Raw genomic sequence first — 57,671 nt, 5'->3', positions numbered from 1 at the left:
TCCGGTGATTATCGAGTTTTCCCCCGAGTCACTGACCATGCTCAAGGACAACCGCGCCATCCGCGCCGGGGGCCAGGCCGAGGTCATGGCCTTTCCCAGCGGCGGTAACCTCTTGAACCCGCTGGGCCGGGTGTTTCTGTGGCTGATGAGCTGGCTGTCGTATGTCTATTAAGCAGCGCTCGCCCAGGGCTCAGCGTGCTCTGCGCCTGGCCACGGGGACAGCCCTGTGTCTGGCGGCCAGTTATGGCCTGGCATTGCCGATCCCGTTTCTGGCGCCGGTGCTGGGTGCGCTGCTGCTGGTCGCATCCAACCGCCCACTGCCCTTCAAGGCCGCTGTAATACTCGCGCTGGTCGCAATGTTGACCACCGGTATCGGCTTGCTGCTGATCCCGGCCCTGCGTTATTTCGCTGTCAGTGGTGTGCTGTTGATCGGGCTCTGTCTGTTCGCAGTCTTTCGTTTTGGCCTGCGCGGTGGCAACAACCTGATCGTTACCTTCCTGATAATTGGCCTGACCATGATTTCCTCCGCTGGCGTCCTCGAATTCGACCTGGCGCTGATGGTCATCAAGGCATTGGTCGCGGGACTCTTGCTGGCGGTCATGGTGGGGATGTTGAGTCACTGGCTGTTCCCCGAGCCTGACAATCCCCCTGCACCACCCGCCGCCCCGACATTGGCGCCGGACGACGTCGGCCGGGTGGCGTTGCGTGCCACGTTGATCGTGATGCCGGCCTTCCTGTTGGCATTGGTCGATCCGGCCAGTTACCTGCCCATCGTCCTCAAGGCGGTCAACCTGGGGCAACAGAGCTCGACGACCTCGGCGCGCAACGCCGGACGCGAACTGGTCGGTTCTACCCTGCTCGGCGGCTTGCTGGCCATTCTGTTCTGGTGTGCGCTTAGCCTGTTCGTGCACCTGTGGATGTTCTTTTTGTGGATGTTGCTGTTCACCCTGCTGCTGGCGCGCAAACTCTATGGATTGAGTCCAGGCCGGTTCAGCCCCGGGTTCTGGCTCAACAGCCTGATCACGCTGATCATTCTGTTGGGCCAATCGGTGCAGGACAGCGCGGCAGGCAAGGACGTCTACACCGCGTTTGCGGTACGCATGGGGTTGTTTATCGCGGTGACGCTGTATGCCTGTTTGATGGTGCATCTGCTGGATCAACGGCAAAAAACCAATATCAGAGCCTGATCCCGCAAACCTTGTGGGATTAGCCCTGACAGGTACAGACTCAGGGGTTTACCTGATAACCCTTGCCCTGCAAGCAACTGGTATACGCCGTGGAAGTGTTCGCTGCGTTGGTTTTCTCCTGCGCCCGTCGCTCCTGACGCTGGCGCGACCCGCCTACCACGGCACCTGCCGCGGCCGTTTCCTTGGCGCGGTTCTGCCGATAATCCTGCTTGGTATCGTCGTCGACTCGATCATAGAACTCGTCATGCTGACGCCCGCGCACTTGCGCCCCTGCAGCTCCAGCCGCCGCGCCAACGGCCGCGCCCTTGAGCCGTCCTCCGGAGGGTGTCGTGGTGGTCGATGCCTGACTGGCGGCGATGTTGTTGCATTCGGTGATATCGGCCTGTGTCTGTTGTGAACTCTGCCCCTTGAGCGGCACCACCGATTGAGCCCATCCCTGGACGCTGAAAACTGAAACAACGAGGCATAGGCCGACGAACGGCAACCTTTTCATGATGTTCTCCGAAATGAGCGTGAGGCACCTCGAAAGAGTGTAGTTCAGCCCTCCTCCCGCAGATCCATCAGCAGGCTGTTTTCCTCCCGACGGCTTGCTACCGCCTCAAGCGAGGCACCCTTTGATCAAACTTCAAAATAAAAGACATCAAGACAGTTGCTCCCACAGGGGGATGGTGCGGTTGATCAGACATCCGCCTCAGCTGGTTGTCGCAGTGGGTAGAGCAGGTCATCGAACTGCGACAGCTTGGGGAATGCCAGTGGTTGTTCGTCGCTCAGGTGTTGCAGGCGCTGGGTGTAATCCACCAGAAACTGCTGCCGCGCTTCGTCGCTGATGTACGGCACATGCCAGGCCACGAACGGTTCCAGCACGTCGAAACCGACATACGCCAGGGTGCCGCGCAGGATGGGTCGCAGCATGTCCTGCAACGGGCCATGGATCGCGTCTTCACCGAACATATGCTCGCGACCTCCCAGGGTCACGCTCACCAGCGCCTTCTTGCCGCTCAAGCCCCCCTGATCGTAGAAACGCTTGCCGCCGTAGCAGATGCCCGACACCAGCACCCGGTCGATCCAACCCTTGAGCATGGCCGGGGTGGAGAACCAGAAGATCGGGAAGTTGAGGATCAGCAGGTCAGCCCACAGCAGCTTGTCCAGTTCGCCCTGGATATCCTCCGCCAGCGACTGGCTTTTCACCCCCAGGCGTTGCTCCAGCGCATACACCAGGTACTCGGGATTTTCCCGCTTTGAGAAGTCATCGGCGCTGGCCACCGGATTCCAGTTCATCTGGTACAGGTCGCTGACCTGCACCTCGTGGCCCTGGGCTTCGAGGGTGGCGACAGCCTGGTCACGCAGGGCCGCGGTGAAGGATTTCGGCTCGGGATGAGCGTGAACGATCAGTACTTTCATGAGGGTTCCTTAGACTTTTTCCAGCATAGGGTTTGAATTCGGTGCAGCGCGACTGGCCAGCAAGCGGTCGAGCCAGTCCGGGTCCATCTGCGGTTCGGAAGAAAACAGCAGCCCGGTGTAATCCTGATGCGGCGGGGTGAATATCTGGCTGCGCGAGCCGTGGTCCACCACCCTGCCCCGTTGCATCACCAGCACCTCATCGGCAATCGCCCGCACGGTGGCGACGTCGTGGGTGATGAACAGATAGGCCACACCAAGCTGTTGCTGGATGCGGTTGAGCAATTTGAGTACGCCTTCGGCCACCAGTTGATCGAGGGCCGAGGTGACTTCGTCGCAAATGATCAGTTGCGGGTCGGCCGCCAGTGCCCGGGCGATGCAGATCCGCTGTTTCTGCCCACCGGACAGTTCACGGGGCTGACGCTCCATGAAGGTCGCCGGGTCCAGTTCGATCATTTCAAGCAATTCGGCCACCCGGGCACGCAGGGCCTTGCCCTTGAGCCCGAGATAGAAGGTCAGCGGCCGGCCGATGATATCGACGATGCGCTGGCGTGGATTGAGCGCCGTATCGGGGATCTGGTAGATCATCTGGATGCGCCGCAGTTGCTCCTTGCTGCGCTGACGGAAGTCGGCGGGCAGCGGCTGACCGTCATACAGCACTTCGCCACAGGTCGGCGGCAGCAGGCCGGTGATCAGCCGCGCCGTGGAACTCTTGCCGCTGCCGGACTCGCCAATCACCGCCAGGGTCTGGCCTTTGTACAGCTTTAACGACACGTCGTGCAGCACCGGTTGATGACCGTAGCTGGCGCAGCTGTTGCGCAATTCCAGCAGCGGTTTTTCCTCCTGGGGGCAGGTCTTGGGTTCAGTGCGGAAACTGCGCACTGCCCACAACGACTTGGTGTATTCCTCCTGCGGGTCGCCGAGCATCTGGCGGGTTTCGGCTTCTTCGACCAGTTTGCCGTGGCGCAGCACCATAATGCGGTCGGCCATCTGTGCCACCACCGCCAGGTCGTGGCTGATGTAGATTGCCGCACTGCCGTAGGTCTTCACCGCATCGCGAATCGCCGCCAGCACTTCGATCTGGGTGGTGACGTCCAGCGCGGTGGTCGGTTCGTCGAAGATGATCAGGTCCGGGTGACAGGCCATGGCCATCGCAGTCATGACCCGCTGCAACTGGCCGCCGGAAACCTGATGCGGATAACGCTGGCCGATCTGCTCGGGGTTGGGCAGGCGCAGCACCCGGTACAGCTCCACCGCTTCGCGCATGGCCTGGTCGCGACTCATGCCACCGTTCTTCACCGCGGTTTCCACGTGCTGGTCGATCAGCCGATGGGCCGGGTTGAACGAAGCCGCCGCGCTTTGTGCAACATAGGCAATGCGCAAACCGCGCAACTGGCGCAGGGCTTCGGGCTTGGCCTTGAGCAGGTCGATGCCGTCGAAGTGCACCGAGCCGCCGGTAATCCGGCAGCCGTCGCGGGTATAGCCCATGGCCGACAGACCGAGGGTCGACTTGCCCGCCCCCGACTCGCCGATCAGCCCCAGCACCTCGCCCCGCTGCAGGGTCAGGTCGATGCCCTTGATCAGCGGGTGCCAGGCGTCTTCGTAATGACCTTCGATGTGCAGATCGCGGATTTCCAGCAAAGGTTTGGAGGTCGTCATGTTCAGCATTCCTTGAGACCGCTGGATTTGTGCAGCATCCAGTCGACGACGAAATTGACGCTTACGGTGATCAGCGCTACGGCCAACGCGGGCAGCAACGGGCTGATGTCGCCAAAGGTGATCAGCACAGCGTTATCGCGCACCATGCTGCCCCAGTCGGCGGTCGGCGGTTGAATGCCCAGGCCGAGGAACGACAGCGCACTGATGAACAGGAACACGAAGCAGAAACGCAGGCCGAATTCGGCAATCAACGGCGCCGCCGCGTTCGGCAGCACTTCACGGGTCACCAGCCACCACAGGCCTTCACCGCGCAGACGCGCCGCTTCGACAAAGTCCTGCACCACCACGTTCATGGCCACCGCCCTTGAAAGGCGAAACACCCGGGTCGCGTCCAGCAGCGCGATCACCAGCACCAGCGACGTCGCCGTGGTGCCAACCACGCTGAGAATCAGCAAGGCGAAGATCAGTTGCGGTATTGCCATCAGGATATCGACGACCCTCGACAGCCCCTGATCGACCCAACCGCCCTTGATCGCCGCGATCAAACCGCTCAGGCCGCCGAGCAGGAATGCCAATACCGTGGTCAGGAAGGCAATGCCCAGGGTGTTGCGCGCGCCGTAGACCAGGCGGCTGAACATGTCGCGCCCCAGGTTATCGGTGCCCAGCAGAAATTGTCCGCCCCAAGGCGCGAAGCCCTCGCCCACCACCTGGGTTTCGCCGAACGGTGCCAATACCGGCGCGAACACGGCCACCAGGATGTACAGCACGATCACCAGCAGCCCGAATTTGGCGCTCAGCGGCGCCCGCAATAGTTGTCTTAACAGGCTCATGGCTTACCCCTTCGGATGCATCAGGCGTGGATTGCTGGCAATCGACAGCACATCGGCGCTGGTATTGAGCAGGATGTAGGTCGCGGCGAAGATCAGGCTGCACGCCTGCACCACCGGAATGTCACGCTTGGCCACCGAGTCCACCAGCAACTGGCCCAGACCCGGATAGACAAACACCACTTCGACCACCACCACACCCACCACCAGATAGGCCAGGTTCAGCGCCACCACGTTGACGATCGGCGCCAGCGCGTTGGGCAAGGCGTGGCGCAAGATGATCCGCGACTGGCTGATGCCCTTGAGCCGGGCCATTTCGATGTACGGGCTGGCCAGCAGGTTGATCAAGGAGGCGCGGGTCATGCGCATCATCTGCGCGATCACCACCAGGCTCAGGGTTGCGACCGGCAGCACAGAGCGCTCCAGTACCTCACCCAGCGAGGCGTTCGGCGACAGGTTGGAAATGCTCGGGAACCAGTTGAGTTTCACCGCAAACACCAGGATCAGGATGTAGGCCACGAAAAACTCGGGGAACGACACCGCGCTCAACGCCGAGGTATTGAGCAAACGGTCGAACCAGCTGTTGCGATACAACGCCGCGAGCATCCCCAGCAGCAATGCCAACGGCACCGACACCAGCGCCGCCAGCAGCGCCAGGCTGAAGGTGTTGCCCAGGCGCGCACCGACCAGATCGGCGATAGGCCGCTGGTTGGCCAGCGACATGCCCAGGTCACCGTGCAGCAGTTGCCAGATCCAGTGCCCGAAACGGGTCAGCGGCGGCATGTCCAGACCCAGTTGCGCCCGATACGCCGCCACGGTTTCCGGGGTGGCGGACTGGCCGAGCATGGCCTGGGCGATATCGCCCGGAAGCATCCCGACCGCGAGAAAAATAATCACTGACACCGCAAACAGCGATAACAGCCCCAATGCCAAACGCTGAAGTAGCAACTTTAAAATACTATTCACCGCGTAATTCCTTGAAATGGAGATGCCAACTTCCACTGTGGGAGCGAGCCTGCTCGCGAAAACGCTGTGTCAGTCACCCTAAATGTCACTGACCGGGCCTATTCGCGAGCAGGCTCGCTCCCACAGTTGATCTTCAGTGGATTGACTGGCGCTTACGCCTGCCACCACCGCTCGATCACCCGCAGTCCATCCAGCTCGCCATAGGGCGCCGTCTGCCCACCATGCATAACGCGGTTGGAACGCGCCGCCACGGAGCTGGCGAACAGCGGCACGATCGCCCCGCCGTCATCGCGGCATAGCGCCTGCATTTCGTTGTACATCTCGCGGCGCAGCGGCTCGTTCATTTCACCGCGGGCAGCGTTGAGCAGTTGATTGAAGCGCGGGTTGTCCCAGTGGGTTTCGTTCCACGCCGCGCCTTTGGCATAACCGATGCTGAACATGCGGTCGGCGGTCAGGCTGCTGTACCAGAACGAGGTAGTGAATGGCTGTTTCATCCAGACATTGGAGAAGAAGCCGTCGGCGGGCTCGCGCACCACATCGATGTCGATCCCGGCCGCACGGGCCTGTTCCTTGAACAGCACCGAGGCGTCGACGGCGCCGGTGTAGGCCGCATCGGAGGCTTGCAGACGGACCTTGAGCGAATCCAGGCCGGCCTTTTTCAGGTGGAAGCGCGACTTGTCCGGATCGTAGGTACGCTGTTCCAGTGCTGTGTTGATGAATCGGCTGCCGGGCTGGATCGGGTGATCGTTACCGACCAGGCCATAACCGTACAGCACCGACGCCAGCAGGGTTTCGCGGTTGATCGCGTGCTTCATCGCCAGGCGCACGTCGTTGTTCTGGAACACCTGGCTGTCGGTGAGCATCGGGAAGGTGTAGTGCTGGGCGCCCTTGGTTTCTTCGATGATCAGCTTCGGGTTGCGCTTGAGCAGGGCCACGGTTTTCAGGTCGACCTTGTTGATCACGTCCACCTGCCCGGTGACCAGTGCGTTGACCCGCGCCGCGCCATCAGAGATGGCAATCAGCTCGGCGCTGGCAAAGTGCGCGCGCCCGGCTTTCCAGTAATCCGGGCTGCGTTCCAGGGTCATGCGCACGCCCGGCTCGAAGTCCTTGAGGCGATAGCCGCCGGTGCCGACGCCGGCCTGCCAGTCCGGCGTTCCGTCCTTGCTCGGCATGATCACCAGATGGTAATCGGCGACCACGTAAGAGAAATCGGCATTGCCCGAATGCAGCTCGAACACCACGCTGTCGCTGCCATTGGCACTGACTTTGGCTACATCGCCCAACACGGTCTTGGCCGCCGAAGTGGATTTTTCCCCGAGGTGATGCTGGATCGAGGCGACCACATCGTCAGCGGTCAAGGTCTTGCCGTTGTGGAAGGTCACGCCCTGGCGCAGTTTGAAGGTCCAGACACGCGCATCCGGGGTCGAGGTCCAGCTTTCGGCCAGTTCCGGAATCGCGGTGCCATCGACCGCGATTTCGGTGAGGGTGTTATAGACCGCCGAGAAGCCGACGAAGGTGAAGGTGTCGCTCCAGGAGCCGGGGTCTTTGGAGTCGGTAGTGCTGCCGCCGGCCAGGCCCAGGCGCAGTACACCACCGGGTTTTGGCGTGGCTTCCTGAGCCATCGCTCCAAACGGCAACCCCATGGAGAACGCCCCGGCCATTGCCGCCGCCGCTGCGCTGTACTTGAGAAAGTCCCGGCGCGCAAAGCTGAATTCATGGTTCGCTTGAGTAATCTTGTTTTTGTTATCGCTCATTGCATTGCCCCTGATAAACGCTAATGAAATACCTGTTCAAAACCACGAAAGGCACCGGGCAAAGGCCCGGTGCGTAAAACATTCAAATTGCCATCGGTCACACCTGGATCGCCTTCACTTCGACGAATTCACTGAGCCCCTCTTCCCCCCATTCACGTCCATTGCCCGATTGTTTGTAGCCCCCGAACGGCGCCTGGTAGTTGAACGCCGCGCCATTGAGAAAACACTGGCCCGCGCGCAATTGCCGACCCAGTTGCAGCGCCCGCTCGGCGCTGCCGGCCCAGACACCGCTGGACAGGCCGAACGGCGAATCGTTGGCGATCCGGATGGCTTGCGCCTCATCGGCATAGGGAATCAGGCACAGCACCGGGCCGAAGATTTCTTCCTGGGCGATGCGCATTTGGTTGTCGACGTCGGCGAACAGCGTCGGGCTGACGTAGTAGCCGCGTTCGAAGGCCGGTGCCGAGTCGCCACCGCACAGCAGGCGTGCGCCTTCCTGTTGGCCGGCCTTGATGTAATCAAGCACCGTGCGACGTTGCCCGGCGGAACACATCGGCCCCAGAAAACTCTGTGGATCGAGCGGATCGCCCATCTTCAGGCTCAGGGTTTCCTCCCGCGCAATTTCCAGTGCCTCGGCATAGCGGCTGGCCGGCAGCAGCATGCGAGTCAATGCGGTGCAGGTCTGGCCGGAGTTGATCATCACGTCCTGCACGCCATAACGCACCGCGGCGGCCAGATCGGCATCTTCGGCGATCAGCAACGGCGACTTGCCGCCCAGCTCCAGGCACACCCGTTTCACCGAAGGCGCCGCCGCTTGCGCAACCCGCACCCCGGCGCCGGTGGAACCGGTGAACGAAACCATGTCCACGTCCGGGTGTTTGGCCAGCGCTTCGCCGACTTTCGAACCCGGTCCGCTGACCAGGTTGAACACCCCGGCCGGCAGGCCGATGTCTTCGATCATCTGCGTCAGCAAAAACGCGTGCAAAGGGGTTTCCTGGCTCGGCTTGACCACCACGGTGCAACCGGCAGCGAGGGCCGGCGCGAGTTTGCCGATCAACTGGTGCAGCGGGTAATTCCACGGGTTGATGAAGGCACAGACGCCCACTGCCTCGCGGATCACCAGCGAGTTGCCGACTTCACGCACTTCGTCCATCAAACCGGCGAGTTCGATGTACTGCTCCAGGCCGATGATCGGTCCGTCGACCTGCACCGAACGACACCATTGCACCGGCATGCCCAGCTCGGTGGTGATCACCGCCGCCATCTCATCGGCACGGGTTTTCAGTTGTTCGGCCAGTGCGCGGATGTACCCGGCGCGGACGCTGGACGGCGTGCGCGACCATGAGGCAAAGGCCTGGCGCGCCGCCGCCACGGCGTTGTCGACATCGCGCTCATCGCCCAAGGGCACACTACCGGCCACTTCTTCGGTGGCCGGGTTGATCACCTTGGCGACGCCCTGGCCCGAAGGCGTTTGCCAGCGCCCATCAATAAACAGTGCCTTGTGGTTAAGCATGTACCTGCGACTCCATCAGTTCTTGAGCACAGCGGGCAATGCGCTGGCAGGCATCGCGCAAGGGCGCGGTCCCCACCACCAGCCCGAGGCGAATATGACCCGCCGCGCTGGGACCAAAAGCTTCGCCGGCCAGCACCGACACACCATGGCGATCCAACAAGCGATCAGCGAACGCCTGGGCGCTGAGCCCGGTTGCGCGGATGTCGACCATCACGAACATGCCGCCATCGGGTTTCAAGGCGCGTACGCCGGGACAATCGGCCAGGCTTTCGCAGACCAGATCACGACGCTGGCGATAGGCTTCGCGCATGGCGTCCAGTTCCGGCAGCTGGCTTTCCAGTGCCACCACGGCGGCGTCCTGAATGAAATCCGGCGAACCGTAGAGCATGCACAGTGCGAGGTTTTCCAAGTGCGCGGCCAACGATGGCGGCGCCACCACCCAGCCCACGCGCCAGCCGGTCATGGCGTGGGATTTCGACAGGCTGTTGAGGGTCGCGGTGCGCTCAGCCATGCCCGGCAGACTCGCCGGGCTGACGTGTTCGCCGTCGAACAGCAGCTCGCTGTAGACCTCATCGGAAATCAGCCACAGGTCATGGGCGATGCACAGTTCGGCCAGGGCTTGCCAGGTGCTGCGCGGCAGGCTCGCACCCGACGGGTTGTGCGGGCTGTTCAGCGCCAGGGCGCGGGTACGCGGGGTGATACGCGCGGCAACGTCTTCGGGCAGAACGCGGAAACCGTTTTCCGAACGCACGGGCACCGGCACAACGACCGCGCCGCAGGCACCGAACACCGCTTCGTAGGTGACGTACATCGGTTCGGCTACGATCACCTCATCGCCGGGATTGAGCACGCACTGGGCGACGCTGAACAGCGCGCATTGCGCACCGGCCAACACAGTGACTTCGTTCGCTGTTACCCACTGACCGCTGCGTTGCCGGTGGCGTTTGGCGATGGCTTCACGCAAGGCGCGCTTGCCGCGCACCTCGGCGTAGTGGGTGTTGCCGGACAACAGGCTGTCGATGGCGCCCTGCACGATGGGTTGCGGCGTGTCGAAATCCGGGTCACCCACCGACAACAGCAGAATGTCCTTGCCCTGCTCCAGCATGGCCAGTGCGCGGTAATGAATATCCCAGGCGGCAGCGCCGTCTCCGGCGATACGTTGAGTCAGATCGGAAAAGCGCATAAAGCCGTCCCCCATTACAAAGGTGAAAATCAGTGTGCACAGGCATGCTTGAGTTCGATCAGGGTCACACCGTTGCGCTTGAAGCCGTGGCGCAGGTCGATTTGCAACTCGGCCAGGCTTTGCGGCTGGCTCACGGTGCAACCGAAGGCGCGACCAAGGGCGGCGAAGTCGGGATTGCGCGGCAGCACGCCGATGGGCTCGATGTCCAGGCCGAGCATGTCGTCGCGGATCTGCCCCAGCGCGTCGTTATTCCACAGCAACACCACCAGCGGGCTGTCCAGTTCCTCGACCGCCGTCGCCAGTTCCTGCGCGGTGTAGAGGAAGCCGCCGTCACCCACCAGTACCAGGCCCGGACGTTGCGGCGCGCCGAACTTGGCGCCGATACCAGCGGGCAAGCCGTAGCCCAACGTGCCGTAGCCGGTCGGGTGCAACCAGCTGCGGGTTGCCTGGCTGGCAAAGGCGTAGTTGCCGGTGTAGGCCAGTTGGGTCATGTCGGTGCTGATGAAGGCGTCGGCTGGCAGTTCAGCGGCAATGCGCTGCAGAATCGCCTGATGGATCGACTGCAACGGACCATGGCCCGCCTGAATCGCCTCACGCAGTGCCGCCACTTTGGCAATGGCTGCGTCGGCATCACGGACGTCAGGCGACAGGCGTTCCAGCAAAGCCGCCAGCGTCTGTTGCGCATCGCCATGTAACGCCACGGCACACGGGTAAAAGTCGTTGAACTTGCGCGGATCGATGTCCACCCGCAGCAGTTCGGCATTGAGCGGCAGGCGTTCGCGCCAGAAGTCGGTGTCGGCCATTTCCGTGCCGACCGCCAGCACCACATCGGCCTCGGCGATCAGGTTCCAGCCCGGTTCCACACACAGCGACGAACCGGCATTCAGTGGTGCGTCCGGTGGCAGCAGGCCTTTGCCGGCAACACTGGTGAACAGCGGCGCGGCCAATCGAGTACTCAGTTCCTGCAATTGCGGTGCAGCATTCAAGGCGCCGCCACCGGCGATGATCATCGGCCGTTTAGCACCCTGCAGCTTGGCTGCGGCCTCGTCCAGAACCGTGGCGGCCGGCGTACCGCGACCGGGGCGGCGCACGACTTCGTTACTCCAGTCGCGGGCGACCGGTGCCGACAGCACGTCCAGCGGCACCGAAATGTGCACCGGGCGCGGACGTTCGCTGTCGAACACCGCGTAAGCACGGGCGATCAGTTCCGGCAGATCTTCGGCGGTCAAGGCCAGCGCCGAGAACGCGGTGATTGGCGCGGTCATCGCACGCTGGTCCTGGCACTCGTGGAGGATGCCCCAACCCTTTCCGAGGCTGGCGGTATGGTTGACGCTGGAAATCACCAGCATCGGAATCGAATCGGCGTAGGCCTGACCGATGCCGGTGGCGGCGTTGGTCACGCCGGGGCCGGTGATAACGAAGCACACGCCGGGTTTGCCGCTGACCCGCGCATAGCCGTCGGCCATGAAACTGGCGCCCTGCTCATGCCGAGTCAGCACGTGGCGAATGCCGCTGCCGGGCAAGCCGCGATACAACTCCAGCGTGTGCACGCCGGGAATGCCAAACACGGTGTCGACGCCGTAGTTGGCCAGCAGACGCACCAGCGCCTGGCCACCGGTCAAGGTTTTGCTTTGCATGTTCAGGTCCTCACGCATGGCCGAGGCGAATCAACGCATCGACCGCGGTCGTGCCATCGGCACCGACCAACAATGGGTTCACATCGAGTTCCAGCAACTGCGCGGCGTTCTCGCAGGCGTAATCGGCCACGGCGCGGATCGCTGATACCAGCGCCTCCAGATCTGCTGCCTGGCGTCCGCGAAAGCCTTGCAGCAACGGAGCGCTGCGCAGGCTAAGCAAGGCCTGGCGAATCGCCCCATCGGTGGTCGGCAGCAACAGGCTGCGACTGTCCTTGAGCAACTCCACCAGAATCCCGCCGGCACCAATCACCAGGGCCAGGCCGAAATCGTTTTCGCGCTTGATGCCGACGATCAGCTCGGCCAGTGGTGGCTTGGCCATCGGCTCCAGCAGCAGCTGATCGAAGGCCACGTCCGGTGCGTACGCCTTGATGCTGGCGCGCATCGTGTCCAGCGCGGCGCTCAGGGCCGCGTTTCCCTTGAGGTTCAGCGCCACGGCACCGGCTTCGGTCTTGTGCGGCAGGTGAGCGCTGACAGCCTTGAGTACCAGCGGATAACCCAGTGCTTCGGCGTCCTTCAGCGCGTTGTCCGGCGTACTCAACACACCGTTGGGCGTTGGCAGGCCAAAGGCACGCAAGGCCTGCTTCGAATCCCATTCGTTGAGCAATTGCCCTTCGCCTTCCAGCGCTTGCGGGCACAGCGGCACCAGTGCCGATTCGCCGAGCGCCAGCAATGCCTGACGCTTGCGCTGGTAACCGGCGATGCGCCCCCACGCGGCCAAGCCGTCTTCAACACCCTGCAACGCCGCCACGCCCTGGGCATGCAAACGCTCACGGGCGTGAGGCGGCAACAGCTCAGGAAAGGCCGAGGTGACGAAACCGGTCTTGCCATGACGTACCAGTGCCTTGCAGTACAGATCCAGCAGCAGGTCGCATTCCTTGCGCTCGCCGGTGAACTCCGCCGGGTAGTCGAGCACCAGCATCGCCGCGTTCGCTTCAGTGCGCAGGGCGCTGTCGAGCATGGAGTTCAGTGCCTCGCCGTCGCCCCAGATCGCCGTGGTGAAATCCAGCGGGTTGACCAGGTTGGCGTAGCTCGGCAACACCTGCGCCAATTCGCCGACTTGCCCTTCATCGAGCTTCGGCAGACTCAGGTCATTGCGTTCGGCGTAGTCGGCAATCAGACCGGCATCACCACCGGAACAGGCCAGCGCGATCAGGCTGTCGCCCGCCGGCAGGTTGCCGCACGCCGCTGCTTTCAGCGTTTCGACGAAACTCACCGGACCACTGACACGAATCACCCCGAGCCGCGCAAACAACGCGTCGTATAGCGCATCGGAACCGGACAGCGAACTGGTGTGACTCAAGGCGAGTTCGGCGCCGATCTGCGACACGCCGGTTTTCAAGGCGATGATCGGAATACCCTTTTCCAGCGCCTTGTGCGCGGCGCGGGCGAACCCCGGTACGTTTTTCAGGCCTTCCAAGTGCAGGCCGATAGCAGTAACCCGTGGCTCATCGAGCAATACGTCCATCAATTCCGCCACGCCCAGTTGCGCCTGATTGCCCACCGACGCCATGTAGGCCACCGGCAGCGAACGATCGCTCATGGACAGGTTGTAGGCGAAGTTGCCGCTCTGGGTCAGCACCGCCACGCCCTTCTCCACCGCTTTGCCGCCATGGGCCACCGGCCACAACGCGGAGCTGTGCAGGTAGTCGAGCAGGCCGTAGCAGTTGGGGCCGAGCAACGCCATGTCGCCAGCGGCTTCAAGCAGTTGTTGTTGCAGGGCCTGGCCTTCGGCGCCGGTCTCGGCAAAACCCGAGGCGTAACAGATCGCGCCGCCGGTGCCGATGGCGGCCAGTTCGGCGACGCAGGTCAGGGTCAGGTCGCGGTTGGTGGCGATGAACACCGCGTCCGGCCCGCACGGCAAGTCGGCAATGCTGCGCACGCAAGGCACGCCTTCAAGGCTGTCGTGCTGCGGGTTGACCAACCACATCTGCCCCGGGTAGCCGCCGTCAGCACAGCGCTTGAGGGCGCGGGCCATGCTGCGGCCACCGACGAAGGCCACGTGTTGCGGCGCGAGCATGCGTTTGAGGTTGTCACGAATGGTTTGCGACATGGGAATTCTCCGGACCGATCAGCGCAACAGCGGCCGCAGCAGCTCGCGGGAAATGATGTGGCGCTGGATTTCCGAAGTGCCTTCCCAGATTCGCTCGATCCGCGCGTTACGCCAGATGCGCTCCACCGGACCTTCATCCATCAGGCCCATGCCGCCAAAAATCTGCACCGCCTCATCGGCCGCACGCCCCAGCACTTCGCTGGCGAACAGCTTGGCCATGCCGGCCTCGCCATCGGTCATGGTGCCCTGGTCCATCTTCCACGCGGTGTGCAAGGTCAGCAGTTCCGCTGCGCGGATTTGCGTGGCCATGTCCGCCAATTTGAACGACACACCTTGGTAGGTGCCGATCGGCTGGCCGAATTGCTTGCGATCCGCCGCCCATTGCAGCGACACGTCCAGCGCCCGTTGGGCCTGACCGACGCAGTTGGCCGCGACCATCACCCGCCCGGCGGTCAGCCAGGCATTGGCAACGTCCCAACCCTTGCCGACTTCACCCAGCACCTTGGTGGCCGGCACACGGCAATCGTCGAAGAACATTTCGAAGGTGTGATAGCCACGGTTGCTCACGCACTTGGGGCCACGGCGAATGGTCATGCCGGGGGTGTTGCGGTCGACCAGGAACGAGGTCACGGCGTTGCGCTTCTTGCCGTTTTGCTCGTAAGTGTCGGTGACGGCGAAGACGATGGCGAAATCGGCGTGGCCGGCGTGGCTGATGAAGTGCTTGCTGCCGTTGAGAATGAAGTCGTCACCGTCACGCACGGCGCGGGTCTTGATCGCATTGGCATCGGAGCCGGCGCCCGGTTCGGTGAGAGCGAAGCAGTCGATTTTCTCTCCCTGGATGCACGGCAACAGGTAGTCGTTGATCTGCTCGCCCTTGCAGGCCATGAGGATCTTCGATGGCCGCGCCACGAAGACGTGCAGCGCCCAGGAGACCTTGGACAGCTCGCGCTCGATCAGCGCCTGGGACAGGTAATCCAGACCGCCACCGCCCACCTCTTCGGGCATGTTGAAGGCATAGAAACCGGCGGCAATCGCCTTGCCGCGAATCTGCGCCGCCAGCTCCGGGGAGACTTCGTCGGCACGGTCGACTTCGTCTTCATAGGGCAGCAGTTCCTTGGTAACGAAACTGCGGACCGCGTCCACCAACATTTCTTGTTCTTGGGTCAGTTGGAAATTCATGGTGCTACCTGTTGATCGTGTGCTGATAGAGGTGTGCCGGGACTATGTGACGGAACTTAGCGACCGATGAAGCGCGGCGGACGTTTTTCCATGGCCGCGCGCAGGGCTTCGTTGCCGTCTTCACTGCGCCCGCACAGCAGGCCGGCGGCCAGTTCCGCCTGCAGTTGCTCGGGCAAGCTGCGGTCGGCGCCTTCGCGCATGAGTTTCTTGGTCTGGGCAAAGGCAAAGGTGGGTCCGGCGGCCAGGCGTGCCGCGAGTTCACTGGCGACGGTCAGCAACTGATCATCGGCGCAGACATCGCTGACCAGGCCGGCGTCGAGCGCGCGGTCAGCCCCCCACAATTCGTCAAGGAACAGCAGGCGCTTGGCCTGCTCGGCACCGATCAGCCGAGGCAAATGCCAGCTGGCACCGGCGTCCGGCGAGTAAGCCATGCTGGTGTAGCCGGCCTTGAAGCGCGCCGATTGCCCGGCGATGCGCAGGTCGCAGCACAGGGTCAGGTCCATGCCCGCGCCGACGGCGGTGCCATTGATGGCCGCGATGGTCGGTTTCTCAAGGCTGTACAGACGGGTCATCAAGGCATGGGCGGTTTCGGTCCAGCCATAGGTTTCCAGCGCCCCCCGGGCTTCGGCTTCGGCCCATTCGTCAAGATCGGCCCCGGCACAGAAACTGCGCCCACTGCCGGTCAGCACCACCACGCGAACCGCCGGATCGGCGTTGTACGTGTCGAGCAAGGCATGCAGGTTTTTCAGGGTCGGGATGTCCAGCGCGTTGCGCTGGGCGGTGCGATTGAGGGTGATCCAGGCAACGCCTGCTTCGACCTGACTGAGCAGCGAATCGTGGGTAGTCATGCGAGTCCTCGAATTATTGTGTTTGGTCTGAGGTGATGCGACTTGAGGCCATACTAAACGAGTGTTCAGTAAGGCGGCAATTGGTGGCGAAGTAGTCTGTAACAGACTAAAAAACTATCTATCAGATTGTTTTATAAGGTGTTTTTATCGATATGGATTTTTAGGCTGATGACTCTGTTACAACTTCGAACAACTGCCGACAGGGCACCGCAAAACAACTGTGGGAGCGGGCTTGCTCGCGAAAGCGGAGTGTCAGTTGCCAACAGGGTTGACTGACAGGTCCTCTTCGCGAGCAAGCCCGCTCCCACAGGGGATGAGTTGAATCAGGGAACTACGCGTTCGGCAGGCTCGGCGCCAACACCTGTTCACGCTTGCGATGAATCAGGAAGTACGCGCCATAGCACAGCGCAATGAATCCAAAGCCCCAATACAACGAAGGACGCTGGGTTTCATCCAGTGCCAGGAACACGAACAACGAGCAGCACAACGCGATGCACATCAGCGGCAACACCGGGAACCACGGGGCGCGGTACTTCAGGTCGCTGAGTTTGCCGCCATCGCGCAGGTAGACCTTGCGGAATTTGTATTGCGCCAGGGCAATGACAATCCAGGTCACCGTGCCAGACATGCCGCTTACTGCCATCAGCACCATGAACAGCGTGTCGGCGGCGACGAAACTGGTCATCAGCGACACCAGGGCAAAGCACAAGGTGATGCTCAAGGCGCGCAACGGCACCCCACGTTTGCTCAGCGGTGACAGGCTTTTGGGCGCCATGCCGGTTTTCGACATCGCCCACAAAATGCGGGTCGAGGCGTACAGGCCGGAGTTGCCCACCGACAGAATCGCCGTGAGGATCACGAAGTTCATCAGGTCGGCGGCGTACGGAATGCCAACCATGTCGAACACCTGCACGAATGGGCTTTCCATCAGCCCCGCCTGCTGCCACGGCACGATGGCCGACAGCACGACAATCGCCAGCACATAGAAAATCAGCACGCGGAACACCACGTTGCGCACCGCGCGGGGAATGCTTTTTTCCGGCTGGTCGGTTTCGCCGGCGGCCACGCCCATGATCTCGCAGCCCTGGAAGGCGTAGACCACGGTCATCATCACCGCAAACACCGCGGACAGTCCGTTGGGGAACAGTGAGTCGCCGATCAGATTGCTCATCATCGGCGCCGGTGCTCCACTGGTCAGCGGAATTGCGCCAAAGATCACCAGCACTCCGACGATGATGAAACCGAGAATCGCCGCGACTTTGATCCCCGAAAACCAGTATTCCGCCTCACCAAAGGCGCGGGTCGCCAGGGCATTAAGGCCGAACAGCACCACCACGAACAGCGCCGACCAGTACCAGATCGGCACCTCCGGGAACCAGCGGGTCATCAGCATCCCGGCGGCGGTGAACTCCAGGCCAACCGTGGTCGCCCAGCTCATCCAGTACACCCAGCCAATCATGAAGCCGGTGGCCGGGCCGATGAATTTAGTCGCATGGGTCTGGAACGAACCGGATACCGGCATCTGCACCGACAGTTCGCCCAGGCAGACCATCACCAGGTACATCAGGAAACCGGCAACGAGGTAGGCCAGTATCGCCCCCACCGGGCCGCCCTGGTTGATGATCACGCCGGAGCCCATGAACAGTCCGGTGCCGATCACGCCCCCCAGGGACAGCATGAAAATGTGCCGGCTTTTCAGGGCGCGGGTCAGATGGATGCCTTTGCGTTCGATGTTTTCGCTCATGTCCGGCACCTCAGCAGTCAGTGAGGGGCGCGGCGCATGACAGGCAGTCATGGCTCGGGGAAGGATCAGCTTTACGGCAATTCATTATTATTATCTCCAATAAGCTTCGAAGACCGCGCTGCGGCGGTTGCGTCGATTATTGGAAAGCCATGTAAGGCCCTGTTGTACGTAAAGATCAAAGATGTAAAAAGTAGTAACAACCTTGTACATCAGCTCTGCAACAGGTGTTCCAGGGTTTGCAGCGACCGTTGGATATGCGCTTGAACCGAAGGTAACAACCTGCGCAGTTGCGCTTCATCATTGCCCAGCGCCGCTGTTTCCAGCCTTCGCAAGACCGAGGCCAGACCACGAAACCCCAGCGAATCGCTGCTGCCGGCCAGGCGGTGCGACAGTTGCGCAACTTCCGTGCAATCGTCGGCTTCAATGGCTTCGTCCAGCGCGCCACGGTGCTGAAGGATCGAATTGCGCAGCACCAGCAGCAGGCCCTGGACCTTTTGCTCGCCGAGCAAGGTGCGATGGGTTTGCAGCAGTGGCCAATCCATCGTCTCGTCATCAGACGCGGATTCGGCAACCGTTGCCTGCCCCGCCAGCACCTGGCGCAAATTCTCCAGTTTCAGCGGTTTGGACAGAATGCCATCCATGCCGGCATCGAGGTAACCGCGCACCAACGCCGGTTGCACGCTGGCGGTCAGGGCGAAAATACGGGTCTGGCGATTCGGTCCGTCAATGCTGCGGAGCCGGGCACACAGTTCGACGCCGCTCATCCCCGGCAGGTGCACATCCAGCAGAATCAGATCGAACGTCCGCCCGGCGCACTGCACCAGTGCCTGCTCGGCATCGACAGCCAGCCACACCCGATGGCCGTCTCGTAGCAACAGACCTTCGGCCACCTCGCGATTGAGCGCCACATCTTCGACCACCAGAATGTCCAGCGCCGGACCCGCCCCCAGTAGCGGCGCCAAGCCGATGACTTCGCTGGCCGGTTGCAAGGTCAGTTCGAACCAGAAACAGCTGCCGCGCCCGACTTCACTGCTGACGCCGATGCAGCCGCCCATGTGTTCCACCAGATGTTTGCAGATAGCCAACCCCAATCCGGTGCCGCCAAAGCGCTGCGCGACTTCCTCGCTGGCCTGGGTGAAACGCTCGAAAATCTTCGCCTGCATCGCCGGGGCAATGCCAATGCCGTTGTCGGTGACACTGACCCGCAGGCGCTGGCCGCTCTGCTCGTCAGGCTGCGCGATCAACGCTACCTCGACACTGACCTCGCCGCCTTCGGTGAACTTGATCGCATTGGCCAGCAAGTTGCTCAGCACCTGTCGCAGGAACTGCTCGGCGCCGTGGTGATGATCGGCCACCCGCTGATCGACCCGGCAATGCAGGATCGTGTCGTTGTCCAACGCTTTCGGCTCCAGCAGGGTCAGCACTTGGTCGAGCAACTGGCGAATCGAGAAGTCCACCGGCTCGGGCAGGCTCGCGCCCTCCTCCAATTTGGCGAAAAACAACACCTCATTGAGGATCGCCAGCAACCCCTCTCCGGCCTTGTGCAAGGCATCCAGACGCTTGCTGTCCTGCGGCTCCAGATGGGCGCCGCGCAGCAATTCGGCCATGCCGAGAATGCCATTGAGCGGCGTGCGCAGTTCGTGGCTCATGGTCGCCAGAAACCTCGATTTGGCCTGGTTGGCAGCTTCGGCTTCGTCCTTGGCGCGCATCAGGCTGGCAGTGCGCCGCTCGACCCTGCGCTGCAATTCATCGCGATTGTCCTGCAAGGCCAGGCGATCGGTTTCCCGACGCTCGATGTCACTGAGGATCGCCCGACGCATGTCATCCAGCGCATGTGCCACGCTGTCGATTTCGTCCTCTTGCGCGCGGCGTCGCTTGTCCAGGCGCAGCGGCTCCTGCCATTCGCCCGCCGCAATACGCCGGGCAAAACCGGCCATGACTTGCAGGTGCCGGGTGACCAGGCGATAGAACAACCCGGACAGCGCCACCGCCAAACCGCAAAGAAACGCGCCCATCCACAACAGGCTGGTCAGCCCGGTGGCATACAGGCGCTGATACACCGCCCCCAGGTCGGTGCTGACTTCCAGCTCGCCGAGCTGGCGCAACGGGCCGGACGGCGGCTGAAAGTCCAGGGCAAACCGCTCGATGCGCAACGGCCCGATCGGGTCCGGGCTTCCATGCAGCAAGTCATAGTCCGGACTGGTCAGGTGCACCCGCGCGACGTCGGAAAAATCCACCAGACCGCGCAACTGCACGTTCAACTGCTCCTGGTTCAGATCCCATAAGCTGCGCTCCAGGCTTGCCAGATAGCCGGCGCGGATCAGCTCCATGCGCGAGTCGATCTCCCGCATTTCCCGGCGGTATTCGATGTACAGCTGCACGCTGCTGGCCAGCACGGTGAAGCAGAGGCTGAACAGCAGTATGAACAGCAACAGGCGCCGCAGAAGTCCACCGGGACGAGCGCGTATCATGGTGCACCCGCCGGCAGGCTGATCATGTCACGGTAGGTCACTTCGCTCTCATTGAGCAGGCGTTCGATATCGCCGGCCTCCACCATGCGTTGCAGCTGGGCGTTGATGTCCGGCATGCGATTGGCCAGCGGCGAACGGCGCGAAACCGCAACCCGCAAGTAATCCACGCTCAGGGCATTGGGCAAAGCGATGATGTCTTGCCCACCAGGGAGGTTCTCCACGTACAACTGGCCGGTGCGGCGTTCCTGAGTGATGAAGTCGATGCGCCCGCGAATCAGCTTGCCGAAGTTCTGGTGGCTGCCCGCAACCCATTCGATGTTGTTGCTTTGCGCGACCATTCGATCGAACTCCACGCCGTAGCTTTCACCGAACAGCAAGCCGCCACGGTAGTTGGCCAGGTCCTGCAGCCGTTCGAACTTCACCGGGTGCCGGCGATTGATGAACAACGCCACTTCTTCGCGCAGCACCGGCACCGTGGAAAACAGCATACTTTGTTCCCGTTGTGCGGAGCTGTAGGCCAGCACCACGTCGACCCGGCCTTCGGCGGCGTCGAGCAGGCATCGTTTCCAGTTGCCCAGCACCACGATCTCGACCTCGTAGCCCAGTTCGCCGAACAGCTTTTTCACCACGCTCGGCGCCAGGCCACGCACCTGTTTGCCGTCGCTCCAGGAAATCGGCGGGTACACCGGATAATCGCAGTAACGTACCTTCTGCGCGGCCTGCGTGGTGCCCACCATCAGCACCAGCAACCAAAGCAGTCGCCCTACAAGCATCACGCCGCCAGGCTGGCAGTGAACAGGTAGCCGGCGCCGTGGATGGTGATGATCAACTGCGGTTCGGCGGGATCGTCGTGCAACTTGCGACGCAAACGGCCCACCAGCACGTCGATGGAGCGATCGTTGGGCACCCATTCGCGATTGCGGATCTGATCCATCAACTGATCGCGGCTCAGGGTGTGGCCGCTGTTGCGCAGGAACACGCTGAGCAACTGGTATTCGCCGTGGGTCAGCAGGGTTTCACAGCCGGACGGGTCGATCAGGCGACGGCGGTCGGTGTCCAGCGCCCAATCGGCGAACTGTTTGACCGGTTTGGATACGGTCGCCACCGGTTGCGGAATCTGCGCATGCCGAACCCGGCGAATCAGGTTTTTCGCACGGGACACCAGTTCCCGTGGATTGAGGGGTTTGATCACGTAGTCATCGGCGCCACATTCGAGGCCGACGATGCGGTCGATTTCATCGTTGCGCCCGGTGATCAGGATGATCCCGACTTCCGAACGCACCCGCAGCTCGCGGGTCAGGGTCAGGCCGTCCTTGCCGGGCAAGCGGATGTCGAGCATGACCAGATCCACGCTCTGGCTGGCCAGAAAAGTTTCGGCCAGCTCCGCCGTGGCGGCGCAATGGACGTCGTAGCCTTCCTGGGAAAGATAGGCCTGCAACAGTTCGCGAATCAGCGGATCGTCATCGACGATCAGAACCCGAGGCGTCATTACGTGGTGTCCTGCACATGGCCCGAAGGCGTATTTCTTATTAGAGTGTTTTGCTGCATCAACGCCAGAGAGTAGACACTGCTGAACGGGTGATCAACAGCAGCTCGTCTGCACATGGCTCTACTTGATTAAAAATCGCTGGCGCCCACCTGCCTGCAAACCGTCGACCCAGGCCTCGCAAATCTGGATGCCCTGCTCCGGGGTAAAGGTGCCGGGGTTCAGACCCAACTCCAGCCACAGGCCATCGAGCAAGGCGCTGAGACTGATTGCCGCCAGATCGGCGTCGAACTGTTCCCAGCCCTCTTCCTGCGCCAACTCCATCAGCACCTTGCGCAAGATGGCGCGGTACTCGCCGTAGGAATGATCGTGGGCCTGGTTGATCGCTTCGGCGGTTTTTACCGCGCCCCAGAACGCCAGCCAGGCATCGATCAACTGTGGGTCGAGCAATTCGGCGGAAAACGAACCACGGAAAAACGCCGACAAACGCTCACGGGCATTGGGTGCCGCCTGTTCCATGGCATCGCGCAGCAGGGTCATGACGCGCCCGGTGATCGCCATGTAGGCCTCGGCCACCAGTTCGTCCTTGCCGGAATAGTGATGGCTGATCAGGCCGACCGACACACCTGCCTCGGCGGAAATCTTGCGGATCGAAGCGCCCTGAAAACCGTGGCGCTTGAGACACACCAGCGTCGCCTCGATCAGATTGGCCTTGCGCAACTCCGGTTCCATGCGGGAAAAACGGGCTTCCTGATTCATGGCGACATGCTCCTGGATTCAATCGTGAGGGCTCGCGTTTTTCCGGCGAGCTGAACGACTGTACAGCAAGAGCGAATGTTGAGTACACCCACAGATCCTGTGGGAGCGGGCTTGCCCGTGATGGGGTCAGCTGCTTCAACATATTCATCGCCTGCCCCACCGCTATCGCGGGCAAGCCCGCTCCCACAGTGTTTGAGGTCGACGCAATCTCCAGATCAATCCCGATACCCCGGCGGCGCCCGATCCAGCAATCTCAACAACGCCGCCCAGGCCAATTGCATGGCGTCCGGATCACTCAACTCCCCCTCATCCAGCAGCCGCCCCGGATCATTGAACTGTCGCTCCGTGTGTTCGCACACCTCAGCCGGTGGCAGCACCAGCTCCCCGGCAGCTTGCGCGGCCAGCTGAATTTCACAGGCCTTTTCCAGGTAATACATGCGCAAGAACGCCTGGCTGACGGTCTCGCCCACGGTCAGCAAACCATGGTTACGCAGCATCAACACCGACTTGTCGCCCATGTCCGCCACCAGCCGCTGTTGTTCGCTCATGTCCAGCGCCACGCCTTCATAGTCGTGGTAAGCCACCTTGCCGTAGAACTCCATGGAAATCTGATTCACCGGCAACAACCCGCACTTCAACGCGGCGACTGCGCAGCCGGATTTGGTGTGGGTGTGCAGCACGCATTGCGCGTCTTCACGGGCGCCGTGAATCGCGCTATGAATCACGAAACCGGCAGGATTGACCGGGTAAGGCGACGGCTCGACCGCCCGGCCATCCAGATCGATCTTCACCAGATTGGAAGCTGTAATCTCATCGAACATCAACCCATACGGGTTGATCAGGAAGTGATGCTCCGGCCCCGGCAGGCGCACCGAGATGTGGGTGAAGATCAGGTCGGTCATGCGAAAATGCGCAATCAGGCGATAACAGGCGGCCAGTTCTTCGCGCAGACGCTGTTCAGTGGTGCTGCGCACAGGCACGGCAGTCAGGTCATTCATTGTTGTAGTTCTCCAGGCAGATCGGCTGGCAGACATTACGGCTGGACGTGCACCGACGTCCAGCCGTCGTCGTTTACTTGCTGGCCCACGCGTTGAAGCGTTCCTCCAGTTCCTCGCCATGATCAACCCAGAAGCCGACGTTCATCGATAGCGCCCCCTTGAGGTTCTGCGGTGCGGTCGGCACCCACTTGGCCAGTTTGTCGTCCAGTTGCGCGGCAGCCAGGGTGTTGGTCGGCCCGTAAGGAATCAGGTTCACATAGTTGACCTGGGCATCCGGTTGATTGGTAAAAGCGATGAAGCGCTTGGCCTGATCAACATGTTTGGAGCCCTTGATGATCGCCCAGTAATCCATGCCGTACAGACTGCCGGGCCAGACCAGGCCAAGGTGGCTGCCCTTTTGCGCGGCGTCGGCAATGCGTCCGCTGTAGGTCGAGGTCATCACCACGTCACCCGACATCAGCCATTGAGGGGGTTGCGCGCCCGCCTCCCACCACTGGATCCAGGGCTTGAGTTCGGTCAGTTTAGCGAACGCGCGGTCCACGCCTTGCGGGGTGGCGAGTACCTTGTAGACGTCTTCGGTTTTCACCCCTTCGGCCAGCAAGGCGAATTCCAGGTTGTACACCGCACGCTTACGCAGCCCGCGTTTGCCAGGGGTTTTCTTCACGTCCCAGAAATCGGCCCACGAGGTCGGGGCTTGCGCCAGTTTGTCGGTGTCGTAGGCAATCGCCACGCTCCAGACCATTGCAGCCGATCCACATTCCTGTGCCGCTTCGGGGATCAACTGCTCGGCACGCCCCAGTCGCGTCCAGTCAAGACGCTCGTACATGCCTTCTTCGCAACCGCGCATCAGGTCCGGGCCTTCGATCTGCACCACGTCCCAATCGACGTTGCCGGTGTCGACCATCACTTTGATCCTGGCCATCTCACCGTTGTATTCGGCCTGCATGACCTTGCTTTGATCCAGCGTGGCGAAAGGCTGAAAGAACGCCGCGTCGAGGGCCTTCTGTCCGGCCCCGCCGTATCCGACCACCACCATATCCGATCCTGCCTGAGCGTTGCCAAGGCTTAAGGCCATGGACAACACCAAGGGATAAAAACCGTGCTTGAGCATGTTCGATTTCATCAATGGTTCCTCGTGCAGGTGCCGGTGGGCATTCGCCCGTTTGGCCCTTTTTTATTGTTGGTGAGGTTCGCCCCAGGAGCGGGCTCGAAACGAAACTACTGCAAGCCATAGTAAAAAAACAAGTTGATTTTTTACTGCCGGTAAATTTCTATAGAGCAATAATAACAACGCCAAAACCTGCTACCTCTGTAGGAGCGAGCTTGCTCGCGATGGACGTTAACGAAAACGCGTGGTGTCTGGATGAACGCGTCGCCCTCAAGTCCATCGCGAGCAAGCTCGCTCCTGCGGGTCAGCCCGCTGGAGTATCCGCACCATGTCGACACCCGCCTTCGCGCACCTGTTCGAACCCTTGCAGATTCGTGGCAAGCGCCTGAAAAACCGCATCATGTCCAGCGGTCACGACACCTCGATGCCCACCGACAACCTGGTCAACGAGCAACTGATCGCCTATCACCGGGCGCGCGCCGAAGGCGGTGTCGGGCTGATCGTGCTGCAAGTGGCCGGCGTGCATGACAGCGCGCGGTATACCTCCCATGTGTTAATGGCCACCGACGATGCCTGCATCGACGGCTACCGGAAGATCGCCGAGACCTGCCACGCCCACGGCACCGTGGTGCTGTCGCAAGTGTTCCACCCGGGGCGCGAAATCATGGAGTCCGCCGATGGCCTGCTGGCCGTGGCCTACTCCGCATCGACGGTGCCCAACGAGCGTTTCCGGGTCATGCCACGGGCGCTGGATCAGGCAATGATCGACGAGATCGTCGCCGGTTATGCCGCCGCAGCCCGACGCCTGCATCAGGCCGGGATCGATGGCGTCGAGGTGGTGGCCAGTCACGGATATCTGCCGGCGCAATTCATCAATCCACGGGTCAACCGCCGCACCGATGGCTACAACGGTGAACTGGAACAGCGCCTGCGTTTCCTGCGCGAAGTCATCGCTGCGATTCGGGCCAGTACCGACGAGGCGTTCATCATCGGCCTGCGCATTTCCGCCGACGAGCGCGACCCTGAAGGCCTGACCGAAGACGAGTCACTGGCTGCCGTGCAATCGCTGCAAGGGCAACTGGATTACGTGCACATCGTCGCCGGCACTTCGGCTTCGCTGGGCGGTGCGGTGCATATCGTGCCGCCGATGGCGATTGAAGCGGCGTACCTGGCGAAAGAAGCCGGGACCTTCAAGGACGGTTTGAACATTCCGCTGTTCGTCACCGGGCGCATCAACCAGCCCCAGGAAGCCGAGTTGATCATCGCCCGTGGCCAGGCCGACGTCTGTGGCATGACCCGGGCGCTGATCTGTGACCCGCAAATGCCCAACAAAACCGACACCGGCCGCGCCGAAGACGTGCGCGCCTGCATCGCCTGCAACCAGGCGTGCATCGGGCACTTCCATAAAGGGTTGCCGATTTCCTGCATCCAGCACCCGGAAACGGGACGCGAACTGATTTTTGGCCAACGGCAGACGGCGACAACCCGCAAACGCATCATGATCGCCGGTGGTGGCCCGGCCGGCATGAAGGCCGCCGCCGTTGCCGCCCAGCGCGGGCATGAGGTGACGCTGTACGAAGCCAGCTCGCAACTCGGCGGCCAGGTGCTGCTGGCGCAATTGCTGCCACGGCGCAGCGAGTTCGGCGGCGCCAGCACCAACCTGCAGCGGGAAATGGAACTGGCCGGGGTGCGCGTGGTGCGCAACACCCGGGTCGACCGCGCGTTGGTGGAACAGGAAAAACCGGACATGGTGATCGTTGCTACCGGTGCCGAACCGTACTGGCCGCCCTTCGAACGTGGCGGCGAACTGCAGGTGGTGGACGCCTGGCAAGTGCTGCGTGATGAGGTACGGATCGGGCGTTCGGTGGTGGTGGTCGACTGGCGCTGCGACTGGATCGGCCCCGGCATCGCCGAGCGCCTGACCCGCGCCGGTCATCAGGTGCAACTGGCGGTCAACGGTACCCATTGCGGGGAGAGCTTGCCGCTGTATGTTCGTGATCAATTGGCCGGCGAACTGCATAAGCTGGGGATTGCCATCACCCCTTATGCGCGGCTGTACGGTTGCGACGACAACACCGTCTACCTGCAACACACCGCCAGCGGCGAGCCGATGTTGCTGGAAAACATCGATACGTTGGTGCTGTGCCAGGGACATCAGCCGGTGGACACCCTCGGCGATGAACTGCAAGGCCTGGTGGAATTTCGGCGCATCGGTGATTGCCTGGCCCCGCGCACCGCCGAAGAAGCGATCTATGAAGGGCTGAAAGTCGCGTGGGAGCTTTAAGCCTGTTTATACTCCGGGACCTAAACGGCTAACCCCCGCCTCCTGTGGGAGCGAGCCTGCTCGCGAAGGCGTCATGCCAGTCGCTATCAATGTTGACTGACAGTGCGCTTTCGCGAGCAGGCTCGCTCCCACAGGGATTGTGGATAAGCCCCTCCCCCGGTTCGGAATTCACAATGAGCACCAACAGCACCACACAGCCCGCAAGCGGCAGCGCCGAACCGCACTTTCTCGGTACACGCATTCGTGGCTTGCGCAAACGCCGGGGCATGACCCTGGCCGAACTGGCACAGCAAAGCGAACTCACCGCCGGGTATATCAGCCAACTGGAACGCAACCTCGCCTATCCATCGATCCCGGCGCTGTTCAACATCGCCCGCAGCCTGGGCGTGACCATCCAGTGGTTCTTCGCCAGCGAAGCCAACACCAATCCCGAAGACGACGGCGTGGTGGTGCGCAAGAACAGTCGCCTGAGCGTGCATTACGAGGATGGCATCGTCGATCAGTTACTGACCCCACCCCCCAACCGTCAGCTGGAAATGCTCCACTCACGCTTCCCGCCCGGCACCTATAGCCAGCAAAGCTACAGCCATGAAGGCGAAGAAGCCGGTTACCTGTTGTCGGGCAGTTTCGAACTGTGGGTGGGCGAGCGTTATTTCCAGCTCAACGAAGGCGACAGCTTCAGCTTCTCCAGCCAGGAACCGCACCGTTACGGCAACCCCGGCGAGGTGGATGCGGTGGTGATCTGGGTGATTACCCCGCCAACCTTCTAGCGCCGCCCGCGAGTCATCGGCTGAGCGGTGCTTGCGCGTTTCAAGGTGTCACTCGGCAACTCCTTGAACAGTGCGCGATAGCTGCTGGAAAACCGTCCCAAATGCCAGAACGACCAGTGCATCGCCACTTCGGCAACGGTGGTTTGCGTTGGCGTGCGGGTGAGCAGTTCACGGCGCGCGCTGTTGAGGCGGCGCAGGCGCAGCCATTGGGTTGGCGCCAAGCCGGTGTAGGTCTTGAACGCATGTTGCAATTGGCGCAGTGAAACCCCGGCGACCTGGGACAGCTCCAGTAAATTCAGGTGCTCTTCCGGCGTGTCCGCCGCCCATTCCCCTACCCGTTTCATGATCGCCCGCTCGCCGGCCCGGCGTTGCAGCGCGCCTTGATCGAGACAGACACAAGCGTTGTCAAGAATGAACAGGCAGTCATCCAGCAACTGCTGGGTCAGGGCTTCACGGCTCGGTGGATCGAAGGTCTGCGACAACCGCGTCAACGTGCCGCTGAGCCAGCGACTGAACAGCGCATTCTGCTGCGAATTGAGCGGCGCCATGAACAGCCCTTCGAGTCGGGCGACATCCATTTTGTGACGCTGGACAAACTCCGGGCCGAACACCACGGCGATTTCCTGGTAGTTCTCCGGGGTGATCCAGATGTTGCGGCTTTCGCCATTCAACACGTACAGCGCGTTGTCGCTGCGATCGAAACAGAACGCCAGCGACCCCTGCGGCGCGCTGAAATTCTGCTCGACCCGGGTGTTCATCGACTCTTCGTAAATCTCCACGCCCTGCAAGTCCAGATAGCGCACCAACCCGGCGAAATGCCCCGGCGACATTTGTTGGTAATGCTGGATCCAACCCGGTGTGGCGCGGATTTGCTCGGCGACATCTTCGGTATTGAAGGCTTGAACCTGGAGTGAATCGCGCACTGTCTTAGAGGCTGTCATGGGGCGTTCTCGCGCACTCTTTTGGTGCGCTTTGTGCTGCTTAAAGTGGATAGATGGAACCGCAAGGCTCGCCCAAGATAGTCGTCAACGCGCTACAGGGGAAGTGCCCGGCAGATGAAACCGGCGGCTCCTGGCGTTAATAAAACCAATAACGAGGTCTTTATGAATGTCCCTTTCGATCAGCTGTTCACATGGCTGAAAGATCACAAGATTACCGAAGTCGAGTGCGTCGTCAGCGACCTGACCGGCATTGCACGCGGCAAAATCGCACCCACCAACAAGTTCCTGCATGAGCGAGGCATGCGCCTGCCGGAAAGTGTGCTGTTGCAAACGGTAACCGGGGACTTTGTCGACGACGACATCTACTACGACCTGCTCGACCCTGCCGATATCGACATGGTCTGCAAGCCCGACGCCGATGCGGTGTATGTGGTGCCATGGGCCATCGAACCGACTGCCATTGTCATTCACGACACCTTCGACAAGTTCGGCAACCCCATCGAACTGTCGCCGCGCAACGTGCTGAAAAAAGTCCTGCAGCTGTACACCGATAAAGGCTGGAAGCCCATTGTGGCGCCGGAAATGGAGTTCTACCTGACCCAACGCTGCGAAGACCCGGACTTGCCGCTCAAGGCGCCGCTGGGCCGTTCGGGTCGTGCGGAAAGTGGTCGGCAGTCGTTCTCCATCGACGCGGCCAACGAATTCGACCCGCTGTTCGAAGACGTCTACGACTGGTGCGAACTGCAAGGCCTGGACCTCGATACGCTGATCCACGAAGACGGCCCGGCGCAGATGGAAATCAACTTCCGGCACGGCGACGCGCTGGACCTGGCCGACCAGATCACCGTGTTCAAGCGCACCCTGCGTGAAGCCGCGCTCAAGCACAACGTCACCGCGACCTTCATGGCCAAGCCAATCGGCGACGAGCCCGGCAGCGCCATGCACATTCACCAGAGTGTGGTGGACATCGCCACCGGCAAGCCGATTTTTGCCGACGACAACGGCAACATGAGCGAACTGTTCCTGCACCACATCGGCGGTTTGCAGAAATACATCCCCAAAGTGCTGCCGATGTTCGCGCCCAACGTGAACTCGTTCCGCCGCTTCCTGCCGGACACCTCGGCACCGGTCAACGTTGAATGGGGCGAAGAAAACCGCACCGTCGGCCTGCGCGTGCCGACCTCCAGCCCGGAGGCGATGCGCGTGGAAAACCGCTTGCCGGGGGCCGACGCCAACCCGTACCTGGCCATCGCCGCCAGCCTGCTGTGCGGCTACATCGGCATGGTCGAAGGCATTGAGCCAAGCGCTGCCGTGCAGGGCCGCGCCTACGAACGCCGCAACCTGCGCCTGCCGATCACCATCGAAGACGCCCTGACCCAGATGGAAGAGTGCGACGCCATCGGCCGCTACCTGGGCAGCAAGTTCGTGCGGGGCTACGTCGCGGTCAAACGCGCCGAGCACGAAAACTTCAAGCGGGTGATCAGTTCGTGGGAGCGGGAGTTTCTGTTGCTGAGCGTCTAACAGCACACACCCTCCCTGTGGGAGCGAGCTTGCTCGCGATGGCGGTCTGTCAGCCAACGGAGATGTTGAATTTACTGGCCTCATCGCGAGCAAGCTCGCTCCCACAAAAAAGCGAACCAACGAATCACCTGAAAAAACCAATAATTCCAAGAGGTGTCGATATGCGTCTATTGAAATCCATGGTCCCGCTCGCCCTGGCAGCCCTGTGCAGTGCCGTTGCCCAGGCCCAGCCACAGGTCAGCGTCTACAACTGGACCGATTACATCGGCGAAACCACCCTCGCCGATTTCCAGGCCAAGACCGGGATCAAGGTGATCTACGACGTCTTCGATTCCAACGAAACCCTGGAAGGCAAACTGCTCGCCGGGCGTACCGGGTATGACGTGGTGGTGCCGTCCAACCACTTCCTGGCCCGCCAGGTGAAAGCCGGCGCGTTCCTGAAACTGGACCGCGCACAGCTACCGAATTTCAAGAACCTCGATCCGAAATTATTGGCATTGCTGGAGAAAAACGATCCAGGCAACGAACACTCGGTGCCGTACCTGTGGGGCACCAACGGCATCGGCTACAACGTCGACAAGGTCAAACAGGTGCTGGGCATCGACCACATCGATTCCTGGGCGGTGCTGTTCGAACCGGAAAACATCAAGAAGCTCAGCCAGTGCGGCGTGTCGATCATGGACTCGGCGGATGAAGTGTTCCCCGCGGTACTCAACTACATGGGCATGGACCCACGCAGCGAAAACCCCGAGGACTTCAAAAAGGCCGAAGCCAAGCTGCTGAGCATCCGTCCGTACGTCACCTACTTCCACTCCTCCAAGTACGTCTCGGACCTGGCCAACGGTGACATCTGCGTCGCGTTCGGTTACTCGGGGGATGTGTTCCAGGCCGCCAATCGGGCCAAGGAAGCCAACAACAACGTGAACATCGCCTACGCGATTCCCAAGGAAGGCAGCAACCTGTGGTTCGACCTGCTGGCCATTCCCGCCGACGCCGGCAACCCGAAAGAGGCCCACGCGTTCATCAATTATCTGCTCGACCCGCAAGTGATCGCCAAGGTCAGCACCTCGGTGGGCTACGCCAACCCGAATCCCGCCGCCAAGCAGTACATGGACGCTGAGCTGGTCAACAACCCAGAGGTTTACCCGTCCCAGGAAGTCCTCGACAAGCTCTATATCTCGACCACGCCACCGCAGTCGATCATGCGTCTGATGACCCGTTCCTGGAGCAAAGTGAAGTCCAACCAATGAACCAGTACACCCAGGAACATACCCACTCCTACTACGCCGCCTCGGCCCATGGCCTGGCGCCCTTCCCAACCCTGGCCGAAGACCTGGTGGCCGATGTCTGCGTGATCGGTGGCGGGTTTACCGGCGTCAACACCGCAATCGAACTGGCCCAGCGCGGGCTCTCGGTGATCCTGCTCGAGGCCCGGCGGATCGGCTGGGGTGCCAGCGGGCGTAACGGCGGGCAATTGATTCGTGGCATCGGCCATGACGTCAGCGGATTTGCCCGTTATGTCGGCGCCGAAGGCGTGCGCTATATGGAACGCGCGGGCGTCGAATCGGTGGAACTGGTCGGCCGGCGCATCCGTGAGCACGGCATCGATTGCGACTTGCGCTGGGGCTTCTGCGAACTGGCCAACACCCCGGCGCAATACGCCGGGCTGAAGGCCGAACACGCGCAGCTGATCGAGTCGGGCTATGCCCATGAAACCCGTTTGGTCGAACCCGGGCACATCAGCCAACAGGTCGTGAACTCGGACCTGTATGCCGGCGGATTGATCGACATGGGCTCGGGGCACCTGCATCCGCTGAATCTGGTACTGGGCGAAGCTCAGCTCGCGCAATCCCTGGGCGTGCGGATTTTCGAGCAGAGCCCGGTGCTGGAATTGATCCATGGCAGCACGGTGCAGGTGCGCTGCGCCGCCGGCACAGTACGCGCCGGCAGCCTGGTCCTGGGCTGTAATGCGCACCTGGAAGAACTCGAACCGAAACTCAGCGGCAAGGTATTGCCGGCGGGCAGCTACATCATCGCCACCGAACCCTTGTCGCCGGAGCTGGCTGCGCAGTTGATCCCGCACAACCTGGCGCTGTGCGACCAGAAAGTCGGCCTGGATTACTACCGACTCTCGGTGGACCGGCGCCTGCTGTTCGGCGGTGCCTGCCATTATTCCGGGCGCGATCCACGGGACATCGCCGCGTATATGCGCCCGCAGATGCTCAAGGTTTTCCCGCAACTGGCCAATGTGCGCATCGACTATCAATGGGGTGGCAAGATCGGCATCACCGCCAATCGTTTCCCGCAGGTCGGCCGCCTGGGTCAGTACCCCAACGTGTACTACGCCCAGGGCTATTCCGGCCATGGCCTGAACGTGACCCACTGGTGTGCAAAGTTGCTGGGCGAAGCGATCCATGCCGGACACAGCCAGGGTTTCGACGTGTTCAGCGCCGTGCCGCACATGACCTTCCCCGGAGGTCGCGCCCTGCGCTCGCCACTCCTGGCCTTGGGTATGTTGTGGTATCGCATGCGCGAGGTGCTTGGCTGAAAAAATCAGATCGCTCCCACAGGTTTTTGCGCCACATGTGCGGTCCTTCGTTATGCCTTTCGATTTGCTCAATTGCGAGTCACTTCTATATTGAGGGGGTGCTCATCAATTCCTGCCTTCTGTCGAGTCCGGCCCATGGCGACGAGTGACCCACTGATCATCTGCGAGCACTGCGACTGCGTGTATGAAAAAGTCACGCTCGCCAAACATCAGAAGACCTTGTGCACACGCTGCGGCGGCGTGCTTCAGCGCTATAACGGTCTGACGGTGGAGCAGCGCCTGGCATTGACCTTCACCGCCCTGATGCTGTGGATCTTCGCCAATTTCTACCCGGTCATGAGCATCAGCCTAAAAGGTCTGAAGAACAGTGCGACGCTGTGGGATTCGGTGCTGGCCCTGAGTCTGGGGCCGATCACGTTCATCGCGATGGTGGCCGCGATCGCCATGATCATCGCACCGATTTTCCAGTTGGCGCTGCTGATCTGGGTCCTGAGCTTCGCTCTCGCCAACCGGCGTTCGCCGGCTTTCAAATTCTGCATGCGCTGGCTGGAAACCCTCAGGCCCTGGAGCATGCTGGAAGTCTGCCTGCTGGGGGCGATGGTCGCAGTGATCAAACTTGCCGGTTTACTGGATGTGTTGCCCGGCATCGGCCTGTTCGCCCTGGCCATCCTCAGCCTGATGATGATCCGCGTCGCCGGCCGCGATATCCGTGATCTATGGGAAATCCCATGACTACGCCACCCGTCGCCAGCGATCTCAACCTGTGCCTGTGCCACACCTGCGGGCTGGCCTGTGACATGACCCATGAGCCCCATGAATGCGAGCGCTGCGGCGCCCCGCTGCATCGGCGCAAGACCAACTCGTTGTCCCGAACCTGGGCTTACATGCTTGCCGCCCTGGTGTTTTACATCCCGGCCAATCTGTTGCCGGTGATGAACACCAAAATGGTCGGCAGTGGCGCCGACAGCACGATCATGAGCGGCGTGCTGGAGTTCTGGCAGCACGGTGCCTGGGACATTGCCCTGATCATTTTCATCGCCAGCATTGCGGTGCCGGGCGTCAAGTTCGTCGCCCTGACGCTGTTGCTGGTCACGGTGCAACGCAATAGCCAATGGGCATGCAAGGAGCGGTCAAAGATGTACCGCTTCGTCGAGGTCATCGGCTACTGGTCGATGCTCGACGTGATCGTAGTCGCCCTGGTGGCCTCTCTGGTGAAGTTTCAAGCCCTGGCCGACATCGAGCCGCGCCCGGGCATTCTTTTCTTTGGCCTGGTGGTGGTGTTCACCATGCTGTCGGCGATGAGTTTCGACCCGCGGCTGATCTGGGATGCCAAGGGCGAAAATCCACATTTTGAGGAGGTCAAGGATGAAGCAACAAGCCACTGAAGGGCCGCAAGCCCCTGGCCAGGCGCCCATCAAGACTCGCCGTTTCAGCGTGTCGCTGGTATGGATCGTGCCGATCGTCGCGGTGCTGGTGGGGATTTCCCTGGTGATTCACAGCATCATGCAGGAAGGGCCGACCATCACCGTCAACTTCAAGACCGGCAGCGGCCTGACGGCCAACAAAACCGAAGTCAAATACCGCAGCGTGGTGATCGGCCAGGTCACGGATGTGGAACTGAGCGATGACCAGAAGAGCGTCAACGCGACCATTAAACTGGCCAAGCAGGCGGAAAGTTTTACCCGCGAGGACTCGCAATACTGGGTGGTGCGCCCGCGTATCGGCGCCGGCGGCGTGTCGGGCATCGATACCCTGCTGTCCGGGGACTACATCGGCGCCGATATTGGCCAGGCCAATGCCCGCGCCAAGAACTTCAAGGGCCTGGAAAATCCGCCGCCGATTACCTACGGCGAACCGGGCAAGCGTTTCACCCTGCACACCCAGGACCTCGGCTCGCTCGACATCGGATCACCGGTCTACTACCGCAAGATTCCCGTGGGCCAAGTGGTGGCCTACGCTCTGGATCCCGACGGCAAAGGGGTGAACATTGAGTTATTCATTCATTCGCCCAATGACGCCTACGTGACCGAGAACACCCGTTTCTGGAATGCCAGCGGTGTCGACGTGAACGTCGGGGCCAACGGTTTTTCGGTCAAGACTGAATCGCTGTCATCCATATTGGTCGGTGGCATTGCCTTCCGCGCGCCGGAATACAGCCCCGATGACAAACCTGCGCCCGAAGAATATGCCTATGAACTGTTCGACGATCAGCAAACCGCTCTCGCCCCACCCAACGGCAAGCCGCAGTTCCTGGCGTTGCGCTTCGATCAGGCGTTGCGCGGGCTCAGGGTCGATGCGCCGGTGGAGTTCCTCGGTATGGAAATCGGTAAAGTGGTGTCGGTCAATCTGGACTTCGACGCAAAAAAACGCAGCTTTCCGGTCAACGTCGGCATCGTGATTTACCCGCAGCGCCTGGGTCAGGCCCACACCAAGATGCTCAAGGCGTTGAATCATGACCCCAACGATGAAGCCGCGAGCGTACGACTGATGGGGACTTTCATCGAGAATGGCCTGCGCGCCCAGGCCCGCACAGGCAATCTGCTGACTGGTCAATTGTACATTTCGCTGGACTTTTATCCGAAAGCGGAAAAAGTCGCGTTCGATCCGACCGTACGCCCGGTCTCCATTCCGACCGTTCCCGGCAGCCTCGAACAGCTGCAGGAAAAAATCGAAGCCATGGTCACCAAAATCAATCAACTGCCCATCGAGCGCATCGCCGACAACCTGGACGGCAACCTGGTGGAACTGCGCAAAAGTCTGGGCCAATTCAACGCCAAAACCCTGCCGAGCGTGCAAACCACCCTGATAGGTGTCAGCAAGACCCTGCAATCGGCCGATACCACACTAAAATCCGCTAACTCGACCCTGGCCGACGATTCGCCGCAAAGGGAAAAACTGGGGGAGACGCTGGACGAGCTTGGACGCACATCGCGCTCCTTGCGTGACCTCACGGACTACCTGGGCCGGCACCCGGAATCGTTGATTCGCGGCCGTCCCAACAATGCCGCGCCCATTGATCTGCAAGGGCCGCCAAGCAAATGACCACAGGAGCATCATTCATGGGTTTTGCGCTGAAGATTACATTGATCGCTGTGCTGTCATTGCTCGCCGCTTGCCGCAGCGACCCGATTCAGTTCCACACCTTGACCCCAGCCCAGCTGAGCAGCAATTCAAGGTCCACCGCGGAGATCCAGATCGAGAGTCTGATGGTGCCGCCGCAGGTCGATCGCCCGCAGATTGTCGTGCGTCAGGGCAACACCGGCATGGCCATCCTCGAAACCGACTGGTGGGGCGCCAGCCTGGTGGATGAATTGCGCGCCGCCCTGCTCGATCAGATGGTCAATAGCAATCCCCAGCGCAAAATCTCGGTGCGAGTCGATGTACAGCGGTTCGATTCGATTCCCGGTCAATACGGGTTGATCGATGTGAAGTGGCGCCTGCGCAACGGCGACGACACCCTGCAGCCTTGCCGCAGCACGATACAAACACCTTCCGGACCGTCCATCGATGAACTGGTGGCGGCGCAGCAGAACAATGTCAGACGCCTGGCGGCGCTGATCAGCCAGGCAGCGAGCAATACACAAAAAGGCTGCCCGTCCGCCAATGCCAGCCAGTAACACAATGCATCCTGTGGGAGCGAGCCTGCTCGCGAAGGGGGCGGGTCAGACACATGAATGGTGAATGACACACCACATTCGCGAGCAGGCTCGCTCCCACAAGGTTTCATCAGTGGTTTAGCTCCACAAACATGCAAATGATTCCTATTGATCTACAATAATCGACGTTGTCCTCGTCGAATCTGCTTGCTCGAAACCAAAAAAAAGGAGCTGCCATAGCATGATTTCCCGAATCCCGTCTTTCCTGAAACAAGCCCTGCTGATCACCGCGCTGATGAGCGTCGGCCACGTGTATGCCGCCGCCGACGTCGGCATTGTGGTGTACAACGCGCAGCACGAAGGCCTGACCAAGGCCTGGGTTGAAGGGTTCACTCAGGACACCGGTATTCCTGTCACCTTGCGCAACGGCGATGACACCGAAATGGGCAACCAGATCGTGCAGGAAGGCGCCGCCTCGCCAGCCGACGTGTTCCTGACCGAAAACTCTCCGGCCATGGTCCTGGTGGACAACGCGGGCCTGTTTGCACCGGTCGACCAGACCACCCTGGAGCAAGTCGATGCCGCCTACCGTCCAGCCCACGGCAAATGGGTGGGGATCGCCGCACGCTCCACGGTGTTCGTCTATAACCCGAGCAAACTGCCTGAAGCCCAATTGCCAAAATCGATCATGGACCTTGCCGACCCGAGCTGGAAAGGTCGCTGGGGCGCGTCGCCGGGCGGTGCCGATTTCCAGGCGATCGTCGCCGCGATTCTCGAACAGAAAGGCGAAGCCGCGACCCTCGACTGGCTCAAAGCGATGAAAACCAACTTCACCGCCTACCGCGGCAACAGTTCGGTACTCAAGGCGGTGAACGCCGGGCAGATCGACAGCGGCGTGATCTACCACTATTACAGCTTTGTCGATCAGTCCAAGACCGGCGAAAACAGCAAGAACACCGCCCTGTACTATTTCAAGCACAAGGACCCGGGAGCGTTTGTCAGCATCTCCGGCGGCGGTGTCCTGGCGTCCAGCAAACACAAGGAACAAGCCCAGGCGTTCCTGAAGTGGATCACCGGCAAGGACGGTCAGGCCATCCTCAAGGACGGCAAATCGTTTGAGTATGCCGTGGGCAAGAACGCTCAATCCAACCCTAAACTGCTGCCTTTGCAGCAGCTCGACGCGCCAACGGTCGATGCTTCGAAACTCGACAGCAAAAAAGCCGTGGAGCTGATGACTCAGGCCGGACTGCTTTAATTGATACCTGAAACCCTGCCGGCGGGTGTCGCCCAAACCTCACCCGCCAATCTGCATCGACGGTCACGCGGCCTGTTCGCGAGCCGTGGTGGCGCGTGGGTGGTGGGTTTGTCGGTGCTGATGTCGTTGCTGGCGCTGCTGCCCATTGCGTTTGTCATCGGCGTGTACCTGCAAACCGGTTGGTCCGCCCTGGTGCCGCTGGTGTTCCGTCCGCGGGTCGGCGAACTGCTGGTCAATACCGTGTTGCTGGTGGTCATCACAGTGCCGCTGTGCATCGCACTTGGCGTGACACTGGCGTGGCTGACCGAACGCACCCATCTACCGGGACGCCGCTGGTGGTCTTTACTGGCGACCGCGCCGCTGGCGGTACCGGCGTTCGTGCACAGTTATGCCTGGGTCAGTCTGGTTCCGCCCATTCACGGGTTATTTGCCGGTGTATTGGTCTCGGTCATTGCCTACTTCCCGTTTCTTTACCTGCCGGTTGCCGCCACGTTGCGCCGCCTCGATCCGGCCATCGAAGACGTCGCCGAGTCCCTGGGGCTCAAGCCTTGGGCGGTGTTTTTCCGCGTGGTGTTGCCGCAATTGCGCCTGGCCATTTGCGGCGGTGCCTTGCTGGTCGGCCTGCACCTGCTGGCCGAGTACGGCCTGTACGCGATGATCCGTTTCGACACCTTCACCACGGCGATTTTCGATCAGTTCAAGTCCACCTTCAACGGCGCCGCCGCCAACCTGCTGGCCGGCGTGCTGGCGTTGTGTTGCCTGGCGATGCTGACCGTCGAATCGGCTGCCCGTGGCCGTGCGCGCTACGCCCGCGTCGGCTCCGGCAGTGCCCGGGAGCAACGGGTTATCTGCCTGAAGCCCCCGGCAATGATACTGGCGCTGGCCCTGCAAATCGTCACCTGCGCCCTGGCGCTGGGCGTCCCCTTGATCACCCTGGGCAAATGGTTGATTGCCGGCGGCCTGCAAGTCTGGGACATGAGCGAGCTGCTGCCGGCACTGGAACAGACTTTGTTGTTCGGCGTGGCGGGCGCGCTCCTGACCACCTGTGCCGCCATCCCGATTGCCTGGCTGTCGATTCGCTCGCCGGGCCGCCTGCAACGGGTGCTGGAAAGCTGCAACTACATCACCAGTTCCTTACCGGGAATCGTCGTGGCCTTGGCCCTGGTCACCGTGACCATCCATTTTGCCCGGCCGATCTACCAGACCACGATTACGGTGCTGCTGGCGTACCTGCTGATGTTCCTGCCCCGCGCGCTGGTGAGTCTGCGCGCCGGTATCGCTCAGGCGCCCGTTGAACTGGAAAACATGGCCCGCAGCCTTGGCCGTTCGCCGGCCCGCGCGTTGTGGCTTATCACTCTGCGCCTGGCCGCGCCGGGCGCAGCCGCAGGCGCTGCGCTGGTGTTCCTGGCGATCACCAATGAACTGACCGCCACCCTGCTGCTCGCACCCAACGGCACGCGCACACTGGCCACCGGATTCTGGGCCTTGACCAGCGAAATCGATTACGCGGCGGCGGCGCCCTATGCCCTGCTGATGATTGTGCTGTCGCTTCCGTTGACCGGAATTCTTTATCACCAATCCAAAAAAACGGCTGGCCGATGAACGCTCTTGAATTGCATTCGCTCAGTAAATCCTACGGCGCACACCAAGCCCTGGAAAACGTCAGCCTGTCGGTACCCGCCGGCAGTCGCACGGTGATTGTCGGGCCTTCGGGATCGGGCAAGACCACCTTGCTGCGGATGATCGCCGGCTTCGAGTTTCCGGACTCAGGGCGGCTGTCGCTCAATGGCCAGACCCTGGTCGACAGCACTCACGAGGTGCCGGCGCATCAGCGCCTGATCGGCTATGTACCCCAGGACGGCGCGCTGTTCCCGCACATGACGGTGGCCGCCAACATCGGTTTCGGCCTGGCGACCAAAGGCAGCGAAAAGCAGAATCGTGTCGCAGAGTTGATGGACAGCGTGGCCCTTGATTCGAACATGGCCGAGCGCTGGCCCCATGAACTGTCCGGCGGCCAACAGCAACGGGTAGCCCTGGCGCGCGCCCTGGCCCAGCAACCGCGGCTGATGCTGCTGGACGAGCCGTTTTCGGCGCTCGATACCGGCCTGCGCGCCAGCATGCGCAAACTGGTGGCACGTTTGTTGGCGGAGGCTGGTGTCACCACCATTCTGGTCACCCATGACCAGAGCGAGGCGCTGTCCTTCGCCGACCAACTGGCGGTGATGCGTCATGGCCGGCTGGTACAGTCCGGGCACCCTCTGGACCTTTACCGCTATCCCGACGATGCCCAGACCGCGCTGTTTCTCGGCGACGCGGTGGTCATGCCCGCCCGCATCGAGGCAGGCTGGGCGCACTGCGATCTGGGGCGGATACCGGTCAACAACCATCGCAACAACAGTGCAGCGCAGATCATGTTGCGCCCCGAGCAACTGCAACTGGCCAGCGTCTTGCCCCATACCGCGGAAGTCGTGGGTTGCCGCGCCGTGGTGACCGATCGGGATTTCAGCGGCAACACCTGCACCCTGACCGTGGAATTGCAGTCTTCGGCCTCCGGCGAGCAGTCGGGACGATCACTGCTGGTGCGCAGCTCCGGCATGTACGCGCCACCGGCCGGCAGCGCCGTTCATGTCTCCACCATCGGCCATGCCCACGTGTTGAGCGAGCCTTAACCCGCCCCCCTGTAGGAGCGAGCTTGCTCGCTCCTACAGGGGGATTTGGTTTAACACCCGCCGATCAAAGATCGAAGCGATCCACCGCCCGGCGCCGTTCGTTGTCGTCGCGCACGTCGTAGTTGGCGGTGGTCTGGATGTTGCTGTGGTGGGCGAGTTTCTGCGCGATCGACAGATCGTGTTCTTCGATCACCCGGGTGATGAATGAACGACGGAAATCATGGGGCATGATTTTCACCCCCACCTGCGCCCCGCGCTGGCGGGCAATGTAGTAGATCGCGTGTTTGGTGATGCGCTCGCGGGTGATGTGGCTGCCACGGCGAATGCGATTGAACAGGAAGCTATCGTCCGCTTCACCTTCCTTGAGCTGTGAACGGCGTAATTCCAGCCAGGCATCGAGTTTGGCGAAGGCCCAGGCCGGGGCGTACTTGATCAGTTGTTTGTTGCCCTTGGCCGTGACCCGCAAGCTACGCTCGGTGAAGTCCACCTGGTTGAGGTCGAGGTTCACCGATTCCGACTTGCGCATGCCCGAGCCGTACAGAATCCCGATGATCGCCGCGTCCCGCAGGCCCTGGGGGCGTGGATCGGCGGCGCAGACTTCCATCAGTTCCTGGATCAACGTGCGTCGCAGATTGCGCCCCTGGGACAGCCGGGTGCCGGCAATGCCCTTGACCGAGCGCATTTTCAGCAAGTGCTCCTGGCTGATCAGGCTCATGCGCCACGCTTCGTTCATCACCCCGCGCACCGCGTTGACGTACAGCGACGAGGTATTGGGCGCGTAACCGTCGGTGCGCAAGGTGGCCACCAGCGCAATCACGTCCTCGGGCTGCAGTTCGTACCAGGGAATCTCTTCGATGTTCACGTCTTCGAAGCCCAGGCGGTCGGCGGCGTCCTGCAATACGTAGCGCATGGTCAGTTGGCTGGACGGCGCCAGGCGCGCCAGATACAGGGTCAGCGGGTTGGGCTTTTGGGGAGTTGCAGCAACAGCGGGTAAGTCAGTCAAACGAAACAGCCTTGAATGAAAAAAGTACAGAAGTGGACCAAACGGCAGGCCGTAACGCTGCAGGTCTGGGCCGGGAAAGTCAATTGTCGAGCAGTCCAGGACGTCAACTTGCCGATAGATGAACTGAAACATGGCGCTGTTAATCCTCTTCCTGAATGGATCAGGACAGGAATGCCCCATGAAAATCAGCGTGTTTGGCAGCGGTTATGTGGGTCTGGTTCAAGCAGCGGTTCTGGCTGAAGTCGGCCATGACGTGGTGTGCATGGACATTGACCCGAAAAAAGTCGAGCTGTTGCAACAGGGCCACGTGAGCATTTTCGAACCGGGGCTGGCCAGCCTGGTGCGCGAAAGCCTGGACGCCAGACGCCTGCAGTTCACCACGGACGAAAAACTCGCCGTGCAGCATGGCCAAGTGCTGTTCATCGCGGTCGGCACGCCGTCCCGGGACGACGGCTCGGCGGATTTGCGTTACGTGCTGGCGGTGGGTGAAGCCGTGGCGCGGCACCGTGAACAACCGGTGATCCTCGTGGAGAAGTCCACGGTGCCGGTGGGCACCGGCGATACCTTGCGCGCGCACATCGACAAATGCCTGATCAAGGTCGGACGCTTGCTGCAGTGCGATATCGTCTCCAACCCCGAGTTTCTCAAGGAAGGCTCGGCCGTGGCCGATTGCCGGCGCCCGGACCGTATCGTCATCGGTTGCGAGCGCGATGAGGTACGCGAGGTGATGCGCGACCTGTACGCGCCGTTCAACCGCAACCATGACCGCATCATGTTCATGGACCTGCGCAGCGCCGAGCTGACCAAGTACGCCGCCAACTGCATGCTGGCGACCAAGATCAGCTTTATCAACCAGATGGCCGAACTGGCCGAACACCTGGGAGCCGACATCGAATCGGTGCGCCTGGGCATCGGCGCCGACTCGCGCATCGGCTACCACTTCATCTACCCCGGCTGCGGCTACGGCGGTTCGTGCTTCCCCAAGGACATGCGCGCCCTGATCCACAGCGCCGAACAAGCCCATTGCTCCAGCGACCTGCTGCAAGCAGTGGAAGCCATCAACCAGCGGCAAAAACACAAACTGTTCGAGCGCATCAAGGCCTTCTACCAGGGCGATTTGCGTGGCAAGACCTTTGCGCTGTGGGGGCTGGCGTTCAAACCCAACACCGACGACATGCGCGATGCGCCGAGCCGGGTGCTGCTTGAAGCGCTGTGGGCCGCTGGCGCCAATGTGCGAGCATTCGACCCGGAAGCCATGCAGGAGACCCAGCGACTGTACCCCGATGAAGCGAAGCTGATGCTCATGGGCACGCCGGAGTCGGTGTTGAATGGCGCCGACGCGCTGATCATCTGCACCGAATGGCAGCCATTCAAGGCCCCGGATTTCGAGCTGATCCGCCAACGACTCAATGCCCCGGTGATCTTCGACGGTCGCAATCTCTACGACACCGAACGCCTGGCTCGCGCCGGTTTCACGTACTTCCCGATGGGGCGTGGCGAGTCGCGCAAGTTGCCGATTCCGTTGCAGAGTTGGCCTGCTGTTTCGGTGGCTTGAGGACTCATTGGCATAACTGCTGGAAGCTTTCAAAGTTACTGTTTGCTGGTTGTGAATACACAAACCCTGTGGGAGCGGGCTCGCCCGCGATAGCGATTTAACGATCTACATATATGTTGAGGCTGATATCGTCATCGCGGGCGAGCCCGCTCCCACAAGGGGCGCATCAAGCCATTAGATTGTGGCTTTCAGGTCGACACCCAACGCCTGGGCAAACGCCTTCACCAACGGACTGCGCACGGTGTTGTGCCGCAGGATCAGATTGAACGGCGTGTCGATATGGATCAGCTCTGGACACAGCGCTCGAAACTGCCCCTGCGCCACCCAATTGGCCGCGTAATGCTGTGGCAGAAAACCCACGAAACGGCCGGTCCTGATCAGCAGCGCCACGGCCTCGACCTGGGTCGCAGAAGCAGAAAAGCTGTCGTAGTGGGCAAAGTTGAGTTTGTCGCGATGGATCGCGTAGCGGTGGTTGATGCATTCGTAATCCTTGAGCATGTTGCTGCTCATCTGATCCGCCGGCATCGAGAACAAAGGGTGGCCAACGGCGCAATAAACCTCGGAGCGTTCCTCGTACAACGGGTAGTAATCGAACTCTTCCCGCCGTTGATAAACCGGCACAATACCCGCCACCAGTCGCCCCTCGACAACGCCACGTTCAACCTCATCCAGTTGTGATGCCTGGAGTTGAAATCTTACTTTAGGCGATTGTTCGTTAATTGTTCTAAGGGCAGCAACTAACGGTGATTGCGGATCGGAAATCGTATTATCAATAACCCCCACGCCAAGATCGCCGATAAGTTCATTCTGTGCTGAACTAAGCCGGTCACGAAAGTTGTCAACCGAGGCAAATAAGTCAATCGACGCCTGGTACACCAGACGCCCTTCTTCGGTCAGGTGAAAGCCTTCCCGACCTCGGGTGCACAGACGCATGCCAATGCGGATTTCCAGGTCGGATATCTGTTTGCTGATGGCTGCCAGCCCCACGTTCAACTCGTTCTGTGCCGCACTGAAACCGCCCGCTTCGACCACCGCCTTGAACACCTTGAGCAATTTGAAATCCAGCCCGCTCAGGGCCAGCGGTGCCCGTTGCAGCGTTTTAGGCGGCGGGTTTCCGGAATTGGAAAGTGGGGTTTCCATAATGCTTATTTACCTCTGGCGCCCGATTCAACAACCTGTGTCCAACAACAAAAACATAGCTGGCCTAATAATAATGAACACAGAAAACCAGACTTGGCAACCACACAGAAATTCCGAACTTCAGTGCCAAAACACTGATTTCGAAGCATTAAAAGCTGACACTTCGATCAGCTCTCGCCCTTTTGCAACTGCGCTAGTCCCCTGCCCCTGATTTTTATCTGACCTGACGACGCCCTGATGGGTATTTCAGGCCTGGCATAACGATTTCGTTCGCATTACCGACGAGGAAAACAACCATGTCTCAAGCCACCGACCGTCTCTGGGGTGCTCGCTTCAAAAGCGGTCCGTCCGAAGCCCTGGCCGCGCTGTCCCGTTGCCCCGAGCGCTATTTCCGCCTCACCCCGTACGACCTCGCCGGCTCCAAGGCCCACGCCCGGGAATTGCAGCGCGCTGGCCTGCTGAGCGATCAGGAAACCCGGACCATGCTCGATGCGCTGGAGCAGATCGGCGCCGACTTCCGTGCTGGCAGTATCGCGCCGACCCTGGACGACGAAGACGTTCACACCTTCATCGAGCGCCTGTTGACCGAACGTCTCGGCGCCCTGGGCGGCAAGCTGCGCGCCGGCCGTTCGCGCAATGACCAGACCGCCAACGACCTGCGTCTGTTCCTGCGCGATCATGTGCGCACCCTGGCCGTCGAAGTGCTGGCCCTGCAGCAGGCGCTGGTCAATCAGGCCGAACAACACGTCGAGAGCATCTGCCCCGGCTTCACCCACTTGCAGCAAGCGCAGCCGATCGTGTTCGCCCATCACCTGCTGGCCCACGCGCAATCGATGCTGCGTGACGTGCAACGCCTGGTGGACTGGGACGCACGCACCTCGCTGTCGCCACTGGGCGCGGCAGCCATGGCCGGCTCGGCCATCGCCCGTTTGCCACAGCAGTCGGCCAAGGAAATGGGCTACAGCGGCGTGTGCGAAAACTCCATCGACGCCGTGGCCAGCCGTGATCACGTCGCCGAATTTCTGTTTATCGCCAGCATGCTCGGGATCAACATCTCACGCCTGGCTGAAGAGTTCTGCCTGTGGTCGTCGCGGCAGTTTCGCTGGGTCGCGCTGGACGATGCCTACGCCACTGGCAGCTCGATCATGCCGCAGAAGAAAAACCCGGACATTGCCGAACTGGCGCGAGGCAAGGCTGGCCGTTTGATCGGCAACCTGACCGGTTTGCTCTCCACGCTCAAATCCCTGCCGCTGTCCTACAACCGCGACTTGAGCGAAGACAAGAACGGCGTGCTCGACAGCGTCGACACGCTGCTGTTGGTGCTGCCGGCCATGGCCGGGATGGTGGCGACCATGACGGTCAACGTCGAAGAGTTGCGTCGCCAGGCCCCGCTGGGTTTCACCCTCGCCACTGAAGTGGCCGACTGGCTGGCGGTGCGCGGCGTGCCGTTCAAGGAAGCCCACGAAATCACCGGTGCGCTGGTCAAGGCCTGCGAGAAACACGACATCGAGTTGTGGGAAGCCTCGCCGGCGTTGCTGGCCGAGATCGATCCGCGCCTGACGCCCGAAGTGCGTGACAGCCTGACCCTGGAAGCCGCCATCGCCGCCCGCAGCGGCTGGGGCGGCACTGCGCCGCAGCAGGTACGCGAGCAGATCGGCCGGCTGAAAACCGCCCTCGCTGCGCAGCAAGCCTGGACCGAGAACTATCAGGGCTTCCGCCTCTGACACGCACACATACCACCTGTGGGAGCGAGCCTGCTCGCGAAGAGGTCATCACATTCAACATCAATGCTGAATGACCCACCGCCTTCGCGAGCAGGCTCGCTCCCACAGGGAATGTGATGGATTTGAAAGAACAGTGTACGGAGAAACAACCATGAGCCAGACACAGGCAGAACGACTCCAGGCGGAGCGCAAACTGGCGGAAAACCAGTTTGACATTACCCAGTACCAACACGTACCACGGCGCTACTACGGGCGGATCTTCTTCGCCACAGTGATCGTCATCGCGCTGCTGGGCCTGGTGCGTGCTTTCGCCGAAGGCAAGATCGAATGGTCGTACATCGGCCAGTTCCTCACCTCCCAGGCGATCATGTGGGGCTTGCTCAACACCATCGTCATGGCGGTGCTGGCAATGGCCCTGGGCATCGTGTTCGGGGTGATCACGGCGATCATGCGCATGTCGGCCAACCCGATCCTGCGCTACGTGGCGCTGACCTACACCTGGCTGTTCCGCGGTACGCCGCTGATCCTGCAGTTGCTGTTGTGGTTCAACCTGGCGTTGATCTTCCCCACCATCGGCATCCCCGGACTGTTCGAATTCGACACCGTGAGCCTGATGACGCCGTTCGTGGCGGCCCTGCTCGGTTTGAGCATCAACCAGGGCGCTTACACCGCCGAAGTGGTACGCGCCGGCCTGCTCTCGGTGGACACCGGGCAATACGAAGCCGCCAAGTCGATCGGCATGCCGCGCCTGCAAGCACTGCGCCGGATCATCCTGCCCCAGGCCATGCGCATCATCATTCCACCGGTGGGCAACGAGTTCATCGGCATGGTGAAAATGACCTCGCTGGCGAGCGTCATCCAGTACTCGGAACTGCTCTACAACGCCCAGAACATCTACTACGCCAACGCCCGCGTGATGGAACTGCTGATCGTCGCCGGTATCTGGTACCTGGCCACCGTCACCGTGCTGTCCTTCGGTCAAAGCCGCCTGGAGCGTCGTTTCGCTCGCGGCGCCGGCAAGCGTTCCTGAGGAGACCGACATGAGAAGCATCGTCAAGGCCGTGAGCCTGAACAAATACTACGACCATTTCCACGCGCTCAAGGACATCAACATCGAAGTCGAGCAAGGCGAAGTGCTGTGCATCATCGGCCCGTCCGGCTCGGGCAAAAGCACCTTGCTGCGCTGCGTGAATCAGCTGGAAAAAATCGACAAGGGCGGCCTCTGGGTTGACGGCGAGCTGGTGGGTTACCGCATCGTCGGCAACAAACTGCACGAACTCAACGAGACGCAGATCGCCCGCCAGCGCCTGTCCACCGGCATGGTGTTCCAGCGCTTCAACCTGTTCCCGCACATGACCGTGCTGCAAAACATCATCGAAGGGCCGTGCCAGGTACTCAAGCGTTCGCCCAAGGAGGCGCACGAAGAAGCCGTGGAACTGTTGGCCCGGGTCGGCCTGGCCGACAAGCGCAACAGCTACCCGATCGAACTCTCGGGTGGCCAGCAACAACGGGTGGCGATTGCCCGCGCCCTGGCCATGCGGCCCAAGCTGATGCTGTTCGATGAACCCACTTCGGCACTCGACCCGGAACTGGTCGGTGAGGTGCTGTCGGTGATGCGCGACCTGGCGCAGACCGGCATGACCATGATCGTCGTCACCCATGAACTGGGCTTCGCTCGTGAAGTCTCCAACCGCATGGTGTTCATGGACGGCGGGCAGATCGTGGAGGCAGGAAGCCCCGAAGAAATACTAATAAGTCCGCAAAACCCACGCACCCAAAGCTTCATTTCTGCCGTTCGAACCTAAACGCCGACTGGCGTAACAACACACATAAGAGAACGACCATGAAGAACCTCGTTATCCCAGCAGTACTCGCAGGCCTGATGGCTTCCAGCGTCACCTTTGCCGCTGAATTGCCGGCCAGCATCAAGGACAAGGGCGAGATCGTTGTCGCGATCATGCCGAACTACCCGCCGATGGATTTCAAGGATCCGGCCACCAACACCCTTACTGGCCTGGACGTGGACCTGGGCAACGCCCTGGCCGAACGCCTTGGGGTGAAGATCAAATGGCAGGAAACCGGCTTCGAACAAATGATCAACGCCCTGACCACGGACCGCGTGGACATGGTGCTGTCGGGCATGACCGACACCAAAGAGCGTCAGGCCAGCGTGACCTTCGTCGACTACTTCACCAGCGGCCCGCAGTTCTACACCCTGCAGAAAAACAAGGACACCAACGAAATCACCGACCTGTGCGGCAAGAAAGTCGGCACCAGCCGCCGTACCACCTTCCCGGCGGAAATCGCCGAGTGGAGCAAGGCCAACTGTGAAGCCGCCGGCAAACCGGCGATCAACGTGATCGGCACCGAAGGCTCGGCCGACGCCCGGGCGCAACTGCGCCAGAGCCGCATCGACGCCGCCATGCAAGGCAGCGAAACCCTGCCCTACCTGAAAACCCAGGAAAAGGACATGTACAAGACCGTGGGCCTGCCGATCTCTTCGCAGTTCACCGGCCTTGGCGTGAGCAAGAAAAAGCCTGAATTGAGCGAAGCGGTGAAAGTCGCGTTGCAGAGCATGATCGACGACGGCAGCTACCAGGCAATCCTGAAGAAATGGGATCTGGAACTGGGGGCGATCAAGACCGTGACCATCAACGCCGGGAAATAAACAGGCAGCTGATCACCCTCCACTGTGGGAGCGAGCCTGCTCGCGAAGAGGCCCTGTCAGCAGACATTCATGTTGAATGACACACCGCATTCGCGAGCAGGCTCGCTCCCACAGGAGCTTTGTTCCGGTGTTTATTTATAGAGAGTTGGAGTACCAAAGATGTCCTCCTCACCCCAACCCACCTGGCCTGACCGGCACAAAGCCTGCCTGGCCCTGGCCTTCGACCTTGATGGCCCGACCGGCGATGCCATGCTCAACGGCTCGATCTGGCGTAAACCCGAATACTTCGGTTTCGGCGGCTACGGCCCGTATCGGGCACTGTCGCGGATTCTCGACCTGCTCGACGAGTTCCGTCTCCCGACGACGTTCTTCGTTCCGGCCTGGGTCGTGGAGAACTGGCCGAAACAGTGCCAGGCGATTGTCGAGCGCGGGCATGAGGTGGCGTATCACGGCTACAAACACGAATCCTTTTACGCCCTGACGCTGGAACAGCAGAAGGACGTGATGAAACGGTCCCGCGAGGTGTTCTGGAAGCACCTGAACATCCGCGCCGAAGGCTTTCGCACACCGTCCGGCGACTGGCGCGCGCAAACTCCGGCGATGCTGGTCGAGGCCGGCGTGACCTACTCCAGCAGCATGCGCGGCGATGACCGTCCGTACCTGGTGAATGTACCGGGCCACGCCACGCCGCTGGTGGAAATCCCCGGGCGCTGGGAAATGGACGACTACGCCTCCCTCGCCTACACCCGGGCGCCGGACTTCCCTTCCGGGCTGGACCGCACCGCCAGCTACGCGCTGACCCTCGACAACTGGTGCCGCGAATACGACGGCGCCATGGATGAAGGGCTGTGCCTGACGACCCTGTTCCACCCCAAGATCACCGGCAAACCGGGGCGCATCCTGTTGCTGGAAAAACTCTTCGAACACATGCGTCAACGCGACGACGTGTGGTTCGCCACCTGCCGCGACGTCGCCCAGTGGTGGCTCAAGGAGCATCACCATGGCTGAGTCCACTGTCTGGCCCAAGGGCTATCGCTGCGCGGTGGTGCTGACCGTCGATTACAACGACATCCACGGCATCCTCACCCAGGCCCCGGAAGTCGCCGGGCGCGACAAGACCTTGTCGGTGTGGCGTTACGGCACGCAACGGGGCGTCGAACGTTTGCTTGCGCTACTCAAGGAGCTTGATGTCACCAGCAGCTGGTTTGTTCCCGGCGTCGTCGCCGAGGAAAACCCCGAACACCTTCGCGCGATCCAGGCCGGCGGCCATGAGATCGCCTGTGCCGGGTATCGCCATCAGAACTACGACAACCTCGACCTGGCCGCGCAGAGCGCCGACATCGCCAAGGGCTGCGAAACCTTGGCGGCACTGACCGGCCAGCGTCCCACGGGGTTTCGTATCCCCGCCGGCAATGGTGCACCGGGCTTTATCGAAGCGTTGAGGGATCAGGGTATTCGCTGGTCATCGTCATGGCGCGGCGATGACCTGCCGTTCGCGCACCCGACTTCGCCTGAGGTGATCGAGTTGCCGCTGCACTATGAGTTGGAAGACGAACCCTATTTCGCCTTCAACCTCAGTCCTGCCGTGCCACCGGCGCAATCGCGGATCGCTTCCTACAGCCACACCCTGGGCAATCTGCAAATGGACTTCGCCGGGTTTCATCGCTTCGGCCTGTGCTACGTGCTGCGCCTGCACCCGGAAATCATTGCAACACCGGGGCGGATCGGGGTGTTGCGGGAGTTGCTTGAGGGAATTGTGCAGCACGATGACGTGTGGATCGCCACGGGTGCCGAAGTCGCCCGATGGTGGGCTGAATCGGCGGCACCGGTCACCCAGGATCATCCGGCGTCGGTGTATGAACGTCATTACCGGGACTACATCGTATGACTGAACGGATGCAGCGACTGGCGCAATTCTGCGTCGATACGACGTTTGCAGATTTGCCACCGGCACTGGTGGAACAGGCCAGGCGGCACATCCTCGACACCTTCGGCGCGTCCCTGGCCGGGGCTGACAGCGACATCGCAAAGCAAGCGCGTCAGGTGTTCGACGGTGAGCCTGGCAATACGTTGGTCTGGGGCACGAACCTGCGGGTCGGCGCGGCTCAGGCCGCCATGCTCAACGGCATCGCCGCCCATGCCCTGGAACTGGACGACACTGGAGGCTGCGACCATTCCGGCGCCGTGGTCTTGCCCGCCGTGATGGCGGCGGTGTCGATGTGCGGAAAACCCGTGAGTGGCCGTGAGTTGATCACGGCGGTGGTGATCGGTTACGACATCGGGCGTCGGGTACTCGAAGCCTGCGGTGGCTACTCGGCTCATAACGGCGCCGGTTGGCACTCCACGGCAACCTGTGGCGTGTTCGGCGCGGCCGCCGCCAGTGCGCGCATTCTTGGCCTGGATGCGCGGCAAACCCTGTCGGCACTGGGCATCGCCGGCAGCTTCAGTGGTGGTTTGTGGGCGTTTATTCACGACGGCTCGCAAAGCAAAAAACTGCACAGCGGCCGCGCCGCCGAAGGTGGCTTGCTGGCGGCGAGATTTGCCCAACAGGGGATCAGCGGACCAACGCAGTTGTTCGAGGATGCCTGGGGCGGTTTCCTCAAGACCCTGGCCGGTGACGCCGCACACCCCCAGGCGCTGGATGCAGACCTCGGCGTCGTGTGGAAACTCGCCCGCTGCTCGATCAAACCCTACGCCTCCTGCCGTGGCACCCATTCGGCCATCGATGCCTTGGGCTTGCTGTTGGAGCAGTTCCAGGTGCAGGTCGATCAGGTCGAAGACGTGCAGGTGTCATTGTGCGGATTCCTGCGGGACATGTGCGGCGGCCACGACGTCGACACCCTGGCGGCGGCGCAGATGAGCCTGCCCTATGCGCTGGCTGCATGGCTGGTGCACGGTCATTGCCGGTTGCAGGCCTACGACGATGCATCGCGAAACGATCCGCGAATCGCCCAGTGGATGTCGCGCATTCACCTTGAAGTGGACCCGCAACTGTCAGAGGATGGCGAGCCCTTGGTCACGCTGCGGACCGTGGACGGTCGGCAGGCGAGCCTGTGCGTTGAAGTGCCGTTGGGTGCGCCGGGCAATCCGTTGAGTGAGGGGGCACTGGAGGAGAAATTTTTCAGTCTGGCCGAGCGGGTGATGCCGCGGCGACAGGCCGGGGAATTGCTTGGGCAATTGTGGCGGCTGGAAGAGCTGGATTCGGTGGGCATGCTTGAGCGGTGGCTGACCTGATGAATGCGTCGCCTGGTCTGGCCTCATCGCGGGCAAGCCCGCGATGGCCCCGGCTCGGTTTCCCGTCGAACACTTGAACATCTGAAATAAGGACATTTGCACACACCGTGGCCACTTACTCCCTCATTGTCCGCCGGTTGATGATCGTTTCGCTGACCATCGTTGTCAGCCGTGCCATCACCAGCCCGTTGCTCACGCTGTTCTTGAGCAACAAACTCGGCCTCAACCAACAGGACGTTGGCTTGCTGCTCGGTATCGCGGTGTTCATCGCCACCCTGCTCGCCCTGTATGGCGGCTACATCATCGACCGCCTGGAAAAGCGCCGGTTGCTGATTCTGGCGATGCTTTCCAGTGCCATCGGCTTCGTGCTGCTGACCTTCGCCGAAAACCTCTACCTGACCACCGTCACCCTGGTGATCACCGAGACGGCCTCGGCGCTGTTTCTCATCGGTTCGAAAGCGATCCTCAGCGAAAACCTGCCCATGGGCCAGCGCGCCAAGGCGTTTTCCCTGCGCTACACCCTGACCAACATCGGCTACGCCACCGGTCCCATGCTGGGCGTGGTGATCGCCGGCTACTATCCGATCGCGCCATTCCTGATTGCCGGCGCCATCGCCTTTTTCAGCATCTTTCTGATGATCGGCATCCCGAAGGATTCGGCACAGAGCCCGGTCATTGGCCAACCGCAGAGCTTCCTCAAGACCCTGGTAACCCTGAAGAACGACCGCACCCTGATCATGTTCACCTGCGGTTGCCTGCTCAGCACCGTGGTCCACGGGCGTTTCACCCTGTACCTGTCGCAGTACCTGCTGGTGACCCACGATTCCAAAACCGCCCTGGACATCATGGCCGCCCTGCTCGCCTGCAACGCCATCAGTGTGATCCTGTTGCAGTACCAGATCGGCCGCTTCCTCAATCGCGAAAAGCTGCGGTTCTGGATCGCCGGTGGCACCAGCCTGTTCATTCTCGGTTTGATCGGCTTCAGCCTGGCCGACGGCATGGTCAGTTGGTGCGTGGCCATGTTCATCTTCACCCTCGGGGAAATGATCATTTACCCGGCCGAATTCCTCTTCGTCGACACCCTGGCCCCGGAAGAATTGCGCGGCAGTTACTACGGCGCACAGAACCTGGCGGCGCTCGGTGGCGCATTGAGCCCGGTGATTTGTGGCTTCCTGTTGATGCACACGCCGGCACCGACCATGTTCTATGCCTTGAGTGCACTCACCGCCATGGGCGGATTCCTGTGTTTCATGAGTGGCCGGCGCGTGGCGTTACATCAGAAATAATGAACTGAAGCTTCATTAATATGAATTTGTCAGCATCAGCAAGGATCGGCACACTGTCGTCGTTCCTCCCCCAATTGTTGGAACAACTTCAAGGGCTTTCTGGGTATCCCAGACAAGCCTTTTTTTTTCCTCGTTTTTTTGTCAACGGAATGGTTTCCTCATGCTCGCTCGCTGGTTGCCCGCCGCCATCAACACCCGCCCCACCGAATGGAGCCGCGCCGCCATCGGCATGGCCCTCGGAACGATGCTCAGCGTGTGGCTGTGCGGTCAGGTGTTCGGCATCGAGGTGGCGCAGCATTTGATCGGCCCGCTGGGGGCTTCGGCAGTGTTGTTGTTCGCGGTGTCTTCCGGCGCACTGGCGCAGCCATGGTCGATTGTCGGCGGCTACTTGAGCGCCGGCGTGGTTTCGCTGCTGGTGGCCTATGTGCTGGGGCGCACGCTGGGCAGCGCTTGCCTGGCGGCAGGCATGGCGCTGATCCTGATGTGCTGGCTGCGTTGCCTGCACCCACCGGCCGGCGCGCTGGCGTTGACGTTGGTACTGGCGGACCCGGCGACCATTGCCATGGACTGGAAAGCCCTCGGCCCGGTGATGCTCGGCGCTACGATCATGTTGCTCAGCGCCCTGGCCTACAACAACCTGACGCGCATCCGATACCCCAAGCGCCCCGCTGAACCAGTGGCTGTGGTGCCAGCCGACCATCCGCCCACCGACAGCCAGGCCATCACCGCCCAGGATTTGAAACTGGCGCTGGCCGACATGGAAGCTTTCTTCGACGTCACGCCTGAAGACCTGGAACAACTGATTCACGCCAGTGAGTTACATGCGAAACGTCGCAGTATTGGTGAAGTGCTCGGCAGTAGAACCTGAGGCTGCGCTCCCACAGGGGCGCGCGCGATCGTCATTGCAAATATGCAGCATGCCCCTGCACATTTCCCCGTTGTACATCACAAATTTGCACTGTTACGATCCTGCATCGCTCGCGCGCGAGCTTCTCTATAAAGAACAATAAAAGCAGGGAGTTACTGATGACTGCTCAGGTTTCATCGAAGGCGGCCACGCCCATGGATGCCACACAAAATGAAGTGCTGGCCGAGGTTCGCAATCACATCGGTCACCTGACCCTCAACCGCCCCGCCGGTCTCAACGCCATCACCCTCGACATGGTTCGCCAATTACAGCGGCAACTGGATGCCTGGGCGGGCGACGCTAACGTACATGCCGTTGTCCTGCGCGGCGCCGGGGAAAAAGCCTTCTGTGCCGGCGGCGACATTCGCTCGCTCTACGACAGCTTCAAAAGCGGCGACACGTTGCACGAAGACTTCTTCGTCGAGGAATACGCCCTCGACCTTGCGATCCACCACTACCGCAAACCCGTACTCGCCTTGATGGACGGTTTTGTCCTGGGCGGCGGCATGGGTCTGGTGCAGGGCGCCGACTTGCGGATAGTCACCGAGAAGAGCCGTCTGGCGATGCCGGAAGTGGGCATCGGCTATTTCCCGGATGTCGGCGGCAGTTATTTCCTGCCGCGCATCCCTGGTGAACTGGGCATTTACCTGGGTGTCAGCGGCGTGCAGATCCGCGCGGCCGATGCCCTGTATTGCGGCCTGGCCGACTGGTACCTGGACAGCAGCAAGCTGGCTACGCTGGACGAAAAACTCGACCAACTGCAATGGCACGAGTCACCGCTGAAGGACCTGCAAGGCTTGCTGGCCAAACTCGCGGTGCAGCAACTGCCCAACGCACCACTCAAAGCACTGCGCCCGGCCATCGACCACTACTTCGCCCTGCCCGATGTGCCGAGTATTGTTGAACAATTGCGGGAAGTGACGGTTGCCGACAGCCACGAGTGGGCCACCACCACCGCCGACCTGCTGCAAACCCGTTCGCCGCTGGCCATGGGCGTGACGCTGGAGATGCTGCGGCGCGGTCGGCACCTGAGCCTTGAACAATGCTTCGCCCTTGAGCTGCACCTGGACCGCCAGTGGTTCGAGCGCGGCGACCTGATCGAAGGCGTGCGCGCCTTGCTGATCGACAAAGACAAGAACCCGCGCTGGAACCCGCCCACCCTGCAGGCGCTGGACGCCGCACACGTGGCAAGTTTCTTCAACGGGTTTGACCAGAGCGGGAGCTGAGCCATGCACGATATCGAATTGAGCGAAGAACAAGTCATGATCCGCGACATGGCCCGGGACTTTGCCCGCGGCGAAATCGCCCCCCACGCCCAGGCTTGGGAAAAGGCCGGCTGGATCGACGACGGTCTGGTGGCGAAGATGGGTGAACTCGGCCTGCTGGGGATGGTGGTGCCCGAGGAATGGGGCGGCACTTATGTCGACTACGTTGCCTATGCCCTGGCGGTGGAAGAAATCTCGGCCGGCGACGGCGCCACTGGCGCGATGATGAGCATTCACAACTCCGTGGGTTGCGGGCCGGTGCTCAACTACGGCACCGAAGAACAGAAACAGACCTGGCTGGCGGACCTGGCCAGCGGCCAGGCCATCGGTTGCTTCTGCCTGACCGAACCCCAGGCCGGTTCCGAAGCGCACAACCTGCGCACCCGCGCCGAACTGCGCGACGGCCAATGGGTGATCAACGGCGCCAAGCAATTTGTCAGCAACGGCAAACGGGCAAAACTGGCGATCGTGTTTGCGGTGACCGATCCAGACCTGGGCAAGCGTGGCATCTCGGCGTTCCTGGTGCCGACCAGTACCCCAGGCTTCACCGTGGACCGCAGCGAACACAAAATGGGCATCCGCGCTTCCGATACCTGCGCGGTGACGCTGAACAACTGCACCATTCCCGAGGCCAACCTGCTGGGTGAGCGCGGCAAAGGCCTGGCCATCGCGTTGTCCAACCTCGAAGGCGGCCGCATCGGCATCGCCGCCCAGGCACTGGGCATTGCCCGCGCGGCATTCGAAGCGGCACTGGCCTACGCCCGGGACCGCGTGCAATTCGACAAGCCGATCATCGAGCACCAGAGCATCGCCAACCTGCTGGCGGACATGCACATGCAACTCAATGCCGCACGGCTGATGATCCTGCATGCCGCGCGTTTGCGCAGCGCCGGCAAACCGTGCCTGTCGGAGGCCTCGCAGGCCAAGCTGTTTGCGTCGGAGATGGCCGAGAAAGTCTGTTCGTCAGCGATACAGATTCATGGCGGGTATGGCTATCTGGAGGATTACCCGGTGGAGCGTTACTACCGGGATGCGCGGATCACGCAGATTTATGAGGGGTCGAGCGAGATTCAGCGGATGGTGATTGCCCGGGAATTGAAAAACTACCTGGTTTAAACCCAAAAAGCTTCGCGAGCAGGCTCGCTCCCACAGGGGATCTCATGTACACCAGAGATCAACTGTGGGAGCGAGCCTGCTCGCGAAGGCGCCCGCACAAACGCTACATCACTTACCGACGAACTCAGCCTCACGCTTGGCAATAAACGCCGCCATCCCTTCCTTCTGATCCTGCGTCGCAAACGCCGCATGGAACACCCGGCGCTCGAAGCGCACGCCTTCGGACAGGCTCACTTCAAAGGCGCGGTTGACGCTTTCCTTGACCATCATCGCGATCGGCAACGATTTTTTGGCAATCAACGTCGCGACTTTCAACGCTTCGTCCAGCAGCTCATCACTCGGCACGATGCGTGCGACGATGCCGCAACGCTCCGCTTCCACGGCATCGATCAGACGGCCGCTGAGGCACATTTCCATGGCCTTGGCCTTGCCCACTGCGCGGGTCAAGCGCTGAGTGCCACCCATGCCCGGCAGCACGCCGAGGTTGATTTCCGGCTGACCGAACTTCGCGTTGTCACCGGCCAGAATGAAATCGCACATCAGCGCCAGTTCACAGCCGCCGCCCAGGGCGAAACCGTTGACGGCGGCGATGATCGGCTTGCGGCGGTTGGCCACGCGATCGCTGTCGCTGAACAGATCGTCGAGGTAGATCTGCGGGTAGGTCAGCTCGGCCATTTCCTTGATGTCGGCACCGGCGGCAAAGGCTTTTTTCGAGCCGGTCAGCACGATGCAACCGATGTTGGAATCGGCTTCCAGGCCGTCGAGGGCGTGGTTCAGTTCACTGACGATCTGCGCATTCAACGCGTTCAGCGCCTGTGGGCGGTTCAGAGTGATCAGGCCAACGCGGCCGTGGGTTTCCAGCAAAATCGTTTCGTAGTTCACGTAGTGTTTTCCTTCTCAAAGATTGCGCGAAATAACCATGCGCTGAATATCGCTGGTGCCTTCGTAGATCTGGCAGACCCGCACATCGCGGTAGATCCGCTCCAGCGGGAAGTCGTTCAGGTAACCGTAGCCACCGAGGGTTTGCAACGCCGAGGAACAGACCTTTTCGGCCATTTCCGAGGCGAATAGCTTGGCCATCGACGCTTCGACCAGGGCCGGTTTGCCGCTGTCTCTCAACGCTGCTGCGTAGTGCACCATCTGCCGGGCCACCGCAATTTGGGTCGCCATGTCCGCCAGGCGGAACGCGACGGCCTGATGCTCGATGATCGGCTTGCCGAAGCTCTCGCGTTCACGGGCGTAGTCGCGGGCCGCTTCGAAGGCGGCGCGGGCCATGCCCACCGATTGCGAAGCGATGCCGACACGCCCGCCTTCGAGGTTGGCCAGGGCGATCTTGTAACCCTCGCCTTCTTCGCCCAAGCG

The 57,671-nt window shown here is 61.4% G+C and carries 49 protein-coding genes and 1 pseudogene (1 of these 50 running past the window's edge); 26 read left to right on the top strand and 24 right to left on the bottom strand.

The annotated features are described in order from the left end of the window. Positions 1 to 172, top strand: partial view of an HlyD family secretion protein gene (locus FFS64_RS26605; RefSeq protein ID WP_137807777.1) — the 3' portion only. 956 nt of this gene lie to the left of the window's left edge; the window shows 172 of its 1,128 coding nt (coding positions 957-1,128); its start codon lies beyond the left edge, outside the window; the stop codon is at positions 170 to 172. After that, positions 162 to 1,187 (top strand): DUF2955 domain-containing protein, encoded by a 1,026-nt coding sequence (locus FFS64_RS26600; protein WP_137807776.1) that lies wholly within the window; start codon positions 162 to 164, stop codon positions 1,185 to 1,187. The genes FFS64_RS26605 and FFS64_RS26600 overlap by 11 nt, the downstream gene beginning before the upstream one ends. 40 nt (positions 1,188 to 1,227) lie before the next feature. Here FFS64_RS26600 and FFS64_RS26595 read toward each other — a convergent pair whose 3' ends face one another. The 19 genes from FFS64_RS26595 to FFS64_RS26500 form a co-directional block, all read right to left on the bottom strand. Further along, a complete protein-coding gene (locus FFS64_RS26595; RefSeq protein ID WP_137807775.1) occupies positions 1,228 to 1,680 on the bottom strand; it encodes a YMGG-like glycine zipper-containing protein in 453 nt (150 codons plus the stop codon). Positions 1,681 to 1,865: 185 nt separating this feature from the next. Continuing rightward, entirely contained in the window at positions 1,866 to 2,588 is a 723-nt protein-coding gene (locus FFS64_RS26590) for an NAD(P)H-dependent oxidoreductase (protein ID WP_137807774.1), read from the bottom strand. Positions 2,589 to 2,597: 9 nt separating this feature from the next. Further along, positions 2,598 to 4,244: an ABC transporter ATP-binding protein gene (locus tag FFS64_RS26585; RefSeq protein ID WP_137807773.1), complete on the bottom strand. Its 1,647-nt coding sequence runs from the start codon at positions 4,242 to 4,244 to the stop codon at positions 2,598 to 2,600. 2 nt (positions 4,245 to 4,246) lie between these two features. After that, positions 4,247 to 5,074 carry an ABC transporter permease gene (locus tag FFS64_RS26580; protein ID WP_137807772.1) on the bottom strand — a complete coding sequence of 276 codons (828 nt, stop codon included), beginning with the start codon at positions 5,072 to 5,074 and terminating at the stop codon, positions 4,247 to 4,249. A 3-nt stretch (positions 5,075 to 5,077) separates the two neighbouring features. Continuing rightward, positions 5,078 to 6,037: an ABC transporter permease gene (locus tag FFS64_RS26575; RefSeq protein ID WP_137807771.1), complete on the bottom strand. Its 960-nt coding sequence runs from the start codon at positions 6,035 to 6,037 to the stop codon at positions 5,078 to 5,080. 152 nt (positions 6,038 to 6,189) lie between these two features. After that, positions 6,190 to 7,791 carry an ABC transporter substrate-binding protein gene (locus FFS64_RS26570; protein WP_137807770.1) on the bottom strand — a complete coding sequence of 534 codons (1,602 nt, stop codon included), beginning with the start codon at positions 7,789 to 7,791 and terminating at the stop codon, positions 6,190 to 6,192. A 97-nt stretch (positions 7,792 to 7,888) separates the two neighbouring features. Further along, a complete protein-coding gene (locus tag FFS64_RS26565) occupies positions 7,889 to 9,304 on the bottom strand; it encodes an aldehyde dehydrogenase family protein (RefSeq protein ID WP_137807769.1) in 1,416 nt (471 codons plus the stop codon). Continuing rightward, positions 9,297 to 10,487, bottom strand: coding sequence for a pyridoxal phosphate-dependent aminotransferase (locus tag FFS64_RS26560; RefSeq protein ID WP_137807768.1), 1,191 nt, complete (start codon positions 10,485 to 10,487; stop codon positions 9,297 to 9,299). Before FFS64_RS26560 ends, FFS64_RS26565 begins: the two co-directional genes overlap by 8 nt. Positions 10,488 to 10,516: 29 nt before the next feature. Beyond that, positions 10,517 to 12,124, bottom strand: a complete 1,608-nt coding sequence (locus tag FFS64_RS26555; RefSeq protein WP_137807767.1) for a 5-guanidino-2-oxopentanoate decarboxylase — start codon at positions 12,122 to 12,124, stop codon at positions 10,517 to 10,519. A gap of 10 nt (positions 12,125 to 12,134) precedes the next feature. Next, the gene (locus FFS64_RS26550; protein ID WP_137807766.1) at positions 12,135 to 14,234 is read right to left on the bottom strand and encodes an acetate--CoA ligase family protein; all 2,100 of its coding nucleotides are present in this window, start codon (positions 14,232 to 14,234) and stop codon (positions 12,135 to 12,137) included. An 18-nt stretch (positions 14,235 to 14,252) separates the two neighbouring features. Continuing rightward, the gene (locus tag FFS64_RS26545) at positions 14,253 to 15,413 is read right to left on the bottom strand and encodes an acyl-CoA dehydrogenase family protein (RefSeq protein WP_137807765.1); all 1,161 of its coding nucleotides are present in this window, start codon (positions 15,411 to 15,413) and stop codon (positions 14,253 to 14,255) included. A gap of 56 nt (positions 15,414 to 15,469) precedes the next feature. After that, complete coding sequence (locus tag FFS64_RS26540) at positions 15,470 to 16,261, bottom strand: enoyl-CoA hydratase/isomerase family protein (RefSeq protein WP_137807764.1); 792 nt, start codon at positions 16,259 to 16,261, stop codon at positions 15,470 to 15,472. Positions 16,262 to 16,592: 331 nt separating this feature from the next. Continuing rightward, a complete protein-coding gene (locus tag FFS64_RS26530; RefSeq protein ID WP_137807763.1) occupies positions 16,593 to 18,005 on the bottom strand; it encodes an amino acid permease in 1,413 nt (470 codons plus the stop codon). A gap of 209 nt (positions 18,006 to 18,214) precedes the next feature. Then, positions 18,215 to 20,476, bottom strand: a complete 2,262-nt coding sequence (locus tag FFS64_RS26525) for an ATP-binding protein (RefSeq protein ID WP_137807762.1) — start codon at positions 20,474 to 20,476, stop codon at positions 18,215 to 18,217. Beyond that, complete coding sequence (locus tag FFS64_RS26520) at positions 20,473 to 21,249, bottom strand: ABC transporter substrate-binding protein (protein WP_137807761.1); 777 nt, start codon at positions 21,247 to 21,249, stop codon at positions 20,473 to 20,475. The genes FFS64_RS26525 and FFS64_RS26520 overlap by 4 nt, the downstream gene beginning before the upstream one ends. Next, positions 21,249 to 21,965 (bottom strand): response regulator, encoded by a 717-nt coding sequence (locus FFS64_RS26515; RefSeq protein ID WP_137807760.1) that lies wholly within the window; start codon positions 21,963 to 21,965, stop codon positions 21,249 to 21,251. The genes FFS64_RS26520 and FFS64_RS26515 overlap by 1 nt, the downstream gene beginning before the upstream one ends. Positions 21,966 to 22,085: 120 nt before the next feature. Further along, on the bottom strand, positions 22,086 to 22,721 hold the full coding sequence (locus tag FFS64_RS26510) for a TetR family transcriptional regulator C-terminal domain-containing protein (protein ID WP_137807759.1): 636 nt from the start codon (positions 22,719 to 22,721) through the stop codon (positions 22,086 to 22,088). A 215-nt stretch (positions 22,722 to 22,936) separates the two neighbouring features. Beyond that, complete coding sequence (locus FFS64_RS26505; protein WP_137807758.1) at positions 22,937 to 23,719, bottom strand: class II aldolase/adducin family protein; 783 nt, start codon at positions 23,717 to 23,719, stop codon at positions 22,937 to 22,939. A gap of 73 nt (positions 23,720 to 23,792) precedes the next feature. Then, positions 23,793 to 24,842 (bottom strand): ABC transporter substrate-binding protein, encoded by a 1,050-nt coding sequence (locus tag FFS64_RS26500; RefSeq protein ID WP_137807757.1) that lies wholly within the window; start codon positions 24,840 to 24,842, stop codon positions 23,793 to 23,795. Between the two features lie 313 nt (positions 24,843 to 25,155). Here FFS64_RS26500 and FFS64_RS26490 point away from each other — a divergent pair, with 313 nt between their 5' ends. Beyond that, entirely contained in the window at positions 25,156 to 27,111 is a 1,956-nt protein-coding gene (locus tag FFS64_RS26490; RefSeq protein ID WP_137807755.1) for an FAD-dependent oxidoreductase, read from the top strand. Between the two features lie 173 nt (positions 27,112 to 27,284). Further along, entirely contained in the window at positions 27,285 to 27,881 is a 597-nt protein-coding gene (locus FFS64_RS26485) for a cupin domain-containing protein (protein ID WP_137807754.1), read from the top strand. On the opposite strand, the gene FFS64_RS26480 is transcribed toward FFS64_RS26485, so the two are convergent. Further along, positions 27,878 to 28,822 (bottom strand): helix-turn-helix domain-containing protein, encoded by a 945-nt coding sequence (locus tag FFS64_RS26480; protein ID WP_137807753.1) that lies wholly within the window; start codon positions 28,820 to 28,822, stop codon positions 27,878 to 27,880. The genes FFS64_RS26485 and FFS64_RS26480 overlap by 4 nt on opposite strands. Positions 28,823 to 28,984: 162 nt before the next feature. On the opposite strand from FFS64_RS26480, the gene FFS64_RS26475 reads away from it, so the two are divergent. The 10 genes from FFS64_RS26475 to FFS64_RS26425 all read left to right on the top strand — a co-directional run bounded on the left by FFS64_RS26475 (position 28,985) and on the right by FFS64_RS26425 (position 40,411). Continuing rightward, positions 28,985 to 30,343 carry a glutamine synthetase family protein gene (locus tag FFS64_RS26475; protein WP_137807752.1) on the top strand — a complete coding sequence of 453 codons (1,359 nt, stop codon included), beginning with the start codon at positions 28,985 to 28,987 and terminating at the stop codon, positions 30,341 to 30,343. A 161-nt stretch (positions 30,344 to 30,504) separates the two neighbouring features. Then, entirely contained in the window at positions 30,505 to 31,593 is a 1,089-nt protein-coding gene (locus tag FFS64_RS26465; RefSeq protein WP_137807751.1) for a polyamine ABC transporter substrate-binding protein, read from the top strand. Continuing rightward, complete coding sequence (locus tag FFS64_RS26460; protein WP_137807750.1) at positions 31,590 to 32,891, top strand: FAD-binding oxidoreductase; 1,302 nt, start codon at positions 31,590 to 31,592, stop codon at positions 32,889 to 32,891. Before FFS64_RS26465 ends, FFS64_RS26460 begins: the two co-directional genes overlap by 4 nt. Before the next feature lie 135 nt (positions 32,892 to 33,026). Next, positions 33,027 to 33,623 (top strand): paraquat-inducible protein A, encoded by a 597-nt coding sequence (locus FFS64_RS26455; protein WP_137807749.1) that lies wholly within the window; start codon positions 33,027 to 33,029, stop codon positions 33,621 to 33,623. Continuing rightward, a complete protein-coding gene (locus tag FFS64_RS26450; RefSeq protein ID WP_137807748.1) occupies positions 33,620 to 34,276 on the top strand; it encodes a paraquat-inducible protein A in 657 nt (218 codons plus the stop codon). Before FFS64_RS26455 ends, FFS64_RS26450 begins: the two co-directional genes overlap by 4 nt. Next, a complete protein-coding gene (locus FFS64_RS26445; RefSeq protein WP_137807747.1) occupies positions 34,257 to 35,933 on the top strand; it encodes an intermembrane transport protein PqiB in 1,677 nt (558 codons plus the stop codon). The genes FFS64_RS26450 and FFS64_RS26445 overlap by 20 nt, the downstream gene beginning before the upstream one ends. A gap of 17 nt (positions 35,934 to 35,950) precedes the next feature. Then, positions 35,951 to 36,508, top strand: a complete 558-nt coding sequence (locus FFS64_RS26440; protein WP_137807746.1) for a membrane integrity-associated transporter subunit PqiC — start codon at positions 35,951 to 35,953, stop codon at positions 36,506 to 36,508. Positions 36,509 to 36,728: 220 nt separating this feature from the next. Beyond that, complete coding sequence (locus FFS64_RS26435; RefSeq protein WP_137807745.1) at positions 36,729 to 37,742, top strand: iron ABC transporter substrate-binding protein; 1,014 nt, start codon at positions 36,729 to 36,731, stop codon at positions 37,740 to 37,742. A gap of 3 nt (positions 37,743 to 37,745) precedes the next feature. After that, entirely contained in the window at positions 37,746 to 39,344 is a 1,599-nt protein-coding gene (locus tag FFS64_RS26430) for an iron ABC transporter permease (RefSeq protein ID WP_137807782.1), read from the top strand. Then, positions 39,341 to 40,411, top strand: coding sequence for an ABC transporter ATP-binding protein (locus tag FFS64_RS26425; protein ID WP_137807744.1), 1,071 nt, complete (start codon positions 39,341 to 39,343; stop codon positions 40,409 to 40,411). The genes FFS64_RS26430 and FFS64_RS26425 overlap by 4 nt, the downstream gene beginning before the upstream one ends. Positions 40,412 to 40,475: 64 nt before the next feature. Here the strand turns inward: FFS64_RS26425 and xerC are convergent, their stop codons facing one another. Beyond that, positions 40,476 to 41,321 carry a tyrosine-type recombinase/integrase gene (gene xerC / locus FFS64_RS26420; RefSeq protein WP_256660546.1) on the bottom strand — a complete coding sequence of 282 codons (846 nt, stop codon included), beginning with the start codon at positions 41,319 to 41,321 and terminating at the stop codon, positions 40,476 to 40,478. 271 nt (positions 41,322 to 41,592) lie between these two features. Between xerC and FFS64_RS26415 the strand changes: the two genes are divergently transcribed. Beyond that, positions 41,593 to 42,969, top strand: a complete 1,377-nt coding sequence (locus FFS64_RS26415; RefSeq protein ID WP_137807743.1) for a UDP-glucose/GDP-mannose dehydrogenase family protein — start codon at positions 41,593 to 41,595, stop codon at positions 42,967 to 42,969. 174 nt (positions 42,970 to 43,143) lie between these two features. Here FFS64_RS26415 and FFS64_RS26410 read toward each other — a convergent pair whose 3' ends face one another. Then, positions 43,144 to 44,109, bottom strand: a complete 966-nt coding sequence (locus FFS64_RS26410) for a LysR family transcriptional regulator (RefSeq protein ID WP_137807742.1) — start codon at positions 44,107 to 44,109, stop codon at positions 43,144 to 43,146. Between the two features lie 296 nt (positions 44,110 to 44,405). Here FFS64_RS26410 and argH point away from each other — a divergent pair, with 296 nt between their 5' ends. From argH to FFS64_RS26355, 11 genes are all read left to right on the top strand, one after another. Continuing rightward, a complete protein-coding gene (gene argH / locus FFS64_RS26405) occupies positions 44,406 to 45,833 on the top strand; it encodes an argininosuccinate lyase (protein WP_137807741.1) in 1,428 nt (475 codons plus the stop codon). Positions 45,834 to 45,984: 151 nt separating this feature from the next. Beyond that, a complete protein-coding gene (locus FFS64_RS26400) occupies positions 45,985 to 46,863 on the top strand; it encodes an amino acid ABC transporter permease (RefSeq protein ID WP_137807740.1) in 879 nt (292 codons plus the stop codon). A 10-nt stretch (positions 46,864 to 46,873) separates the two neighbouring features. Further along, entirely contained in the window at positions 46,874 to 47,638 is a 765-nt protein-coding gene (locus tag FFS64_RS26395; RefSeq protein WP_095194808.1) for an amino acid ABC transporter ATP-binding protein, read from the top strand. A gap of 38 nt (positions 47,639 to 47,676) precedes the next feature. Further along, the gene (locus FFS64_RS26390) at positions 47,677 to 48,501 is read left to right on the top strand and encodes an ABC transporter substrate-binding protein (RefSeq protein WP_137807739.1); all 825 of its coding nucleotides are present in this window, start codon (positions 47,677 to 47,679) and stop codon (positions 48,499 to 48,501) included. 159 nt (positions 48,502 to 48,660) lie between these two features. Further along, positions 48,661 to 49,509, top strand: coding sequence for a polysaccharide deacetylase (locus FFS64_RS26385; protein WP_137807738.1), 849 nt, complete (start codon positions 48,661 to 48,663; stop codon positions 49,507 to 49,509). Further along, a complete protein-coding gene (locus FFS64_RS26380; RefSeq protein WP_137807737.1) occupies positions 49,502 to 50,389 on the top strand; it encodes a polysaccharide deacetylase in 888 nt (295 codons plus the stop codon). Before FFS64_RS26385 ends, FFS64_RS26380 begins: the two co-directional genes overlap by 8 nt. Next, complete coding sequence (locus FFS64_RS26375) at positions 50,386 to 51,735, top strand: MmgE/PrpD family protein (RefSeq protein ID WP_137807736.1); 1,350 nt, start codon at positions 50,386 to 50,388, stop codon at positions 51,733 to 51,735. Before FFS64_RS26380 ends, FFS64_RS26375 begins: the two co-directional genes overlap by 4 nt. Before the next feature lie 107 nt (positions 51,736 to 51,842). Further along, positions 51,843 to 53,021 (top strand): MFS transporter, encoded by a 1,179-nt coding sequence (locus FFS64_RS26370; protein ID WP_137807735.1) that lies wholly within the window; start codon positions 51,843 to 51,845, stop codon positions 53,019 to 53,021. A 160-nt stretch (positions 53,022 to 53,181) separates the two neighbouring features. Beyond that, positions 53,182 to 53,889 (top strand): HPP family protein, encoded by a 708-nt coding sequence (locus FFS64_RS26365; RefSeq protein ID WP_137807734.1) that lies wholly within the window; start codon positions 53,182 to 53,184, stop codon positions 53,887 to 53,889. Between the two features lie 158 nt (positions 53,890 to 54,047). Further along, the gene (locus FFS64_RS26360; protein ID WP_137807733.1) at positions 54,048 to 55,154 is read left to right on the top strand and encodes an enoyl-CoA hydratase/isomerase family protein; all 1,107 of its coding nucleotides are present in this window, start codon (positions 54,048 to 54,050) and stop codon (positions 55,152 to 55,154) included. A gap of 3 nt (positions 55,155 to 55,157) precedes the next feature. Further along, the gene (locus FFS64_RS26355) at positions 55,158 to 56,309 is read left to right on the top strand and encodes an acyl-CoA dehydrogenase family protein (protein ID WP_137807732.1); all 1,152 of its coding nucleotides are present in this window, start codon (positions 55,158 to 55,160) and stop codon (positions 56,307 to 56,309) included. A gap of 108 nt (positions 56,310 to 56,417) precedes the next feature. On the opposite strand, the gene FFS64_RS26350 is transcribed toward FFS64_RS26355, so the two are convergent. Together FFS64_RS26350 and FFS64_RS26345 are read right to left on the bottom strand one after the other, a co-directional pair. After that, positions 56,418 to 57,191 (bottom strand): enoyl-CoA hydratase, encoded by a 774-nt coding sequence (locus FFS64_RS26350; protein ID WP_137807731.1) that lies wholly within the window; start codon positions 57,189 to 57,191, stop codon positions 56,418 to 56,420. Between the two features lie 15 nt (positions 57,192 to 57,206). After that, positions 57,207 to 57,671, bottom strand: a pseudogene (locus FFS64_RS26345) (acyl-CoA dehydrogenase); the annotation flags it as partial.

Source organism: Pseudomonas sp. G(2018), from assembly GCF_005502415.1.
Classification (GTDB): Bacteria; Pseudomonadota; Gammaproteobacteria; order Pseudomonadales; family Pseudomonadaceae; genus Aquipseudomonas.
The sequence above is the reverse complement of the archived record's forward strand: the minus strand, read 5'-3'. Positions and strand labels throughout refer to the sequence as shown.

Coding starts and splice junctions, on each gene's coding strand:
- FFS64_RS26600 (WP_137807776.1), top strand. CDS start 162: ATGTCTATTAAGCAGCGCTCGCCCAGGGCTCAGCGTGCTCTGCGCCTG.
- FFS64_RS26595 (WP_137807775.1), bottom strand. CDS start 1,680: ATGAAAAGGTTGCCGTTCGTCGGCCTATGCCTCGTTGTTTCAGTTTTC.
- FFS64_RS26590 (WP_137807774.1), bottom strand. CDS start 2,588: ATGAAAGTACTGATCGTTCACGCTCATCCCGAGCCGAAATCCTTCACC.
- FFS64_RS26585 (WP_137807773.1), bottom strand. CDS start 4,244: ATGACGACCTCCAAACCTTTGCTGGAAATCCGCGATCTGCACATCGAA.
- FFS64_RS26580 (WP_137807772.1), bottom strand. CDS start 5,074: ATGAGCCTGTTAAGACAACTATTGCGGGCGCCGCTGAGCGCCAAATTC.
- FFS64_RS26570 (WP_137807770.1), bottom strand. CDS start 7,791: ATGAGCGATAACAAAAACAAGATTACTCAAGCGAACCATGAATTCAGC.
- FFS64_RS26565 (WP_137807769.1), bottom strand. CDS start 9,304: ATGCTTAACCACAAGGCACTGTTTATTGATGGGCGCTGGCAAACGCCT.
- FFS64_RS26560 (WP_137807768.1), bottom strand. CDS start 10,487: ATGCGCTTTTCCGATCTGACTCAACGTATCGCCGGAGACGGCGCTGCC.
- FFS64_RS26555 (WP_137807767.1), bottom strand. CDS start 12,124: ATGCAAAGCAAAACCTTGACCGGTGGCCAGGCGCTGGTGCGTCTGCTG.
- FFS64_RS26550 (WP_137807766.1), bottom strand. CDS start 14,234: ATGTCGCAAACCATTCGTGACAACCTCAAACGCATGCTCGCGCCGCAA.
- FFS64_RS26545 (WP_137807765.1), bottom strand. CDS start 15,413: ATGAATTTCCAACTGACCCAAGAACAAGAAATGTTGGTGGACGCGGTC.
- FFS64_RS26540 (WP_137807764.1), bottom strand. CDS start 16,261: ATGACTACCCACGATTCGCTGCTCAGTCAGGTCGAAGCAGGCGTTGCC.
- FFS64_RS26530 (WP_137807763.1), bottom strand. CDS start 18,005: ATGAGCGAAAACATCGAACGCAAAGGCATCCATCTGACCCGCGCCCTG.
- FFS64_RS26525 (WP_137807762.1), bottom strand. CDS start 20,476: ATGATACGCGCTCGTCCCGGTGGACTTCTGCGGCGCCTGTTGCTGTTC.
- FFS64_RS26520 (WP_137807761.1), bottom strand. CDS start 21,249: ATGCTTGTAGGGCGACTGCTTTGGTTGCTGGTGCTGATGGTGGGCACC.
- FFS64_RS26515 (WP_137807760.1), bottom strand. CDS start 21,965: ATGACGCCTCGGGTTCTGATCGTCGATGACGATCCGCTGATTCGCGAA.
- FFS64_RS26510 (WP_137807759.1), bottom strand. CDS start 22,721: ATGAATCAGGAAGCCCGTTTTTCCCGCATGGAACCGGAGTTGCGCAAG.
- FFS64_RS26505 (WP_137807758.1), bottom strand. CDS start 23,719: ATGAATGACCTGACTGCCGTGCCTGTGCGCAGCACCACTGAACAGCGT.
- FFS64_RS26500 (WP_137807757.1), bottom strand. CDS start 24,842: ATGAAATCGAACATGCTCAAGCACGGTTTTTATCCCTTGGTGTTGTCC.
- FFS64_RS26490 (WP_137807755.1), top strand. CDS start 25,156: ATGTCGACACCCGCCTTCGCGCACCTGTTCGAACCCTTGCAGATTCGT.
- FFS64_RS26485 (WP_137807754.1), top strand. CDS start 27,285: ATGAGCACCAACAGCACCACACAGCCCGCAAGCGGCAGCGCCGAACCG.
- FFS64_RS26480 (WP_137807753.1), bottom strand. CDS start 28,822: ATGACAGCCTCTAAGACAGTGCGCGATTCACTCCAGGTTCAAGCCTTC.
- FFS64_RS26475 (WP_137807752.1), top strand. CDS start 28,985: ATGAATGTCCCTTTCGATCAGCTGTTCACATGGCTGAAAGATCACAAG.
- FFS64_RS26465 (WP_137807751.1), top strand. CDS start 30,505: ATGCGTCTATTGAAATCCATGGTCCCGCTCGCCCTGGCAGCCCTGTGC.
- FFS64_RS26460 (WP_137807750.1), top strand. CDS start 31,590: ATGAACCAGTACACCCAGGAACATACCCACTCCTACTACGCCGCCTCG.
- FFS64_RS26455 (WP_137807749.1), top strand. CDS start 33,027: ATGGCGACGAGTGACCCACTGATCATCTGCGAGCACTGCGACTGCGTG.
- FFS64_RS26450 (WP_137807748.1), top strand. CDS start 33,620: ATGACTACGCCACCCGTCGCCAGCGATCTCAACCTGTGCCTGTGCCAC.
- FFS64_RS26445 (WP_137807747.1), top strand. CDS start 34,257: ATGAAGCAACAAGCCACTGAAGGGCCGCAAGCCCCTGGCCAGGCGCCC.
- FFS64_RS26440 (WP_137807746.1), top strand. CDS start 35,951: ATGGGTTTTGCGCTGAAGATTACATTGATCGCTGTGCTGTCATTGCTC.
- FFS64_RS26435 (WP_137807745.1), top strand. CDS start 36,729: ATGATTTCCCGAATCCCGTCTTTCCTGAAACAAGCCCTGCTGATCACC.
- FFS64_RS26425 (WP_137807744.1), top strand. CDS start 39,341: ATGAACGCTCTTGAATTGCATTCGCTCAGTAAATCCTACGGCGCACAC.
- xerC (WP_256660546.1), bottom strand. CDS start 41,321: ATGCGCTACGTATTGCAGGACGCCGCCGACCGCCTGGGCTTCGAAGAC.
- FFS64_RS26415 (WP_137807743.1), top strand. CDS start 41,593: ATGAAAATCAGCGTGTTTGGCAGCGGTTATGTGGGTCTGGTTCAAGCA.
- FFS64_RS26410 (WP_137807742.1), bottom strand. CDS start 44,109: ATGGAAACCCCACTTTCCAATTCCGGAAACCCGCCGCCTAAAACGCTG.
- argH (WP_137807741.1), top strand. CDS start 44,406: ATGTCTCAAGCCACCGACCGTCTCTGGGGTGCTCGCTTCAAAAGCGGT.
- FFS64_RS26400 (WP_137807740.1), top strand. CDS start 45,985: ATGAGCCAGACACAGGCAGAACGACTCCAGGCGGAGCGCAAACTGGCG.
- FFS64_RS26395 (WP_095194808.1), top strand. CDS start 46,874: ATGAGAAGCATCGTCAAGGCCGTGAGCCTGAACAAATACTACGACCAT.
- FFS64_RS26390 (WP_137807739.1), top strand. CDS start 47,677: ATGAAGAACCTCGTTATCCCAGCAGTACTCGCAGGCCTGATGGCTTCC.
- FFS64_RS26385 (WP_137807738.1), top strand. CDS start 48,661: ATGTCCTCCTCACCCCAACCCACCTGGCCTGACCGGCACAAAGCCTGC.
- FFS64_RS26380 (WP_137807737.1), top strand. CDS start 49,502: ATGGCTGAGTCCACTGTCTGGCCCAAGGGCTATCGCTGCGCGGTGGTG.
- FFS64_RS26375 (WP_137807736.1), top strand. CDS start 50,386: ATGACTGAACGGATGCAGCGACTGGCGCAATTCTGCGTCGATACGACG.
- FFS64_RS26365 (WP_137807734.1), top strand. CDS start 53,182: ATGCTCGCTCGCTGGTTGCCCGCCGCCATCAACACCCGCCCCACCGAA.
- FFS64_RS26360 (WP_137807733.1), top strand. CDS start 54,048: ATGACTGCTCAGGTTTCATCGAAGGCGGCCACGCCCATGGATGCCACA.
- FFS64_RS26355 (WP_137807732.1), top strand. CDS start 55,158: ATGCACGATATCGAATTGAGCGAAGAACAAGTCATGATCCGCGACATG.